Origin of the sequence: Ralstonia chuxiongensis, from assembly GCF_024158925.1 — a bacterium.
GTDB lineage: Bacteria > Pseudomonadota > Gammaproteobacteria > Burkholderiales > Burkholderiaceae > Ralstonia > Ralstonia chuxiongensis.
The window spans coordinates 686,369-742,458 of sequence record NZ_JAMYWC010000001.1 but is presented as its reverse complement, the minus strand read 5'-3'; the positions used below and the strand labels follow the sequence as shown (position 1 = coordinate 742,458).

Sequence of the window (56,090 nt, the reverse complement as noted above, 5' to 3'; positions counted from 1 at the left end):
AATACCGCGTCAAGCATCAGCACGATGCCGCTGATCACCCATGCGCGCTGCCGCCATTCTGCGTAGATGTCTTCGGTGGCCAGCCCGACGGTGACAATCAGCGGGTGGTCGCCGATATGGCGGAAGCTGAACAGGCGCTCGATGCCGTCGAGGCTGGCGACGTCTACGTACGAGCCTTGCGGCGTGAGCAGGCGCTTCTGGAAGGCAACGGCATCGGCCAGGCTGCGACCGATGAGCTTTTCGCTGTACGGTCGCCGCATCAGCAGCGTGCCGTCCGTGCGTATCAGCGTGACGGTCGCATGGGGGCCGAGGTTGATGCCATCGAACAGTCGACGGAAGTAGTTCAGGCGCAGCGTGCCGACCACGATGCCGTTGAATTCGCCATGCGGGCCGTTCAGCCGCCGGCTGAGGCCGAGCGACGTGTCCAGGCAGGTCACGCGCGGCGTAAAGGGCTCGCTGATGTACAGCCCGACATTTGCGGAGCCCCGATGCACCTGGAAGTAGTCGCGATCGCCCAGGTGAATATGCCGCGGCGGTACAGAACGGGAATCGAGGACCACGTCGCCGACCTTGTCGGTCACTAGCAGGGAGCCCAGGTCCTGCGCGTTGGTCGACCGGTCGAACAGCACGAGCTGACGTACGGCGGGCGGTAACGCCACCATGGCGGGCTCGCGCACGCCGTCGATCACGGCCTGCAGCGACAGGTCGTACACCTCGATGTTGCGGGCAATGTCGCGTTGCAGGATCAGCGACAGGTTGTCGGCGGCATCGCGCGCGCGGGCCAGCGCGTCCGTGCGCATTTCCCAGAGCGAGAGCGCGGTGAGCGCGGCCAGCGCCAGCGACAGCACCGACGCGCCGATGATCAGCAGGGAAGGCCGCCGCAGGAATGCACTCGTGACGCGCTCTAAAGGCATGCGCAGAATTGTGAAAATATTGAAAACGACAGCCTCAATTGTGTACCGGACCCCACCTTTCTACGCAATACTATCTAAGACGTTTTCTGGAAAGAAAACGTTTGCTAGTACCGATTCAGTCCGTTTGTGCAACGTTTTTGTGGGCGCAGGTGTACGGCTTGCTGGGCATAGGCTGAGTGCCGCATCCGTGGCGCCGGGCACGCTGCCCGCCCGACATATGCCCATCGCACCTCCGTGCAATCGTGTCAGGCCAGCTTTGCCTATTCTGGGTAAGCATCCTTGGAGAACGCCATGCCAGAGCCAGACGATCGCGCCTCACCCACTCCGGCGCCCGCCAACCCGCATCCGCCCGTGGCCGATACACACGAGGAAGCCCTGCTCGACGAGGGCATCGAGGAAACCTTTCCTGCCAGCGACCCGGTTTCCGTCGATGCCGGCAAGCCCGATGTGCCGCCAAAGGCCCCGGGGAGTGCGCCCAAACCGTAAAATGCAGACCGTGTGTCAACGCATCGGCCGCTTCAGCCGTATTACGTAGGCCGCAAACAACGTGCGAATCCAGCACATGCGCCGTCTGAAGCGCGGGGCGAGAGAAAACCCGCGCGCGCGACAAGCCCGTGCCGGTAGGTCAGGGTCCAATCAAGACGTCGACACCGTGCCGAGCGTGGGCTTGGGCGGTTTGGCTTGCCGCGCTCTCCCGCCTTTGCGTGCCTGGATTCGCATATCGCCTTGACCCGGCACTCCACCAAGCCAGCAGGATTTCGTTTTTCACCATGCCTGACGCCGCGTCCAACGACGCCAGTCCAACATCACGCCGATCCTCGGCCCGCACCGCGCCTGACGCGCCCGCCACGCCCGCGCCCTCTGACTCCGGCTTTGGCCTCGCCGGCTGGATCGTGATCGGTGTGGTGCTCGTGCTTGGCGCGCTGGTGTTCGACAGCCTGTATGCGCTGCTCGACCATGTGCACTACGCCGACATGGTCGCCGCGCTGCAGGCCACGCCGCGCTCGCACCTGATGCTGGCCATGCTGGCCACGGCGCTCAGTTACGTCGCCCTGACCGGTTACGACGCGTCCGGCCTGCGCTATGCGGGCGCGCATGTGGCGCCCACTACGGTGGCGACCACCTCGTTCATTGCCTATGCGCTGGGCAACACCGTCGGCCTCGGTTCGCTGACGGCCGGGGCGGTGCGCACGCGCTTGTACACGGCGGCCGGGCTTGATCCTGCGCGCGTGACAGAGGCGGTGGCCTTTGATGCGGGCGCGCTGGGCGTGTCCACCACGGCCTTTGGGGCGGTCGGGCTGTTGTGGGGCGCCCCGCACATCGCAGCCATTGCGCATTTGCCTGCGGCGTTGCTTGAAGTCGTGGCGTTGTTGGTGCTGGCCGGCGTCGTGGCGTTGTTGGTGCTGTGCATGCGACAGCGCCACGTGACGCTGTTCGGCCGCTGGGAGATCCGCCTGCCGCCGCCAGGATTGGCCGCGCGTCAGTTCGCGATTTCAGCGGCGGACATGAGTGCGGCTGCGGCGGCGCTGTGGGTGCTGATGCCGGCAGGCGCCGTCGATCTGCCCACGTTTGTGGCGTTCTACGCGCTGGCGGTCACGCTGGGCGTGCTGAGCCAGAGCCCGGGCGGTCTAGGCGTGTTCGAGGCCGTGATCCTGCTGGGCTGCAGCGGCCAGGCGCCGCCGGCCGAGGTGCTTGCTGCGCTGTTGTTCTACCGCGTCATCTATTTCCTGCTGCCGCTGGTCGTGGCCGCCGCCATGCTCGGCGTGTTCGAGTTGCGCTCCGGTGCCGGGGCGCCGTTCGCCCGCGCAGCGGTCAAGCTGTCGCCGGGGCTGTTGGCCGCGCTGACGATGGTGGCAGGCGTGATGCTGCTCGTCTCGGGCGTCACTCCCGCCACGGACGAAGCCGAAGACCTCCTGCGCATGCATGTGCCGCTGTTCGTGGTGGAAGCCTCGCACATGATCGGCAGCGTGGCGGGGCTCATCATGCTGTTTGTCGCGCGCGGGCTGCTGCACCGGCTGGACGCCGCGTGGTGGGCTGCGTTGGTGCTGTCGCTGCTCACCGGCGTGCTGGCACTGCCCAAGGGCATTGCCGTGTCGGAGATGGCCGTGCTGGTGACGCTGGCGGTGCTGCTCGTCATCTCGCGCCGGCAGTTTGATCGGCCGTCGTCGCTGTTCTCGCAACGGCTGGAGGCGGGGTGGCTGCTCGCCATGCTTTGCGTGTTTGCGGCGTGCGTGTGGATTCTCTTCTTCGCCTACCGCGAGGTCGCTTACGCCAACCAGCTCTGGTGGCAATTCACGTTCGACGGCGATGCGCCGCGCTCCATCCGCGCGCTGATGGCGGTGGCCGTGACCGGGCTCGGGTTCGGCATGCGCCAGCTCTTTCGCAAGGAGCCCGGTGTCACCACGTTCCCGAGCGACGAAGAACTCGCCCGCGCGGCTGAGATCATCCGCAAGCAGCCCGCCGCCGACGCCACGCTCGCGCTGATGGGCGACAAGAGCCTGCTGTTTTCGCCGTCCGGCAACGCGTTCATCATGTATGCCAAGCAGGGGCGCTCGTGGGTGGCGCTGTCCGACCCCGTGGGCGCGCAGCAGGAATGGCCCGAGCTGATCTGGCGCTTTATCGAAATGGCCGATGCGCATGGCGGCCGCGCCGCGTTCTACAAGACGCGTCCGCAGACGCTGTCGCTGTATCTCGATGCGGGGCTGCGCGCCTACAAGCTGGGCGAAGAGGCGTATGTGTCGCTGCCCGAGTTCAGCCTGAAGGGCTCGCGCCGCGCCAACCTGCGCCACGGCGTCACGCGCGGCGAGCGCGAAGGGCTGTCGTTCGAGATCGTGCCGACGGAAGATGTGCCCACCGTGCTGGACGAATTGCGCGCCATCTCCGATGAATGGCTACGCAATCAGAACGCGCGCGAGAAGGGCTTCTCGCTGGGCGCGTTTGACGACCGTTACATCTGCAGCCAGCCCGTCGCCGTGGTGCGCCGCGAGGGCGTCATCCTGGCGTTTGCCACGCTGATGTGCCCAGACGTGCTGCGCATCGAGGCGAGTGTCGACCTGATGCGCTATCGCAGCGACGTGCCGCCGGGCACGATGGATTTCCTGTTCGGCAAGGTCATCCTCTACTTCCAGGCGCAGGGGTATCAGCGTTTCGGGCTGGGGATGGCGCCGATGTCCGGCATGGTTGAGCATCAGCTTGCGCCGCGCTGGCACCGCTTCGGACGGATGATGTTCCGACATGGCGCGCGCTTCTACAATTTCAGAGGGCTGCGCAATTTCAAAGACAAGTTCGAGCCGGTGTGGGAAGCCCGCTACCTGCTCGCACGTGGCGGTATTGCGCCGCTGTTCACGTTGACGGACGTCGCCGCGCTGATCGGCGGCGGCTTGAAGGGAGTGATCTCCAAATGAGTTGGCAAGCACCGCGCACGCAAGAGGCGCGGCATCGGGGAGTGCTACGCAAAGGCTTGCGTTGGGCTGGGTATTTGAGTGCGGTCGGCATGGTGCTGGCAACGTCCTGGGCCATCGCTGCTGATGCTCCAGGGGCCAAGCCCACGCCTGCGCAGGGTCCGGTGCTGGTGCCGCCCGTCGGCATGACGGGCGCCAGCGGCGTTGTGGCTGCGCCGCCGCGCGGCGACATGCCGCCTCGCCTGCAGATGAGCGCTGCGGCCGTCACCGCCAACAAGGCCACCAATGGCGGCGTGCTGTCGCTGCCCGTGGTGTCGCCTGCTACGCCTGCGGTGGCGCCCGGTGCCGTCGAGTTCGTCACGCACGGGCGCTTTCGCGATGTGCCGGTCTACAAGCCCAAGGGTGAAATCCGCTCCGTCGTGCTGATGCTCTCGGGTGACCTGGGCTGGACGCCCGCCGCATCGCGCATGGCAGAGAGCCTCGCGCAGCAGGGCGCCTTGGTGGCAGGTCTGTCGACGCCTGCGCTGTTTGCGAGCCTGGAGGCCGACCTGGGCGATTGCGCCTTCCCGGACGGTGACCTCGAAAACTTCAGCCGCTTCCTGCAGGCCTACGAGAAAGTGCCGGGCTACTACCCGCCCATCCTCGTTGGCGACAACGAAGGCGGTGCGCTGGCCTACGCCATGATTGCCCAGGCGCGCCCGAATATCTTTGCCGCGGCCATGTCGATGGAATTCTGCCCCGTGCTGGAACTGCGCAAGCCGCTGTGCAAGGGCGAGGGCGTGCACTTCAGCCGCCGCATGAGCGAGAGCCGCACCACGGCCAAGCGCGTCAAGCCGCCCGAGAACGCCGGTGTGGTGCTGCTGCCCGCCACGAAGTTGTCTGCGCCATGGGTGGCGCTGCAATCGGCCATGCCCACGTCGTTTGCGCGCCGCTCCGGTCCGCTGTGCGAAGCGCGTGCCACGCAAGCCTTCATCGATACGATTTCGGGGGCGCAATCGGTGACGTTGCCTGCCACCGCGTCGGCTGCCAATGCACCGCCCGTGACAGCCAGCGAGCCGTTCAAGATGGCGTTCGCCAAGCTTGTTGCCCAACGCAAACCGCCGCCCCCGCCGCCGCCCGCTGCGGTGTCGGACTTGCCGATCATCGAAGTGCCCGCGCAGCCCGGTACATCGTCCGAGTTGTTTGCCGTGCTGCTCTCGGGTGACGGCGGTTGGGCCGGGCTCGACAAGGAGGTCGCGGCTGCGCTGTCCAAGTCGGGCGTGCCCGTGGTCGGCATCGATTCGCTGCGCTACTTCTGGACGCCGCGCACGCCGGCCTCTGCCGCCGCCGATATGGATCGGCTCGTGCGCTTTTACGCCGCGCGCTGGAAGAAACAGAAGGCGTTGCTGATCGGCTATTCGCAGGGCGCAGACGTGCTGCCCTTCATCGTCAACCGGTTGCCGGCGGCGTCGCGCGAGCATGTTGCGCTGGCCGTGATGATGGGCCTGGGCAAGCGCGCCGATTTTGAGTTCCACATGACCAACTGGGTGTCGAGCAGCGCGTCTGGCCTGCCGATCCTGCCCGAGGTGCAGAAGCTGCCGGCGGGCCTGGGCATGTGCATCTACGGCAAGGAAGAGAAGGACACTAACTGCCCAGGCCTGGACCCGAAGCAGGTGCAGCTTGTGAAGCTGCCTGGCGGCCATCACTTTGATGGCGATTACGCCAAGCTGGCGCGCATCATTCTTGAAGGCGCGCGTGCAGCGGGCAAAGTCCCGCGCTAATCCGCCAACGCCGGGGCTGGCGAGCGTCTCGCAGCCCCCGGAAGACTGGCGTGTATGGAATGCGGTGGCGGTGTCGCGCTAGGCCGGCGCCGGTGTGCCGTCAGTCGCGGCCAGCGACTGCACGCACTCATCCACGCTCAGCTCATGCAGCATCTCGGCGCGCAGCGTGTTGTCGGTGGCACGCTGCAAGACTGTCAGCGCGCGCGGCTTGAGCCGCACCAGCATCAGTTGCAGGCCGCGCGCCGCACATTCGGCGGCAAAGATGCGCAGCGCCTCGATGGCCGAGCCATCCACGTCCGGTGTTTCTTCCAGGCTGATCATGACGGTGCGCACCGCAGGTTCGTGCGGCTGTTGCAGCATCGCGCGCACCGTGCCGAGCACGCGTTCGGTGTTGGCGAAAAACAGCGGCACTTCTGGCCGGACGATCAACACGCCAGGGACGGCTTTGGCTTCCGGGTGCAGAGACACATCGACAAAATCGTGGCTTTCGCGCAGGCGCCCCAGCACGCTCACGTTGGGCTCCGAGAGCTGGCGCAGAGTCAGCAGCAGGCTCACGCCAATCGCAGCCAGCAGCCCATGCAGCACGCCCAGCACCAGCACGGCCAGCAACGCGGCAATCACCACCAGCCGATCGCGGCGCCAGGCCCAGTAGGGCTTGAACACGGCCGGATGTAACGAATGGCTCACCGCAAAGATCACGATGGCCGCCAGCACCGGCTCGGGAATCCGTGCGAGCTGCGGCAGGAACAACCACACGATCAGCGCCACCACGGCTGCTGCACACAGCCCGGCTAGACGGGATTGCGCGCCCGCGGCTTCGTTGGCGGACGTGGCTGAATACCCTGCGCCGACGGGCATGCCGTGCAGCAGGCCCGAGAGCAGATTCGCGCAGCCCAGCGCGACGAGGTCACGGTTGGCGGAGATGCCATCTCCGTGCTTGAGCGCGAAGTTGCGGATCGAGCCGTAGGACTCGGCATAGAGGATCAGCATGAGCGCAAAGCCCAGTTCAGCGCTTTCCATCCATTGCACCCGGTTCAGCGCAGGCACGCCGAAACTGATGTTCTGCAGGTCGATATGGCCGACCACGGCAATGCCGTAGCTGTGCCAGTCGACCCAGTAGCCGGCCGCGATGGCCAGCACGATGACGACCAGCGTGGCCGGAATGCGCCCCCAGCGCCCAAGGCCGAAGAGCAGCGCGAGTGCGACGGCTCCCAATGTCGTGCTGTACGGGTTGGCACTGGCTGCACTGGTGATGAGGTCGAGCGCGATGCGCGGCGTGTCGCTGTGGCGCACCGTCACGTCGAGGATCTTGGGCAACTGCTTGACGGCAATCGTCAACGCCAGCCCGAACGTGAAACCGCGCAGCACCGGCCGCGCGATGAAATCCGACATGCCGCCCAGGCGTGCCGCACCCGCCAGGATGAACAGCACCCCCGTCGCGATGATGAGCGCCGCCGCCATCGTGAGCGCCGTCGCCCCGTTACCGCTAGGTTCCGATAGCACCGTCGCAAACAGCACGGCGGCGGATGACGACGTGGCCGAGACAATGGCGAAGCGGCTCGTGCCGACCAATGAATAGACCACCAGGCCGCACAGCAATGCGATTAGCCCGGCTTGCGGCGGCAGGCTGGCGATGCCTGCGTAGGCAACGGCTTCGGGCAGCAACAGGCCCGCAATCGAGAACCCGGCGATCACGTCGCGCACCACGCGCTGCTGTGGTGGCTGTGGCGGCGCATCCAGCGGGGCGAAGCCCTCTGGGTGTTGCAGTGCGGCGGCGGGATGTTCGTTGCTGGGGGGCATGCGATGCGGTGATCAGGCTGAAATGGACGACGCCGCGGCCCGGGTGGGCCGCGGCGTGCGGGTTTGCTTCGGGCGTGTCTTACTTGGTACAGGCCTTGTTGCGGCTGGGGCGCATGCCGGCAGCCTTGGCGTCGGCTTCGGTCATGTATTCGCCCTGCTTGGTCTTGCCGTAATAGCGATCGCCCGGGCAGTGGTAGACCTTGGTGCTGGCATTGGCCCAAACCTTGTCGGGGCCGCCGCCGGGGGCAACGGTGCCTGTAGCGGCCGCGGCTGGTTTGGCAGGCGCTGCGGCAGCGGGCTTGGCTGCAGGTGCCGGGGCCGGAGCGGCGGCAGGCGCAGCGGGAGCGGCTGCGGCAGGTTTGGCGGGAGCCGGAGCAGCAGGTGCACCGCCTGCGCTGGCCTTCTTGTCGACCCCACCATGGCCGCGGCAAGCGCCCTTGAGCGTCGCGCCGCTATACGGCGTGCCATCCTTGCAGACCGCGTGGACGGCCGCCGGGGCCGCTGCCGGTGCGGTGGCGGGCGCGGCGGTGCCCTGCGCAAACGCCGAGCCCATCACCAGCGCACCCATCGAAAACATCAACGCAGACAGTTTCATAACGAGACCCTCAACGAGGCACGGAGATACGTGCGTGACCGATTAACGCTGGCCGACGGCGCGCGTTGACCCACCCGAGGGTTTGTCAGAAGACAAACGCTGCAACGTTGATCATTCCGCAACAGTCGGCGTCGCTTGTGTTGCGCCGACGGGCGATGCGGCGCCGGCGCCATCCCAGCATAGGCAAGATCACGTGGCCCGGTGAAGTTTCAGGCGAATGCGTCGATACCCTGGACCAGCCGCTTGGCCAGGCGGGGCTGCCGTAGTTGTTCGAGCCACCATTGGAGTGCGCGGCCTTCACCGTCGCCATCGCCGCTGCGCCAGCCGACGTAGAGCAGGTTCGGCTCGCGCGGATCGGTGGTGCGCTTTTCCACCAGCTCGCCGCGCGCAAGCAGGGAGGCCACGCGGTGCCTCGGCAGCCAGCCGACGCCCAGGCCGTCGCGCTGGGCAAGCGTCTTGGCGCGCATGCTGGGCACGGCCAGCGTCGGTTGCCCGCTGAGCATGCCGTAGGCGCGGCCGGCCGTGGTGCGCGCGGAATCGGCCACCACGACGGCCCGATGCCGGGCAATTTCCTCGCGCGTGAGTGGCGCCTCGATGGCTGCCAGCGGATGCCGGGGCGACACGGCAAACACCCACTCCACCACGCCCAGTTCGAACCACCCGAGGTTCGGGATGGACGGCGGCTCGTTCGTCGCCCCGATGACGAGATCGGCGCGGCCGTCGCGCAGCGCCTCCCATGTGCCGGCCAGCACCTCGTGCGTCACGCGCAGCGCCACGCCCGATTGCAGCGCATCGAACGCGTGCATCACGGGCATGAGCGATTCGAACTCCAGCAGCTCGTCCGTCACGATCCAAAGGCGGTCTTCCCAGCCGTTGGCCACCTGCCGCACGCGCTGCGTCACGCGCGACACATCCTGCGCCAGCCGTGCGGCTTCTTCTGTAAGCAACTGCCCGGCGCGCGTGAGTTGCAGCCGGTAGCGGCGCCGATCAAACAGCAGGGCGTCGAAGCGCTGCTCCAACTGTCGCGCGGCATACGACACGGTCGACGGCGCCTTACCCAATTGCGCCGCCGCGCGCGACAGGCTCCCCGTCTGCCGGATGGCTTCCAGCAGGGCCAATTCTTCATCCGTCAACATGTGCAATTCCTTCGAACATGTTCATCGTCCAGATCGTATGGCAAACCGCTTGCCGGCGTCCACACTGCAGTCACGCGATTGTTCAAGTTCAACTTTCCTACTGGAGGACATCATGAATCGCTTCGAAGGCAAGACCGTTCTGGTCACTGGCGGCAACAGCGGTATTGGCCTGGCAGCCGCCCAGGCATTTGTGCGCGAAGGCGCCCGCGTGGTCATCACCGGCCGTGATGCCGCAGCGCTGGAAACGGCGCGCGCCGCGCTCGGCAACAACGCCATCGCCATCCGCAATGAAACCGGCAGCGTGGCGGCCGCACGCGAGCTGACCCGCCAGTTGCAGGAGGCAGGCGTGCGTCTGGATGCCGTGTTCATCAACGCTGGCATGGCCAGGTTTGCCGCCGTGCCGGACGTGGACGAGGCGCTTTGGGACGCCACCTTCAATGCCAACGTGAAGGGCGCGTTCTTTCAGATCCAGGCACTGCTACCCATCCTCAACAAGGGCACGTCGATCGTGCTGAACGGCTCCATCAACGCGCACATCGGCATGCCGAATTCGTCGGTCTATGCGGCGAGCAAGGCTGCGCTGATCTCGCTGGCGAAGACGCTGTCGGGTGAGCTGATCGGCTCGGGTATCCGCGTAAATGTGGTCAGCCCCGGCCCGGTGACAACGCCGCTGTACGGCAAGCTCGGGCTGGATGCCGACACGCTGGCCGCCACCGCCGCCCAGATCCAGGGTCAGGTGCCGCTGGGCCGCTTTGGCCAGCCGGACGAGATTGCTTCGACCGTGCTGCATCTGTCGGCGCCGGAATCGGCCTTCATTGTTGGCACGGAAATCATTGCCGACGGCGGCATGAGCCAACTCTGAGCCCGTCTGTTGGCCGGTACAGCTGACTTGGTGGCGAGCACTAAGCGGCTTTCCTTAAGCGCGGTGCCTTGCCGGCTTGGTCGGCCAACGTCAGAAGTTGTGGGTCACGCGCAGTGTCAGCGTGCGGCCCGGCTGAACCGGGATGAAGTTCCCGGACTGCGCGTTGCCGTACGCCCGAATATTGAAGAGATTGCGCGCGAAGAGATCGACGCTCCAGGATTTCTGGTGCCAGAAGAGACTGGTGTCAACGCGCACGAAGCCGGGCATGCGAAACGGGGTGTCGCCGTAGCATGGGGCGCCGCGTTGCCCCGTGATGCCAATCCCGGCGCCAGCGCCTTTCAATGGGCCCGCCTGCATGGTGTACGTCGTCCAAACCGCGCCGCTCAGGAATGGCGCTTGCGGCAGGTATCCCGTGATCAGCGTGCCGGATACACGAGACAGTGCCACCCACAACGAAGTGTCCAAGCCTTTGGTTACCGCGCCTTGCATCGAGACTTCCAGTCCTTCGCTGCTTTGGTGCGCGATTTGTGTGTCGTAGCCGGCGGGCGCCACATCCACCAGCCTCACGTGGTGCGCGTCAATGCGATACAACGCCGCCTGCATCGTCAGCGCGCGGTTGGCATCTGCCCAGCGCAGCCCGGTTTCCAGCTGGCGACTCCGCTCAGGCAACAAGGCTTGGCACGGGTCGAAGTAGCTGGTGTTGAGACGGAAACCGCGTGAGTAATCGGCAAACCATGCGGTATGCGGCGTCAGCTTGTAGAGCACGCCCAGCGACGGTGTCCAGGGGGAGCCCTGAAGCTGCGCGAGTGGCAGTTTGGCGATGTAGTTGTTCACGTACAGGGCGCCGGATAGCTCCCAATGCTCGCCAATGGCGGCCTGGTCGCGCACGCGAAACACCGACTGCCGTACCGATTGCGAAACCTGAATGCCCGGCACGAACGTGGCCGGCGGCAGTTGAACAGGTGCAAACGGATTCTGCGGTATCAGAAAAGGTGTCGCCGCAAAGACCATGTCCTGCCTCTCCTGAAACTCATCCCAGCCGAATGTGAGCACGTGCTGGAACGGCCCATGCGCGAAGCTGCCCGTGAGCTCGTTCGAGATGGCCCACGAGGTGTTGTTGCTGCGGTCGCCAAAGTTCAGCGTCGACGTAGGTGCCATGTTGTTGACGACGAGCGCCGTATGCCAGAGCGCAGATTGTTCGGTGAGCGCTTCGTACGTGCCGCGTGAGTGCAAGGACCAATCGTCCGACAGGTTGCGCGAGACCTTGTAATAGGCGCGGCTCGCGCGGGACTGCACGTTGTCGTCGGCATTGCCTAGCGGGCTTTGCATGGCCAATCGGACAGGCGCGCCATTCAATGCAAACGTGGCGGGCGGCATGGGCTGGCGGCTGGTGACGGATTCGAGTCCGACTGTGACTTCCGTAGCTGCATCGTGCCAGCCGAGCGCTGCAAGCCCGTAGCTCTTGTGCCGACCGGCGTATCCCGAATCGCTGTTGGCCGTCGTGTCCTGCAACGCCACCGCCCGGTAAGACAGGTCGGTCGATCCGATCGGGCCGGCCAGATCCACCACGGCTTTGCGCTCGGCGTGCGAGCCGATTTCCACCGCCACCGTTCGTTGTGGCGCTGCCGTGGGTGCCCTGAGATTGGCATTGATGCCGCCCACGGCTGTGGGGGCGCCGCCAATGTCGGCAAGCGTTCCTTTGATCACCGAAACATCCTCTACCGCCTCGATGGGTCGCACCGCAGCCATCTTGTCGGGCTGACCATCGACGGAGATTTGTCCCGTCATGAAACCCCGCGTGGCGTACCGTGGCGCGGCGCTGGGGTCGAGCGACATTGACGAGACACCGGCAAGTGCCAGGGCATCTGCCATCGTCGGGGCATTCTGGCTGGTGAGCAACTCTCTTGTGAGGGTGCTGACGGCGTGGGGTACGCTCGTGATGGGCGTCTCGATATGCGTGATGGAGCCTGTTGTGAACGCGGCAAAATCGCTGCCCATCCTTGCGCGTACCTCGGCGGGTGGCAGGGTCCCGATGTCGCGCGGCGCCTCGGGTGCATCCACGATGGTCAACGTGTTGTCGGTCAGCGTGGTCAGTTGCAGCCCGCTGTTTTTTAGGGCCTGCTCCGCCGCCTGCTGGGCCGACATGGTGCCGCGAACCGGACCCGCGAACAGGTCTTTCGCAAGACCGGAGGGAAACGACATGGGCTGTCCGCTCACGCGAGCGATTTCCATCAACACGCGCTCCAAGGGCGCTCGCTCAATGGAGAAATCCCATGTGTCTTGTGATGCGGCGTGGGCGCACTGCACAGCGAACAGCGCGGCAAGACCGAGCAGCCGCACCCCGCGCGATGTGCGGCCCGTGCGCGGCGGCAGGCAGGCCTGCGCCGCAGCGCATGCGAAGGCTTTAAACGACCGCATGGTGCTGATGCACGCGGCGCAGCGGCACTTCGGGCACATCCTGAACAGCGATCAGGCAGTGGGATCAGCGGGCACCCTGGCGGGCGCGGCTCCGTCTCGATAGCGGCTCTGAAAAACACCGCGCCGCTGCCTAGCGTGAGCCCCTGCGCACATCCCTCTTGGTGAGCGAATTTCCCGTGTGTACTGCCCCTTCATCACGCAAGTCCCCCGAATTTTTTTGGTGGTACGGCGCAACGCGGTGTGCAGGAACCATGCCATGAGCGGCTTTGGGGGCCAGAGACATGCTGTGCCGCGATGCCTGACAGGATGCGTCGTCAAGCTTCCATGGCGGGGCAGATTTGATGAGGTTTTTTCAAGATGTTTTCGGGCCGCATGTCCGAGGTTCCGGTCTCGCGGTGAACATTGTTGAGATTTGCGGTGGGAGTGAGCGCACCCCCGGCAACGCGCTTCAGGAGAGGCCGAACGTTTTTCTCAGGCTCGAGTCGACGGGGCCAGCCGGCATGAAACGGCGCAGCTTGCTCAGAAGAGATGCCTCGCCTTTTGGCGTGCGGCGCATCTTCCATGCCCCAAGCGCAGCATCGACGATGGTGCTTGCGACACCATCGGGGTCCGGCGCCTTCTGGACACTCTTTTGAATCGCCTGAGAAACGATGCCGCGCTCCGCGTCGTAGGCGGAGACTTTGGAAACCGCTTGAGGTGCGTTGGCATCCAGGCTGGTCTTGGTGAATGACGGCTCGACAAGCACCACACGGATCCCGAGCTTGCGCACCTCGTGATCCAAAGTCTCGGACATTCCCTCCACCGCGTGCTTGGATGCCGAATACAGGCCCATGTAAGGCGCCGGCAGAAAGCCGAGCACCGAGCTGATGTTGACGATGCGCCCCGAGCGTTGCGCGCGCATGTGCGGCAATACGGCCTGCGTGGTGCGCAGGATGCCGAACACGTTGGTGTCGAACAGCGTCTGGGCTTCGGCAACAGACGTTTCTTCTGTCGCGCCGAGCAGGGCCACGCCGGCGCTGTTGACCAGCACGTCGATGCGCTTGGCCTGCGCGATGATCGTCTCGATTCCGCGCTGGACAGAGGCTTCATCACGGATATCCATCTGGACCAGTTCAACACCCGCGATCGGTTGAGTGCGAGCGATGTTGCGCACGGTGCCGAATACGCGGCACCCGCGCAGGGCAAACTTCGCGGCGGTGGCACGGCCGATGCCCGAGGACACGCCGGTAATCACAACAACTTTGGGATTCGACATGGCAATTTCTTTCTGTATGGGTGAATGGGCGCTGCGGTAAATCGGTTTTGCCAGCGGTCTATTTGCTGGCGACGGCGGTTGGCGTATCGGGCTGCCAGCCGCCGCCCAGCGCCTTGAATGCCGCCACAGCGGCACGCGCGGATTCCGTTTGGGCCTGGGCACGTGCGTCCGATGCACGCAACAGGCTCTCGTCTGCCTGCAGGACTTCGATCAGGCTGACGACGCCTTTTTGATACGCCGCAAACGAAGCATTGCGCGCGCGGCTCAGCGAATCCACGCCCTGCGCGAGCACCGTGGCCTGCTCCTCGCGCTTGACCAGGGCGGAGAACGCGTCCTCCACATCTTCCGTGGCGCGCAGCACGGCGAGCCGGTACGCAGCGAGCATCTCCGCCTCTTGCCCCTTGGCTTGATCGATCTGCGCGTTGATGCGGCCGAAGTCGAACAGCCGCCAGCGCAGGCCAAGCACGCCGGCAAATTGGCTGGCGCCGCTGCCGAACAGGCTTCCGGCGCCCACCGATGTGGCGCTGCCCAGCAGGCCGCCGAGCGAGAACTTCGGGTAGTACTCCGCGATGGCGACGCCGATGCGCGCGTTGGAAGCAGCGAGGCGGCGCTCGGCGACGATCAGGTCGGGACGACGCCTCAGCAAATCGCCGGGCGATCCGCTGATGGCAATCTGCGGCGCGGCGGGGATGTCACTGTCTTGCGCAAGCTCGTCCCGGTGCGTGCCCGGTAGCGAGCCGAGCATCACGTCCAGCGCGTTCATCGCTGCATCAAGACCCGCCTCAAGTTGCGGGATCGAGGCGCGTACCTGAGCGAGCGCGCCCTCTGCCTGCCTGACTTGAAGCTCGGCGGCTAACCCCTTGCCGTACAGCAGGTTGATGGTGGAGAGCAATTCCTCCTGCGTTTGCACCTGGTGACGGGCTACCTTCAGGCGCGTTTGCAAGCCGCGGATGGTGATGTAGATATCGGCGGTCTGCGCTGCCACGGCCAGCCGTGTGGCCACGGCGCCAGCTTGGGAGGCTTGGTAGTCCGCCAGCGCAGCCTCGCGGCCACGGCGCAGGCCGCCAAATACGTCCAGCTCCCAGCTCGCGTTCACGTCAGCCTCAAACGCGTTGCCGTAGCGGTCAAAGCCGGGCCTCGAGTTCAGCACGCGGCCCAATGGGGTTTCGACAGACTGGTATGCACGCGCAGCCTGACCCGTGACATTGCCGGAGGGCAGCAACGCGGCACTGGCGGCTCCCAAACCTGCACGGGCCTGGGTAACGCGTGCGAACGCCTGGGCAAGGTCCAGGTTCTGTTCCAGTGCAAGCCGCACCAATTTGGTGAGTTTCGGATCAGCAAAACCCGCCCACCACGTGGATAGATCCGCCGCAGCATTGGCCGTGCGTTGCTCGACCGCCGTCTGGCCTTGGAATCGTTCCGGAATCGGCGCATCGGGCTTCACATAGTCGGGGCCGACCGCACATCCGGCCACCAGGCTTGCGAGAAGGAGGGCCGCAGAGGCGTGTTTTGGCAACATGACGAGGTCCATCGAAATTTTTAGTGACTATAGTACAAATTGGTCACAAGTTGTTCAACTATTGCGACTCGCGTAAGCTGAAGCCCATGAAGACCCCTTCCTATCCCGTCTCCGCCCGTGGCCCGGCGGATCACGACGTGCGAGACCAGATCGTCGCCGCCGCTACCGAGCACTTCAGCCGATACGGCTATGAGAAGACCGCCGTGTCCGATCTGGCCAAAGCCATCGGTTTTTCCAAGGCCTACATCTACAAGTTCTTCGAGTCCAAGCAGGCCATTGGCGAGATGATTTGCGCCAACTGCCTGCGCGAGATCGAAGCCGACGTGAATGCCGCCCTGGCCGAGGCGGGTTCCCCGCCGGAGAAGCTGCGCCGCATGTTCAAAGCCTTGACGGAGGCCAGCCTTCGGCTGTTTTCCCACGATCGCAAGCTGTACGAGATCGCCGCCTCGGCAGCGACTGAACGCTGGCAAGCGGTGATCGCCTATGAAGGCCGCATCCAGAAGTTGCTGCGCGATGTGCTGCAGGAGGGCCGGGAGACCGGAGACTTCGAGCGCAAGACACCATTGGACGAGGCCACCGCGGCCATCTACCTGGTCATGCGCCCGTACATGAACCCGTTGCTTCTGCAATACAGCTTTGACTACACAGAGGTGGCGCCCGGACTGCTTTCCAGCCTTGTACTCCGAAGTCTTTCCCCCTGAGACGCAGATTTTTTCGTTGTGACCATTGACTAAATTGGTCACAAGAACAAGAATGAAAGGCCAGATCATCCTGTCGATGGGGCTTTCATGCTTTCGCGTCGCTTTATTACTTCTTTCGTTGTTCTTGCGTTGCCGCTAGCGCTGAGCGCTTGCGGCGAAAAAGCCCCCGCTGACCCACGCACCCAGGCGCCTCTGGTGCGCGCCGCGTTTGTTCGGCCCGTGGCGTCTGCGTCGCGCTCGTTCACGGGCGTCGTGGCTGCCAGGGTGCAAAGCGACCTCGGGTTCCGTGTGCCCGGCAAGGTGCTGGAACGGCTGGTGGACGCGGGGCAAGCCGTCAAGCGCGGGCAGCCGCTGATGCGCATCGATCCTGCGGATCTGAAGCTCGCCGCGCACGCACAGCAAGAAGCCGTGAGCGCCGCGCGGGCACGCGCGCAACAAACGGCGGAAGACGAAGCGCGCTACCGCGACTTGCGTGGCACGGGTGCGATTTCGGCCTCCGCTTACGACCAGGCCAAGGCCGCGGCGGATGCAGCCAAGGCGCAACTGAGCGCCGCTGAAGCGCAGGCCGACGTTGCGCGCAACGCCAGCCGCTATGCAGAACTCGTTGCCGACGGTGACGGCGTGGTCATGGAAACGCTGGCCGAGCCCGGCCAAGTGGTGAATGCAGGGCAGGTGGTGGTGCGCTTGGCGCATGCCGGGCGCCGTGAAGCGGTGGTCCAGTTGCCGGAAACGTTGCGGCCTGCGATCGGCTCAGTCGCCCAGGCCACGTTGTTCGGCAAGGAAAGCGATGGCACGCCTGCCAAGCTGCGGCAACTGTCGGATGCTGCCGATCGGCTTACCCGCACGTATGAAGCGCGCTATGTGCTGGATGGCAAATTGGCCAACGCGCCGCTTGGCGCGACTGTCACGATCCAGATTCCTGAGCAGCTGGCGACAGCGCAAGGCGATCTACAGGTACCGCTGGGTGCGGTGTTTGATGCAGGTAAGGGTCCCGGTGTTTGGGTCATCCAGGGGGACCCTGCCAAGGTGTCGTGGCGCTCCATCACCATCGTGCGTCTTGGTGACGAAGGGGCAAGCGTTGCCGGCCAGATCAAACAAGGCGAGCGGATCGTCGCGTTAGGCGCACAACTGCTGCGCGAGGGCCAGCAAGTCCGCGTGGCCGGGCAGGGCACCGGCACCGCCCTCGCGGGAGTGCGACTGTGAGCCCGGGCCGCTTCAACCTATCGGCGCTCGCCGTGCGCGAGCGTGCGGTCACGCTGTTCCTCATCTGCCTGATCTCGCTGGCAGGGCTTATTTCCTTCTTCAAGCTGGGCCGCGCGGAAGACCCCGCGTTTACGGTCAAGGTGATGAACATCGTCACCGTGTGGCCGGGTGCTACCGCGCAGGAAATGCAGGACCAGGTGGCAGAGAAGATCGAAAAGCGCATGCAGGAGCTGCGCTGGTACGACCGCACGGAAACGTACACGCGGCCGGGTCTGGCGTTCACCACGCTGACGTTGCTCGACAGCACGCCGCCATCGCAAGTGCAGGAAGAGTTCTATCAAGCGCGCAAGAAGGTTGGCGACGAGGTGGGCAACCTGCCAGCCGGCGTGATCGGGCCGATCGTCAACGACGAATATTCGGACGTGACCTTTGCCTTGTTTGCGCTCAAGGCGCAGGGCGAGCCGCAACGTGCGCTCGTGCGCGATGCGGAGACGCTGCGTCAGCGTTTGCTGCACGTGCCCGGCGTGAAGAAGGTCAACATCATCGGCGAGCAGTCGGAGCGCATCTACGTCGAGTTCTCACATGACCGGCTGGCGACGCTGGGTGTGAGCCCGCAAGATGTGTTTGCCGCGCTCAACAGCCAGAATGCGTTGACGGCCGCCGGCTCGGTCGAAACGAAAGGGCCGCAGGTGTTCATCCGCCTGGATGGCGCATTTGATGAGTTGCAGAAGATTCGCGATACGCCGGTGGTGTCGCAGGGCCGCACGTTAAAGCTCTCCGACATCGCCACCGTCAAGCGCGGTTATGAAGACCCGGCCACGTTCATGGTGCGCAATGGCGGGCAGCCGGCGTTGTTGCTGGGCATCGTCATGCGCGAAGGTTGGAACGGGCTCGACCTCGGCAAGGCGCTCGACAAGGAAGTCGGCGCCATCAATGCTGACATGCCGCTCGGCATGAGCCTGACCAAGGTGACAGACCAGGCGGTCAACATCGCCGCGGCCGTCGACGAGTTCATGCTGAAGTTCTTTGCGGCATTGCTGGTCGTGATGCTGGTGAGTTTTATCAGCATGGGCTGGCGTGCAGGCCTTGTGGTGGCCGCCGCCGTGCCGCTGACGCTCGCCGTGGTGTTTGTGGTGATGGCCGCGACAGGCAAGAACTTCGATCGCATCACCCTCGGCTCTTTGATTCTGGCGCTGGGCTTGTTGGTGGATGACGCCATCATCGCCATCGAAATGATGGTGGTGAAAATGGAGGAGGGCTACAGCCGCGTGGCCGCTTCGGCCTATGCGTGGAGCCACACCGCCGCGCCCATGCTGTCGGGCACGCTGGTCACGGCTGTCGGCTTCATGCCCAACGGCTTTGCACGTTCCACGGCGGGTGAGTACACCAGCAACATGTTCTGGATCGTCGGCATTGCGCTGATTGCGTCGTGGGTGGTTGCGGTCGTGTTCACGCCTTACCTGGGCGTGAAGATGCTGCCCGACTTCAAGAAGGTCGAAGGCGGTCACGCTGCGATTTACGACACGCCGCGCTACAACCGCTTCCGTGCGCTGCTCGGGCGCGTGATTGCACGCAAATGGCTGGTGGCGGGTACGGTGGTGGGCCTCTTCGCTCTGGCCATTGCGGGCATGGCGGTGGTCAAGAAGCAGTTCTTCCCGATCTCGGATCGCCCGGAAGTGCTGGTCGAGGTGCAGATGCCTTATGGCACATCAATCAACCAGACCGACGCGGCGACCGCAAAAATCGAAAGCTGGCTCGCCAAGCAGAAGGAAGCCAGAATCGTGACGGCTTATATCGGCCAGGGGGCGCCGCGCTTCTTTCTGGCAATGGGGCCGGAGCTGCCCGATCCGTCGTTCGCCAAGATCGTGATCCGTACCAATAGCCAGGAAGAGCGTGACGCGTTGGAGCAGCGTCTGCGTCAGGCCGTTGCGGAAGGTATCGCTCCCGAGGCGCGCGTGCGGGTGACGCAGCTCGTGTTCGGTCCGTATTCGCCGTTCCCGGTGGCCTACCGCGTGACCGGTCCGGATGCAGAGACACTGCGCCGCATCGCGGCCGATGTGCAGCAGGTCATGGACGCCAGCCCGATGATGCGCACGGTCAATACGGACTGGGGCATGCGTGTACCCACGCTGCATTTCACTTTGCAGCAAGACCGTCTCCAGGCCGTGGGCCTCACTTCCAGTGCCGTCGCGCAGCAACTGCAATTCCTGCTCAACGGCGTTCCGGTGACGGCGGTGCGCGAGGACATCCGCACCGTGCAGGTGACCGCGCGCTCGGCTGGCGACGTGCGGCTCGACCCGGCCAAGATCAGCGACTTCACGCTGGCTGGCGCCAACGGGCAGCGCATTCCGCTCTCGCAGATCGGCAAGATCGAAGTACGCATGGAAGAGCCCATCATGCGCCGGCGTGACCGCATGCCGACCATCACGGTCCGCGGCGACATTGCCGATGGCCTGCAACCGCCCGACGTGTCGACCGCCATCAGCAAGCAGCTTCAGCCCATCATCGAGAAATTGCCGAGCGGATACCGCATTGAGCAGGCGGGCTCCATCGAAGAGTCGGGCAAGGCAACGAAGGCCATGCTGCCGCTGTTCCCGATCATGCTAGCGGTGACCCTGCTGATTCTCATCTTCCAGGTGCGATCGATTCCGGCGATGGTCATGGTGTTCCTGACCAGCCCGTTGGGGTTGATTGGTGTGGTCCCGACGCTGATCCTGTTTGGGCAGCCATTTGGCATCAACGCGCTGGTTGGCCTGATTGCGTTGTCGGGCATCTTGATGCGCAACACATTGATCCTGATCGGGCAGATTCAGCACAACAAGAGCGAAGGACTGGACCCGTTCCGGGCCGTGGTGGAGGCAACAGTCCAACGTGCCCGCCCGGTGATCCTCACGGCGCTGGCCGCCATCCTTGCCTTCATCCCGCTGACGCATTCGGTGTTCTGGGGTGCACTCGCTTACACGCTGATCGGCGGAACGTTCGCGGGCACGATCCTGACCCTGGTGTTCCTGCCGGCGATGTACTCGATCTGGTTCAGGATCCGGCCTGGCAACGCGGCCGAGGCGCAGCACGCATCTCACGAAACAGCGCAGCCTCCAGGCCAACTGGTGCCTGAGTAATCTTTCTTCGCCTGCCCCAGTTACCTCCGTTCTCTCTCGACCTTCGGGCAGGCGTTTTTTCCTCGCCGGGAGCCGCGCGCCATCATGGCGGCTCCCATGGTGTTGACGAAATGTCAGTAATTGACGTATCGTCAACACCTATGAAGCCCATCGAAGAAAACCGCCTTTTGCTGCGCGAAGGCCGCAAGATTGTCGAGGCGCTAGGCAACACGCTGGCGCCGCTGGTGGAAGTCGTCCTGCACGACCTGACCGATCCCGATCATTCCGTCGTCGCAATCGCCAACAACTTGTCGGGCCGCCAGGTGGGCGACGCCGTGACCGAGCTGGGACTCGCGCGCCTGGCCGATCCGGACTTCCCGGAAGTCATCGAGAACTACGCCAACCGGTTTCCCGACGGGCGCCCGGCCAAGAGCACATCGATCGGGTTGAAGAACAGCCACGGCGACTACGTGGCCGCCATCTGCCTGAACATGGACGTCTCCATGCTGAACGCGGTGACAACCGGCCTCACGCAACTGATGCGCGTTGACGTGGCCGCGCCGCCGGTGCCCGAGTCGCTCGGCTCCCGCCGCGTGGAAGACGTGCGCGTTGCGCTCGAACAGTTTGCCGCCTCCCGCAACACCACGCCCATGGCCATGACGCTCGATCAGCGCCGCGAAGCCATGCGAGAACTGGCCGCCAGCGGCCTGCTGAACTTGCGCCGCGCGCTGACCGAAGTCGCCCAGACGCTCGGCGTGGCGCGCTCCACCGTCTACACCTACCTTCCCGAGAACCTCGCATGAGCCTGCCCATTTCCTACGACGACGTTGTTGCCGCGCACGCACGCCTGCAAGGCGTTGCCCACAAGACGCCCGTGCTGACGTCAGCAACCGCCAATGCCATGACCGGCGCCGAGCTGTTCTTCAAGGCCGAGAGCTTCCAGCGCATGGGTGCGTTCAAGTTTCGCGGCGCGTACAACGCGCTGTCGCAGTTCACGCCGGAGCAGCGCAAGGCGGGCGTGATCACGTTTTCGTCTGGCAACCACGCGCAGGCGATTGCGCTGTCGGCCAGGCTGCTGGGCATGCGTGCTGTCATCGTCATGCCCAAGGACGCGCCCGTTGTGAAGGTGGAAGCCACGCGCGGCTACGGCGGCGAGGTGGTGTTCTTCGACCGCTACACCGAAGACCGCGAAGCCATCGGCCGCAAGCTGGCGGAAGAGCATGGCTTGACGCTGATCCCGCCGTACGACCATCCGCACGTGATGGCCGGGCAGGGCGCGGCGGCCAAGGAGCTGATCGAAGAGGTTGGCCCGCTGGATGTGCTGCTGGCCCCGCTGGGCGGTGGCGGCTTGCTCTCCGGCTGCGCCACGGCAGCGCGCGCGCTAAACCCCGCGTGCAAGATCTTTGGCGTGGAGCCCGAGGCTGGCAACGACGGCCAGCAGAGCTTTCGCAAGGGCGAGATCGTCCATATCGATACGCCCAAGACGCTGGCCGATGGTGCGCAGACGCAACACCTGGGCAACTACACGTTTGCCGTGATTCGCGAACTGGTCGACGACATCATCACCGTGAGCGATGCCGAACTTGTCAGCGCCATGCAATTTTTTGCGTCGCGCATGAAGGCCGTCGTCGAGCCCACGGGCTGCCTCGCAGCTGCCGCCGCACTCACCGGCAAGGTCGACGTGCGTGGCAAGCGTGTCGGCGTGATTCTTTCGGGCGGCAATGTCGATTTGCAGCTCTTCGCCAAGCTGGTGCTGGAGGCGGCATGAGCGCCCACGGCCAAGCCGCCCCCAGCGGCGCTCGCTATGTCAACGCGCCGGGTTTGCGACCGCCGGCAGGGCACTATTCGCATGCGGTCTGCGCCAATGGTTTCGTGTTTGTGGCGGGGCAGATTCCAGTCACGCCGGCAGGCGAAAAGCTCGTCGATGCGCCATTCGCGACGCAGGTGCGCCAAGTACTGTCCAACCTTGACGTCGTGCTTGCCGCGGCCGGCACCGACCGCTCGCGCCTGGTGCAGGTGCGCGTGTACGTGACTGACATGGAAACGCACTGGTCGGCGTTCGATGCGCTGTATCGCGCGTGGATTGGCGAACTGCGGCCTGCGCGCGCCGTGGTGCCCGTGCCGACGCTGCATTACGGGCTCGCAGTCGAAATCGAGGCGACAGCGCTGGCGGCGTGATGCAAACGCTTGTCGTTGATGTGCGTCAGACAGACAGGGTTCGCGCGAGTTGATCTCCAGCCGTTTGCCCGCCATTGTTGCAGAATGGCTAGTATGCCTGCCGAGGCACATGCATATGCCTGATGCCCGGCCCAGACGCACAGATCCATCGCCCCCATGACCCTGCCAAAAGCGCGGCAACTCACCCTGGAAGACGTGCCGGTCGGCCAGCCGCTTCCCTTTCCGCTGGCCGATAGCGTAGGCCGCCTGCTGCTGCCTGCCGGTACCGTGGTGCCGGATGCCGAAGACGTGCGCCTGCTGTTTCATCATGGTCCTGTGTTGGCGTTGGACGAAAGCAGTGACGTTGCCCCGTCCGTGGCTGCCGCACCGGCAGAAACGAAGCCCCGCCTCGGTTCGGTGGGGCTGGGCGTCGGCACCGTCCTGCAGGTGCAGGAAAAATCTGCCCCGCTGCGCGGGCTGCTGCCATGCCGCCTGATTGGCTACATCGAAGGCGAAGCGGTGTTTGTCACACAGCCTGCCGATGGCAAACGAACGCTGCGCCCGGAAGTCCGGGACGTCCTCTTGCTGCGCGGATTCTCGGGCCGCGCGGTCGTCACCATGATGTGCAGCGTGGTGTCCGTCGGCCAGTTTCCCTCGCCGTATCTGGTGCTGTCTGCGCCGATCAAGATGCAGAAGATGCCGCTGCGCCGCGCCAAGCGTGTGCAGGTACGGATCGGTGCCCGCTTACGCCCCGAAGGGCAGGCGGCTTCAGCAGCAGATCGCGTGGCGGTGATCCGCGACATCTGCCTGAATGGCGCGCTTGTGCAAAGCGCCAGCGCGGCATTTCAGCCCGGCGACCGGCTGTCTGTCGATTTCAGTGCCTACGTCGATGGACAGCTGGAGTCGTTCTCCCTGACAGGCCGCGTGGCGAGCGGGTCGCCCGCCCTGGGGGCGCCTGCTTCTGCGTTCCCGTCGTTTGGCATGGAGTTTTCGCTGACGAAGGAGCAGACGGCGCAGCTTTCGCACCTGATCATCGATCGGCTTGACGAAAACTCCTGAGCGCCTAGCCCGCCAGCATCGTTTCCAGCAGCCACGCGCCGGCCTGCCCAAGCGTGCGCTTGCGTGACCATACGGCGTCGACCGGGACGAGGCGGGGCCAGCCGCGTGCGCGTACTTCATGCAACCGGTCTGCCGCAAAGTGATCCACCAGCCAGCGCGGCAGTTCCGTCCACCCGAAGCCCAGCACGGCCATTTCCAGCAACATCAGATAGCTCGGCGCGGACCATCGCCGAGGGCTACGCACAGGCACCGCGTCGGCGCGCGGCCCGGCTGGGTCGACGAAGGTGTTCAGCCGCAGCTCGCGTGCCTCGCGCAGTACCGCGTGCGGCACCTCCTCATCGCCATATCGGGCGAGCGGGTGCTGCAGCCCGACGAAGAGTCCAATCTCCGACTGCTCTGCAATGGTCGCCGACCCGATGTCGGCCGGATATGCCGCCTGCGCGGCCACCAGACCGATCTGCGCGCGGCCTAGCTGGATGATGTCGACCACGTCCTCGTGTTCGGCGATCAGGCATTCGAGTTCGAGGTCGGGGTAGCGCTGCTCGAGCGTGGCGAGCGTCTGCTCATAGCGGTCCGACTGGTAGGTGTCCGACACGACGAGCGTCAGGCGCGCCTCCAGGCCACCGGCCATTTGCGCTGCCAGCCGGTCCATCTGCTCGCTGGCGTCGAGCACGCGACGCACCTGAGTGAGCATCGCGCGGCCCGCTTCGGTCAGCGTCGGTTGTCGCGTGCCGCGGTCGAACAACGTGAGGCCCAGGTCGATCTCCAGATTGCCGATCGCCTCGCTCACCGTCGATTGCCGTTTGCCCAGCTTGCGAGCCGCCGCCGAGAACGAGCCCAGCGTGGCAGCTTCGGCAAAGGCATGCAGGGCTTCAGGGGAGTGGCGCATAGATCGCTCCAGGGCAGACGGATTGGCTCAATATATCGGAAAAACCGATGCTATCGAATTGGTAAAACCCGCTTTCGCCGATGAAAATCTCGCCCATTCATCGGAGTCGTTGCCATGCAAATCCCAGCCAAAACCCCTGTCGAGCGTGTATTCCATGCGCTGAGCTTTGAGTTGCTCGCCACCATCATCTGCGCGCCGCTGTTCAGTTGGATCATGGGCGTGTCGCTTGCACACATGGGCGCGTTGACCCTCATGTTTGCCGGCGTGGCGATGGTGTGGAACATGGTGTTCAACGCGATCTTCGAGCGGGTGGAGCACCGCTACAAGCTTTCGCGCACGTTGATGGTGCGCGTGGTGCATGCGTGCCTGTTCGAGGGCGGGCTGGTCGTGATGCTGGTGCCCCTGGGCGCGTGGTGGTTGAACATCAGCCTGTGGGAAGCCTTCGTCATCGACATCGGCATCATGCTGTTCTTCCTGCCTTACACGTTCTTTTTCAACCTCGCGTACGACCATCTGCGTGCGCGCTGGATGTCGCGTCGCGCGCTGGCCTGAAACGCGGGCTGGCCTAGGACAAAAGGGGCAGTGCGGGAGGTGGCGCGCTTCCTATAATGAAGTCCCTTTCAAGACGGGCGCCGCGGTCGCAAGCCGCTGCGCCCGTATTGCCTTCATGCTGCATCTTTCTGTCATGTCACCTCATGCCTCGGCAACCGTGCTGCGCCAGTGCTACGTGGCGGCCTGCGCGGGAGATGCCGTGGGCGTGATGAACGTGCTGCGCGATGCGTGCGGCGCGGACCATGCTGCGGCCATGATCCGGTGGCGCGTCGATGGGAGGTGGCACTGGGCGGCGTCGCGAGGCGCATCCTCGGTCGAAGTGCTGCTGCATGCGGTGCGCGGCAATGGCATTGACGCCTGGCCCGTGGCCGATGCTGAAGTGCGCGGCGTGGTGTGGCTCGATTACCGCAAGTCGGGCGTGCCGCAATCCATGCAGCATGGTGCGGCGCCACAAGCCTTGCTGCCGCACTTTGCGCAAGCACTGCCGTTGTGCTGGCAACGCGTTGCTGCACGCACAGGCATCTCGCCTGCGCAGCCGGCCAGCCTGTGGTTGACCGATGCATTCCACCTGACGCGCCGCGAAGCCGATGTGGCCGATCTGCTGGCAAGCGGCTCCGACCCAGCCTGTATTGCCCGTACGCTGGGCATTTCACTCGACACGGTGCGCACGCACCTCAAGCATGTCTATCGCAAGACCAACACGCACAGCCAGTGCGATGTGGTGCGGCTGATGCTGGCGCTGTCGGCGCGTCGGTAGGGGCGGCCGCGTTTTGATCAGGCAGCGGCCATCTTTGGTGGCGCCACGGCAGGGGTGCCGTCCTGGAAAAGAGTCTGCAGTTGCGCTCGCAGTTCGGGCGAATCGGTGTGCTTGTGCACGGAAACGGCATGCTGCACAGCCGCCTCCAGCAATTCGGCATCGCTGTCGGCGCTGATGGCGACTGAGCAGTTGGTCTCGCTGGGGAAGGCGCGGCAATCGATGTAGCGGCGGCCCATGGCGGTGCTCCTGAAATAACGAATGACGACGGCGCGACGTGGTGAATCACCGGTCGCGCGTCTCTTCGTTATAGGGTCGCCAAGGAAGCCCGTCGTCCCCCGTATGGGGTAGAGGCACTCACCTCGGAGTGCGGTGCGTCAGTCGAGGAAAACGTATTGCGCCAGGTACGGGCTACGGCCTTCCTGGCCTTCTTCCGTGCAGGGTTGTGCGGGTGCGATGCCGCCGTGGGTCTGCAGCCGCTGCACGTAGCGCACACCGCTCAACAGGCCCGCGCCGCCAACATTGGTGGCTTGCAACTGCAACAGCGGAATGGCACCGGCTTCCGAGGTGTTGGGCGCCTGCTGCAAGACTTTCCCTGTGATCTTGCTGCCGTCGGAGGCTTCCCAGCTTGGGCCTGCTCCGTGTTTGACGACGAGCTTGCCGCTGGCATCGTAAAGCTCCGCCAGTGGCGCCTTGAAGACCCACGCCAGAGGCTTGTCGCCGTCGCGCTTGCAAACGTAGATCTGCACCCCCGTGGCCGATAGCGTGGCGACGATGTGGTGTGCGTCGGCTGGCTGGAGCGCGGCGGGCGCACTTTGCGCCATGACTGTCTGCGCGCTGGTCATTGCCAGTGCGAGCAGAAGGGCAGATGCGGTGCGGTGGCGAAAAGTTCGGGGCAGGCTGGTCATGGTCTTCCTTGTATAAGTGGCGTGCTTGTTCACGGAGCCAGCTTCGCCCCACGCTCCTTCAACAACTCACGCAGTACTGAACGATGGCAATGCGCTTCATCCTCGCAATAGCAGCCGACCGACAGATTGGTCTGGTGCGAGAGCGCGGCCAGCATGTCGAGCAATCGTGCCGCATCGCCGTCGCGCATCTCGGTGCGGAAGTGGCGTACGAAGGTCTGCCAGCCCTTGTTTTGCTGATCCTTGTCGTGCGCGGTCTGCGCGGCCTGCGCTTGCTTGACGAGTTCGGGCGTGGGAGAGAGCAGCGGCATCCAGACGTCGTAGAAATCGCGGCTGGCGAATTCTTCCTTGGGCACGCCGCGCGGCGGGCGCCGCACGGTGCCGATGCGCAAGCCTTCATCGGGGTGACGCGGCTCGCCGAGCCGGACGATGCGTAGTGCCATGAAATGCCTCCGTGCGGATGCTGCGTGCTGCTCGTTGTGCTCAAGTGTTTCGCGTTACGAACCTTGCCGGTTCTGCACCGTCGGGAAAAAGACATCCTTCCACGACGCGGGCTTGTTCTTGAGCGTGCCCACGCGCTGCATGAATTCAGCATAGTGCGCGACGCCCACCGGCGTGGTCGTGAAGCGCGAATCCGGATCGTCCAGAATCTTCTTCACTTCTTCCGGCGAACTCTTCACCTTCGACTGCGCAATGTAGATCTGTGCGGCTTTGGTCTTGTCTTTGGCGATGAGGGCGTTGGCTTCATCCAGCGCGGCCACGAATGCCGCCGATAGCTTCGGATTGGCCTCGTAGAACTTCTTGCTGGTGTAAGTCATGTCCAGCGTGATGTTGCCGAGCACGTCGACCGTGTTGAACACGCGGTGCAGGCCGGGCGCCGCGGCCTCGGTGTACGAGAACGGCGGCGAAGCCATGTGGCTGTTGATCTGGCTGCCGCCGGCCAGCATGACAGCGGTGGCGTCGGGGTGCGGCAGCGGCACGGTAATCGGGTCAAGCTTGTTGAACTGCTTGTCGCCGAAGGTCTTGGCGGCTGCCATTTGCAGCACCACGGCCGGCAGCGAGGTCTTGATGCCCGGCACGGCAATGCGGTCCTTGTCGGAGAAATCCGCCAGCGTCTTCACGTTCGGGTTGCGCGTCATCAGGTACATCGACGAGGAGCTGAGCGACGACAGCCCGCGCACTTCCATCGCGCTGCCGCGCGTCTTGTCCCACAGCGTGAGGAAGCCCGGCACGCCCAGCGAGGCGATGTCGAGCGCGCCCGAGAGCATGGCGTCGTTGATGACGTTGCCGCCATCGAGGATGCGGTAGTTGACCTTTACGTCGCCCAAGCCTGCGGCCTTGGCCTGCTTTTCCAGCAGGTGCTCGCTGGCCATCACCATGATGGGCAGGTAGAGGATGCCGTAGCCGTGGGAGATGCGGATTTCGTTGGCTTCAGCATGCGCGGTGCTGACAGCGCCGCCGAAGAGGGATGTGGCCAGCGTGGCGGCCATGGTGAAACGGAGGATGTTGCGGCGGGGTTGCTGCATTGCTTGTCTCCTTGTCGTTGTTTGTATGGCTGTGTGTTGGTGGTGCATCTGGTGTTTCGTCCCCTGCCGGGGCCGACTCACTTTCTTTGTCTTGCCAAAGAAAGTAAGCAAAGAAAGGCGCGCCCGAGATAGCGACTTCCCCTTGAATTTCTGTGACCGTGCGGGGAAGGAGGCAAACTCGCTGCGCTCAAACAGGCTTCCTTCTTTTTTCCGCCTGCTCACAAAAATTCAAGGCGCCGCATAGGGCAGGGTACGGCCAAACCGTCTGGACGCTTGCGTTGCGCCGATGCTTAGTTCTGCATGCCCCAGCGTTTGACGGTGCGGGCTTCCAGCGTGCGGAACACCAGGTTCTCGACGAGCAGGCCGATGATGATGACGGTCAGCAGGCCGGCGAACACTTCGGGAATCTGCAGTTGGTTTTTGTTCTCGTAGATGTACCAGCCGAGGCCGCCTTGACCAGAGCTCACGCCAAACACGAGTTCCGATGCAATCAACGTGCGCCATGCGAAGGCCCAGCCGATCTTCAGGCCTGTGAGGATGGATGGGAACGCTGCCGGGATGAGGATCTTGGTCAGATACCCCATGCCCGATAGGCCGTAGTTGCGGCCCACCATACGCAGCGTGTTCGATACCGACAGGAACCCTGCATGCGTGTTGAGCGATACGGCCCACACCACCGAATGCACGATCACGAAGATCAGGCTGCCGTTGCCCAGGCCAAACCACACCAGCGCGATTGGCAGCAGGGCGATGGCCGGCAGCGGGTTGAACATGGCGGTGAGTGTTTCCAGGAAGTCCTGCCCGAGCCGATTGCTGATGCCCAGTACGACCAGCGCGCAGGACAACGCCAAGCCCAGCGCGTAGCCAGCCAATAGCGTCTGCATCGAGGTGCCGATGCGGGCGAACAGCGTGCCGCTGGCCAGGCCGGCCCACAGCGCCTGCACGGTATCGGAGAAGGTCGGCATCAACAGCGGGTTGTCGAGCCAGCGTGCACCGCCTTCCCACACGAGCGCCAGAACGACGAGGATGACAAGCTTGCGCAGCCATGCCTGCTCGTACAGGCGTTCAGCAATGGAGAGCGGTTTTTCCACCACGCCGATGCGCTCGAACGCCACGGGCGTGCTGTAGACGGGGGCGCGGTTGCTGATGTCGGTGGTGGCCGGCATGGAAAGGGTTTCAGTCTGCATGGGTTTCCTCCACCGTGCGGGCGAACAGCATGTCGTGAATCTCGGCTTCTAGCGCCTTGAAGCGCTCAGGATCATCGTCGTCGCGCGCGAGGCTCGGCAGTTCGGCGCGCACTTGGCCGGGATGCGGCGAGAGAATCAGGATGCGGCTGCCGCAGCGGATCGCCTCCGGAATCGAGTGCGTGACGAACAGCACGGTGAAGCGCGTTTCATCCCACAGCTGCAGCAATTCGTCCTGCATCTTGCGGCGCGTGAGCGCGTCGAGCGCGGCGAAGGGCTCGTCCATCAGCAGCACGTCAGGTTCCATCGCCATGCCGCGGGCGATGGCCACACGTTGTTTCATCCCGCCCGACAGCATGTGCGGGTGATGGTCGGCAAACTTGGTCAGATTGACCTTGTTGATGTAGTGCAGGGCGCGTTCTTCGGCTTCACGCGCGCCCAGCTTGCCCGTGGAGAGCAACGGGAACAGTACGTTCTCCTTCACGGTCTTCCATGGCAGGAGCTGGTCGAACTCCTGAAACACCATCATGCGATCCGGGCCGGGCTTGGTCACGGGCTGGCCCTTCAGGCGGATCTCGCCTTCGGTGGGCGTGAGGTAGCCGCCGATGGCCTTGAGCAAGGTCGATTTACCGCAGCCCGACGGGCCCAGCAGGATGTAGCGCTCGCCGGGATAGACCTGAAAGTCGACGCGGTAGGTGGCCGTCACCAGATGCTGGCGTGTCTTGTACTGCAGCGTGACGCCGCGCACATCCAGCAGCGGTGGGGCCGTCGATGAGTTGGCCTGCATGATGTTGTCTCCTATGTGTGTTTTTTTGTCGATATGGGTGGCAGCGCGTGGGCGCGTTACCGGATATCCACGTGGTACCGGAAATGCGCCGCCGCGCCGCGTGAGCGCCGCCATTCAAGCGGTATCCGGTCGTAGCCGCGCGCAACGCGTTCGATGACCATCACCGGATCGCCGGGCTGGATGCGCAAGAGACGCGCATACGTTGCGTTGACGGCCTCGGCGGTGAGCGTTTCTTCGGCGCTCGCAATAATCTGGCCGCAGTGGGATTCGTACAGCGGATACAGCAGGTCGCCAAACGCGTCGAGTTCCAGCGTGGCGAGCGGGGCGAAACGGTCGTACGGCAACCAGATTTCTTCGGCCAGCATTGGCGCGCCATCCAGCAGGCGCAGCCGGGTCAGGCGAATGACCGGCGAGCCGGTTTCAATCTGCAGACCCGCAGCCGGCGCAGACGGCGCATCGAGCACGTCACGCTTGAGGATGCGGCTCTCAGGAATGCGTCGCTCGCCGCTTTCACTCTGGAAGCGGAAGAAGCGGAACAAGGAGCTGGCAAAGCTGGCGCGCCGCACGAAGGTGCCGCGGCCCTGGAAGCGTTCGAGCAGCCCTTCGGCTACCAATACATCGACGGCTTTGCGGACTGTGCCGACCGCCACGTTGTACGTTTTGGCAAGCTCGGCTTCGGTCGGGATGGCGTCGCCCGGGCGCCAGTGCTGTTGGGCGATCTGCGCGGCCAGATCGTCACGCAGTTGCTGATAGCGGGGCAGGCGGAGATCGGCGGGCATGGGGTATCTGAAATGGTCAACTATTCATCTATATGATTCGTCATTGTAGGGAGCTTGTGAGCGGCAGGCATTACAGGAAAACCCGCAGGGCCCGGTCGAATCGACACGGGCCCTGCGGGTTTTTGAGAGAACTGCGCGGCTAAGAATTAACGCATGGCGCGAGCCGAAGCCGGCAGCGGCTCGGTCTGTTGTGCCTTCGGACGGCGCAGCAGCCGCAGCGCATACCAAGCCAGCACAAGTGCACCGATGGCGAACACGATGTCACCCGGCACGCGCAGCCAGACCAGCGTTTCCATCACTTTCGAGTGCACCACCTCTGGCGAACGGGCGTACCACATGCCCTTGGTGACGCTGGCCCAGGCCTGGTAGATGCCGGCCGGCAGCAGCGACATGAACACCATCATCGCCAGGCCGATGTTCAGGCCCCAGAACGCGGGCTTGAGCAGGCGATCGGCATGCAGGCTGCGCGCATACAGGCCGCGCAGGCAGAACAGCATCAGGCCGATACCGAGCATGCCGTATACCCCGAACAGTGCGGCGTGTCCGTGGGCGGCCGTCATGTTCAGACCCTGCACGTAGTACAGCGAAGCAGGCGGGTTGATGGCGAAGCCGAGCAGGCCGGCGCCGACGGTGTTCCAGAAGCCCACGGCCACGAAGCACAGCACGGGCCACTTGTAGGCGTTGAGCCACGGCGTGCCTTGCGTGCGGCGATAGTTCTGCAGCGCTTCGAGCCCGATCAGCGAAAGCGGCACCACTTCCAGCGCAGAGAACACCGCACCCACCGAGATGATCGAGGTCGGGGTGCCCGTGAAGTACAGGTGATGCAGCGTGCCCAGGATGCCGCCGAACAGGAACACGATCGTCTCGGCCACGATGGCGCGGTTGGCGCTGCTGGCACGGATCAGGCCCAGGCGCGTGAAGATCAGCGCAATGACGGCGGTGGCGAACACTTCAAAGAAGCCCTCGACCCACAGGTGGACGAGCCACCAGCGCCAGTATTCGATCATCGAATAGTGCGTATGTTGGCCCCACACCAGCGAGGTCGAATAGAACCCGCCGATGCACGTGGCCGACAGGAACACCATGGCGATCAGCCCGCGCGATTCCGACGGCGTCTTCAGTGCCGGCCACAGCGCGCGGCCCAGCAGCACGACCCAGAACAGCAGGCCGACGAACAGCAAGATTTGCCACACGCGGCCCATGCTGGTGTATTCCAGCCCCTGGTTACCGACCCAGAAGCCGAAGTCCGCACCGCGATGTTGCAGCGTGCCAAGCCAGCCGGTGGCGATGGAGCCCACCACGATAAAGATCAGCGCCCAGAACAGCACATCAACGCCCAGCTTCTGGAACTTCGGTTCACGCCCCGACAGCAGCGGCGCAATGTACAGGCCCGTAGCCAGCCACGCCGTGGCAATCCACAGCACGCCCAGTTGCGTGTGCACCGTGCGGCTGATGACATACGGCAGCACTTGCGCCAGCGGAATCCCGAAGAACGATTCACCCTCCACCGCATAGTGCGCGGTGATGGCGCCCATGCCGATCTGCACCAGCATCAGGCCGATCACGGCAAAGAAGTACTTGCGCGTGGCCTTCATCGACGGCGTGGCAACCACGTTGAGGAACGGATCGGCCGGCAGCGGCGCAGTCTCCTCTTCGTGCTTGCTGCTGCCGTGCAGCCACAGCATGGCGGCAATACCGCCGAGCAGCAGCACGATGCTGACCATCGACCACATGGCGGCACCGCCGGTCATGGTGTTGCCCACGAGCGGTTCATGCGGCCAGTTGCTCGTATACGAGATGTCGGTCTCGCCTGGGCGGTCGGCAGCGGCGGCCCACGACGTCCAGAAGAAGAACGCAGCCAGGGCTTCGCGATCGGCCGCCTCCGGCAGCACGCCGGTAGCCATGGCGTATTGATCACGCAGCGTTGCCAGCGACGGATCGGTTCCGAACAGGGCCTCGAAGTGCTGCGACACACCGCGGATGGCCTCTGCGCGCTCACGCGACACGGTCAGGATGTCGTGTTCCGCGTCGTACGTATTGCGGCGCATTTCCTCTTTTACGCTGGCGTCGACGGCGGCTTGCTGCACGGTCGTCAACGGCGCATCGGTATCGAACTGCTGATGCGCGCGGATGGCTTGCAGCGCCGTGGCTTCACGGTGCAGCCAATCGGCAGACCAGTCAGGCGCAACGTAGCTACCGTGGCCCCAGACGGTGCCAAGCTGCTGGCCGCCGGCTGCCAGCCAGGCTTCTTGGCCGCGCTGGATTTGTTCGCCGGTAAAGAGCACCTCGCCCACAGAGGTGACGACGGCATGCGGAATCGGCGGCGCTGCCAGATAGATCTGCCGGCCCAGATAGCCCAATGCTCCGAACGACAGGATGAAGATCAGGCCGAGCCACCGCCATAGCCTTTGGTTGTTTTTCATGACAAGGTTCCTTGCAGGATGCAATCGGAAGTTCAGGCGCCACCACCGCAACCACCACAGCAGTGGCCAGCGCTGGCGGCAGATGCCACCTTGGTGATGGCAACGCGCCACGTGCCGGGGCCGCGCTCAAGGTAGTCCCAGGAAAACTGGCCCGGGCGCTCCACTTGAAACTGCGACTGCAGCGGGCGCGGATCGTGATCGTTGATCAGCTCCAGGCTCTGGCCGATGCCGAGTTCCCCGAAGGCGGAGAAGATCAGCGGATGGCGCTCGCGCGGCGCCAGCACGCGGAGGTCGAGCTGGATGGTGGAGGCGGACTGTGTCATGGGGATTCCCTTTGTGGGTGTCGCATCAAAAAGATGCATTAAGGATGCAACTATATTACTGAGGGGAATCTCCGGTGTTATTGATGTACATCAGATGCTTGTTTTATGGGTATCTTGATGTGGCGAATCACGCCACGACTGGGCTTGCGCGCCACGCGGTGCGGTGGATGTACCGGTCGGGGCCGGTTTTCGTTTGCGCTGTATCAAAGCCCTAATGGCCTCCGGGGCCTAACGTGGAGCGGACGACACCAGACCGATACACGGGAGAAAAAAATGAGCCGTCTTCACACCGTCCGCAGCCTGATGCGCGCGGGCTTGATTTCTGTGGTGCTGGGCGCACTGCTTGCGGGCACTGCGGCCCGCGCCGCCAGCGCCAAGTTGCCGGGTGACTTCGGACCGCCGCGTGGCGAGCCGATCCACGCCGTCCTCACGAGTCCGCCGCTTGTGCCACCGCCGGTCCACCGGAACTATCCAGCCAAGGTCATCGTGGAGCTGGAAGTGGTCGAGAAGGAAATGCAGATCTCCGAAGGCGTCAGCTACACCTTCTGGACGTTCGGCGGCACCGTTCCCGGCAGTTTCATCCGCGTGCGTCAGGGCGACACGGTGGAGTTCCACCTCAAGAATCACCCGAGCAGCAAGATGCCGCACAACATCGACCTGCACGGCGTGACCGGGCCGGGCGGCGGCGCAGCATCGAGCTTCACCGCACCTGGCCATGAATCGCAGTTCACCTTCAAGGCGCTCAACGAGGGCATCTACGTCTACCACTGCGCCACCGCGCCCGTGGGCATGCATATCGCCAACGGCATGTACGGCCTGATCCTGGTCGAACCGCCCGAAGGCCTGCCCAAGGTTGATCACGAGTACTACGTCATGCAGGGCGATTTCTACACGGCCGGCAAGTACCGCGAGAAGGGCCTGCAGCCATTCGACATGGAAAAGGCCATCGACGAACGCCCGAGCTACGTCCTGTTCAACGGTGCCGAAGGTGCGCTTACCGGCGACAAGGCGCTGCACGCCAAGGTGGGTGAAACGGTGCGCATCTTCGTTGGCAACGGCGGGCCCAATCTGGTTTCCAGCTTCCACGTGATCGGCGCCATCTTCGATCAGGTGCGCTACGAGGGCGGCACCAACGTGCAGAAGAACGTGCAGACCACGTTGATCCCGGCGGGTGGCGCGGCGGTTGTGAAGTTCACCGCGCGCGTGCCCGGCAGCTATGTGCTGGTTGACCACTCGATCTTCCGAGCCTTCAACAAGGGCGCCATGGCGATCCTCAAGGTGGATGGCCCGGAGAACAAGCTCGTCTATTCCGGCAAGGAACTGGATTCGGTGTACCTGGGCGATCGTGCGGCACCCAATATGAGCGCCGTCACCAAGGCGACCGAGGCGTCGGTGAGCGGCACGCTGACCGTGCAGGATCAGGTGCAGGCAGGCCGCGCGCTGTTTGCGGGTACCTGTTCGGTGTGCCACCAGGGCAATGGCGCCGGGTTGCCGGGCGTGTTCCCGCCGCTTGCCAAGTCGGATTTCCTGGCGGCGGATCCGAAGCGCGCCATGAACATCGTGCTGCATGGCCTGAACGGCAAGATCAAGGTCAACGGGCAGGAATACGACTCCGTCATGCCGCCGATGACGCAGCTCAATGACGACGAGGTCGCCAACATCCTGACCTACGTGCTCAACAGCTGGGACAACCCCGGCGGCCGCGTGAGCGCAGACGACGTGAAGAAGGTGCGTGCCCAGCCGGCGCCCGCCAAGGCGGTGGCCGAACATTGACCAGATCCGCACGACCATGGGCCGCCTGACCTTGCACCTTGCTGCCATGTTGATGGCGCTGGCTAGCGCTGCCGCACAGGGCGCCGCCTATGTGCGGTTGCCCGGCGGCGACTTCGACAGCGTGCTGCCCCAGAACGCACCGGGGCAGCCGCAGCGGGTGCGCATCGAGCCGTTTGAGTTGCGCACCACGCCGGTCACCATCGGTGAGTTCCAGGCCTTCGTGCAACGTCACGAGGCCTGGCAGCGCGGCCGGGTGCCGCAAGTCTTTGCAGGCAAGGCCTACCTTGCCGACTGGGCCGATGCGACGCACGCCGATGCGCAAGCCTCACCTCAAGCGCCGGTGACTGGCGTGAGCTGGTTTGCGGCCCGTGCCTACTGCGAAAGCGAAGGCGCGCGCCTGCCGACGTGGCTGGAGTGGGAATCCGCCGCCGCGGCCGACGCCACACGCGCAGACGCCCGCGACGACCCGCAATGGGCGCAACGCATTCTCGGCTGGTACGAACGGCCCGCCACGCGTGTGTTGCCACCCGTTGGCGGCCCAGCGGATGTCCATGGCGTGCGCGATCTGCACGGCCTGATCTGGGAATGGGTCGACGATTTCAACGCACTCTTCATCGCCGGGGACAGCCGCACGCAGGGCGACCCCGACAAGCAGAAGTTTTGCGGCGCCGGTGCCATCAGCATCGTGCGCCGCGACAGCTACGCCGTGCTGATGCGCGTGGCGTTGCTGTCATCCCTTGAGGGCGCCGATGCCACGGGAAGCCTTGGCTTTCGCTGCGCCCGATCCATCAATGGAGAACGTCCATGACGCTTCTTAAGCAACTTTGCCGTGCCTTCGTGGCACTCCTGCTCGCAGGTGCCGCCGCAGGCGCGCTTGCCGCCGGGCCCGTCGCTTCGGGCTCGCTGTATCAATCTGACGTGGCGTTGACCGACCAGAACGGCCGCGTCTTCCACCTGGCAGACCTGCGCGGCGAGCCGGTACTCGTGAGCATGTTCTATTCGTCGTGCCAGATGGTCTGCCCGATGATCTTCGAGACCATTCGCGCCACGCTGGCCAAGGGCGGAAAGCCCGCGCACGACGGCGTGCGTGTCCTGATGGTGACGGTCGATCCGGAGCGAGATTCCGTTGCGGCGCTCAAGAAGACGGCCAACGCGCATGGCGCCGACGACCGCTGGCAAGTCGCCCGCGCAAACGCCAGCGGCACGCGCGAGGTGGCCGCGCTGCTGGGCGTGCAATACCGGCGCCTTGCAGATGGCGATTTCAACCATTCGAGCACGATCCTGCTGCTGGACGCAGAAGGGCGCATCACCGCGCGCACCAATACGCTGGGCGCGGTCGATCCGAAGCTGGTGGATGCCATGCGCAAGCTGGTGGCGGCGCAACGCTAAGCCTGCCGCGCCGCATGTCTAGGCTTTGGTGTAGGCGGCAACCGTCTGCGTCTGCACGCCAAGGCCGTCGATGCCCAGGCGCATGGTGTCACCGGCCTTGAGATAGCGCGGGGGCTTGGCTCCCATGCCGACGCCGGGCGGCGTGCCGGTACAAATCAGGTCACCCGGGTGCAGCGTCATGAAGCGGCTGACGTAGCTCACCAGATGCGCCACGCCAAACACCATGGTCGCCGTGTTGCCCCGCTGCGCACGTTCGCCATTGACGTCAAGCCACAGGCCAAGCGCTTGCGGGTCGGGCACTTCGTCACGCGTGACCAGCCACGGGCCGACGGGGCAGAAGGTATCGCAGCCCTTGCCCTTGTCCCACGTGCCGCCGCGCTCAAGCTGGAACTCGCGCTCCGACACATCGTTCACCACGCAATAACCGGCAACGTGTGAGAGTGCTTCTTCGCGGGAAACATCGCTCGCCGTCTTGCCGATCACCACACCGAGTTCAACTTCCCAGTCGGTCTTTTCAGAGCCGCGCGGCAGCATGACCGCATCATCGGGGCCGTTCAGAGCGCTGTTTGCTTTAAGAAAGAGGATGGGCTCAGCAGGAGGCGGCAAGCCGGCCTCGACTGCGTGGTCGGCATAGTTCAGGCCGATCGCGATGATCTTGCCGATGCCGGTCCATGGCACGCCAAAACGGCTATCCGGCATCAAGGGCAAGGCGGTGATGTCGACGCCCGCGAGCTGCGCGAGGGCGGCATCGGACAACTGCTGCGGGCCCAGTTCGCCAACCACACCAGACAGGTCGCGCACGTGGCCTTGCATATCGATCAGGCCCGGGCGTTCTGCGCCGGGCGCCCCCACGCGTACGAGTTTCATTGCGCGCCTTTCTTGGGGGCTTCCTTGGTCGATCGGGTCGGGCGCCCGGCCTCGGCCAGGCTGCTTGCCACGACGCTCAGCACTTCCTTGGCGGTGTTCTCCGAGTGCAGGCGCAGCACTTCTGCCAGGCGCGGGCGCCCTGGCTCGCGAAGGGCGGCCATGATGGCTTCGTGTTCTTCGTGCGATTCCTGCCAGCGCAGCGTGTCGGCGTTGGCCGCGCCGCGCGCGCGGTGCACCTTGCTCATCAACGTCGCGTAAATGCCGGCCAGCACAGGGTTGGCCGTGCCATCGATGATGAGCTGGTGAATTTCCTGGTTGATGCGGAAGTACTCGGTGCGCCTGCCTGCCGCGTGTGCGTCGAGCATTGCCTGGTGCTTGCGTTCTAGACGCGCCAGAGCCACCTCGGACAGCCGCGCCGCCGCCAGTTCTCCAGCCGTGAATTCCAGCCCATGCAGCGTTTCGAAGGTTGCGCGCAGTTCATCCAGATCGAGCGGGGCGACGCGGTAGCCGATGTACTGCCGATGCAGCACCAGACCCTCGGCCACCAGCACCTTGAGCGCCTCGCGCAGCGGCGTCTTGGAAACATCGAACATTTCACAGAACGCACGCTCGTCGATGCGGGCGCCGGGCGGCAGTTCGCCTTCTTCGATGAGGGTGCGCAGGCGCGAGGCGATTTCGGCTGACATGCCGAGCGTTCGCAGGCGAGGGGATTGGAGCAGCGGTTGAGTCACAGACGTCACCAGAATGGGGAAGATGCACCACAAAAGGCTATCACACACCGATATTGTGCTTTTCACATTCAATAAAATCAACAACTTACAGATGTTGTAATTACAGATTACGTATCCTATACTCGGCCACGTTGCGCAACACAAACCAATCAAATCGACTCAGGAGGTCGTTTCGGTGGGCGGAGTTGGGGCGGATCGGCGTCAAGACCGGCCCCCAAGCCCGTTTTCCGAAACGACTTCCGGAGCTACCAGGAGACACGCGTAATGGAAACCACAAGCCCGGCCCCGGCCATGGCGCTAACGGAGACGAAGAGCTCTGTGCGCTGGAAGATTTTCTTGATGATGTTGATGCTGATTTCCATCAACTACGTCGACCGCGCATCGTTGTCGGTCGCCATGCCGTTGATTGCGAAGGAATTCAACATCGGCCCGGCGGCGCAAGGCTTACTGCTGAGTTCATTCTTTCTGACGTACGCGCTCATGCAGATTCCGGGCGGCATGCTGGCCGACCGCTTCGGGCCGCGAGTGGTGATTGCGGGTGCCACGCTGGGCTGGGGCTTCTTCCAATCCATTGCGGCGCTGTGTACCGGTTGGGTGCCGTTGCTCATCACGCGTCTTGGCCTGGGTGCTGCCGAGGCGCCCATCTACCCCGCCGGGGGCAAGCTCAACGCCATCTGGATGACGCAGAACGAACGCGGTCGCGGTGCAACGCTGCTCGACGGCGGCGCGCCGCTGGGCGCGGCACTGGGCGCACTCATCATCGCTGGGCTGATCGCCGAATTCGGTTCGTGGCGCACGTCGTTCGTGGTGGCCGGTATCGGGACAATGGTGGCGGGCCTCTTCTCGTGGTGGTACATCCGCAACCACCCGCGCGAGCATCCGTCCGTCAATGATGCTGAAGCCTCCTACATCGAAGATGCACATGCCGCCGACCAGGCTGCTGAACCCGCCGCTGTCAGCGGCAACGTGCTGGACTTTTTCAAGTACCGCTCGGTGTGGGGCATGTTCTTCGGCTGGATGTGCTTCAACGCATTGTTCTACGGTCTGCTGACCTGGATGCCGACCTATCTGTCGAAGGTGCATGGGCTGGACATCAAGGAGATGGGCGGTGCCGTGTTCACCATGTTCTTCTCCGGTTTTGTGGGCGAGATGGTGGGTGGATGGATTGCGGACAAATGGATGGCCACCGGGGCATCGCGAGCCCGGGTGCTGCGCACGCTGTTCGGCATTGCTTCGGTACTGGCCACGATCGCCATCTACACGGTGGCGCGCTTCAAGGAGCCGGCCGTCGTGGTGGCTCTGTTGTCGACCACGTTGTTCTTCCTGCGCTGGTGCGGCCTGTTCTGGTGCATTCCGTCGATCCTGGGAACGCGCAAGCGTGTGGGTTTCCTGGGCGGCACGATGAATCTGGGCGGCAACTTCGCCGGGGTCGGCATGCCGATCATCGTCGGCCTGATCGTGCAGACGACCGGTTCGTACGACATGGCACTGATGCTGTTTGCGGCCGCCGGCGCGGGCCTCTTCATCTGCTCGACGCTGCTGATCGACTACAGCAAGAAGCTGCCGGTCTGAGCTGCGATGAACCAACGTAAGCCAACGCCATTTGCCTGCGGCGCGGCGTTTGCTTCCGACTCCTGACGACAAGCTGCAACCGTACTCATCAACATAACAAGCCGGCCCCGGTGCCCACACTCGCGTGCACCGGGCGCGCAAACCACGAAGAAGACTCCCATGACAAAACGCATCAAGCTCGGCATGCTCACGCCATCGTCCAACACGGCGCTGGAACCCATTACCAGCGCCATGGTGAGCGGCCTGCCCAATGTGAGCGCGCATTTCTCGCGCTTTACCGTGACGGAAATTTCGCTGCGCGACCAGGCGCTTGGGCAGTTCGATCTGGAGAAGATCCTGAACGCCGCCAAGTTGCTGGCCGACGCACACGTCGACGTGATTGCCTGGAACGGCACGTCGTCGGGCTGGCTGGGCTTTGAGAAAGACGAGGCGCTGTGCCGCCAGATCACGGAAGCCACCGGCATTCCGGCCACCACGTCAGTGCTGGCGCTCAACGAGATCCTGGCCAAAACCGGCGCACGCGATTTCGCGCTCGTTACGCCGTATCTGGACGACGTGCAGCAGCGCATCGTGCAGAACTATGCGCGCCACGGTTTCACGTGCGTGGCCGAGCGCCATCTGGACTTGCACGTCAACCACAGCTTTGCCGACGTGGAAGAAGACACCATCCGCACCCTGGTGCGCGACGTGGCGCAGCAAAAGCCGGCCGCCATCACCACGTTCTGCACGAACCTGCGCGCGGCTCACCTGGTTGAAGCGCTGGAAGCGGAAACGGGCATCCCCGTGTACGACACCATCTCGACCGTTGTGTGGAAATCGCTGCGGCTCGCAGGCGTCGACACGCGCGAGCTGCGTGGCTGGGGCCGCCTGTTCTCGGACGTTGCTTAACGGAATGAAGGAGCGCTAAGCATGTCCACGGAACTCGACCTGGTGATCCGCAATGCGGATGTGGTGACCGCGTCCGATCGCTTTAGCTGCGACATTGGTGTGCGCGATGGCCGCATCGCCGTGCTCGGCCACGGCTTGCCGCGCGGCGCGCGAGAGATGGATGCCAGCGGTCTGCTGGCGCTGCCGGGTGGCGTCGACGGTCATTGTCATCTCGACCAGCCCATGCCCGACGGCATGCGCATGGCCGACGATTTCTTTACCGGCACGCGCGCGGCCATCTGCGGTGGCACGACAACGGTGATCCCGTTTGCCGCGCAAGAGAAAGGCGGCTCGCTCAAGGCGGCGGTGGCCGATTACCACCGGCGCGCCGAGGGCCGCGCGGTGGCCGATTATGGCTTTCATCTGATCGTGGCCGATCCCACGCCCGACGTGCTGAAGCACGAACTGCCGGAGCTGATTCGCCAGGGCTACACCTCGTTCAAGGTCTACATGACGTATGACGACCTGAAGCTGTCCGACCGCGAAATGCTCGACGTGCTCGACGTGGCCAAGCAGAACAACGCCCTCGTGATGGTGCATGCGGAAAACGCCGACTGCATTTCCTGGCTGACGGAGAAGCTGGTCGGCGAAGGCCGCATCTCGCCGCGCTTCCATGGTCTGTCACGCCCGGCTGCCGTGGAGCGTGAAGCCACGCACCGTGCCATCACCTTTGCCGAACTGGTGGACGTGCCGATCCTGATCGTGCATGTCTCCGGCAAGGAAGCCATCGAGCAGATTCGCTGGGCGCAAAGCCGTGGCTTGCAGATCCTGGCCGAGACCTGTCCGCAATACCTCTACCTGACCGCCGAAGACATGGGCCTGCAAGGTGACGATGGCTACGAAGGTGCCAAGTGCGTCTGCAGCCCACCACCGCGCGATCCGGAAAACCAGGCGGCTGTCTGGCGCGCGCTTGCAGGGGGCGTGTTCAGCGTGTTCTCTTCCGACCATGCGCCGTTCAACTATGACGACCCGGAAGGCAAGAAGCTTGGCGGTCAGGCGCAACCGTTCGACCATATTCCCAACGGCGTACCCGGTATCGAGACGCGGTTGCCGCTGCTGTTTGATGGCGTTGCGCGCGGCAAGCTGTCGCTGCATCAGTTTGTGGAGCTGACGTCGTATCGCCCGGCACGGCTGTACGGTTTGTACCCTCGCAAGGGCACGATTGCCGTTGGGGCCGATGCCGACATCACGCTGTGGGATCCGGAGCGCCGCGTGCGTATCACCAACGATGCGTTGCATCACGCGGTCGACTACACGCCCTATGAAGGCATCGAAGTGACCGGCTGGCCGGTGCATTGCTTCTCGCGCGGCGAGATGCTGGTCGAAAACGGCAAGTACCGCGAACCGGCACCGGGGCGCGGGCAGTTCCTGCCGGCGGGCGCGCCGTCGCTGGTTTGACGGTTTTGGTTGGGTTCTCAAAATTTCATCATGCGTATTCTGGTCGTCAATCCCAATATCTCCGAGAGCGTGACGGAGTTGATCCATGCCGAGGCGCGTCGCTCCGTGTCACCCGGCACCACGCTCACGATGGCGACGGCGCCATTTGGCGTGGCCTATATCGAAACGCGCTTCGAAGCACTGGTGGGCGGCTACGCCACTGCGTGCGTCGTCGCCGAACATGCCGGTCAATTCGACGGTGTGGTTGTCGCGGCGTTTGGGGACCCGGGCCTCGCCGGCATCAAGGAGCTGTGCAATGTGCCGGTGGTCGGCATGACCGAAGCGGCGCTGGCCAGCGCCTGCCTGCTCGGCCAGCGCTTTTCGATCATCGCCATTTCGAACCGTATCCAGGCGTGGTACCGCGAGTGCGTGGCCGCCAATGGGCTGTCGTCGCGGCTGGCGAGCGTGCGCTCTTTGCAGCAGCCGCTGCGCGACATCGGCAGCGTGCAGGAAGACCATGCGGCACGGCTGGAAGAACTCAGCTTGCAGGCAGTGCGTGAAGATGGCGCTGACGTGATCATCGTGGCCGGCGCACCGCTTGCCGGTCTGGCCCGGACACTCAAGGACCGTATTCCCGTGCCGGTGGTGGACGGCGTCTCCAGCGCCATCCGCCATTGCGAGAGCCTGATTGCGCTCGCCCCGAACGGCGCGGCGGAAGGCAGCTTTGCGCGTCCGCCGCACAAGCCAAACCGTGGGTTGCCTCCTGCGCTGGCTGCCATGCTGGCGTAAGCGGGTTGTCTCACTGCCCTGGAGGGCAGGCCGGTGTGGCCAGAGGTACGATGCGCTATCTGCACCCGCTCGAACCTCGTATCCGCCATGTCCCTCCGCGCCTTGAGAACCCTCGTTGCCATCGCCCGCCACCGCACGTTTGCGCGTGCCGGCGAGGCCATCGGGCTCACGCAGTCGGCTGTCAGCCTGCAGGTCAAATCGCTGGAAGAGGAGTTCAACGTCCGCCTGTTCGACCGCTCCCGCCGCGAGCCCGCGCTGACAGAGGCGGGCCGCATCGTGCTCGCCCAGGCAGAACAGATCCTCGCGCTGTATGACCGCATTCCCGATGCGCTGAGCGATGAGAGGGCGCTGGTGGGCCGGTTGCGCATCGGCGCCATCCAGACGGCGCTGTCCGGGCCGCTGCCCAATGCGCTGCTAGCCATGCGGACGGCGCATCCGGGCCTGCGCGTGCACGTGGCCGCCGGCATGTCGGCGGAGCTCGCACAGCGCGTAGCCGACGGCGAACTGGACGCCGCAATCACGTCGCACCCCGTGCGGCCGCATCCGGCGGAACTGGTGTGGTCGACGCTCTATGAAGACCGCTTCTGGCTGCTCGCCCCCGCCCAATACGCCGAACACGATGCGCGCGCGCTGCTGACCGAGCTGCCGTTTATCCGCTTTGATGCGCAGGCCTGGGCCGGCCGCATGATTGCTTCGGAACTGCGGCGGCTGGGCGTGCGGGTGCGTGAAGAGATGGTGCTCGACAACAAGGACACGATCGTACGCATGGTGGCAAGCGGATTGGGCGCCGCCGTGGTGGCGCTATCCGACTCCGAACTGACGCAATTGCCGCCCATTGCCCGTTTGGCGTTCGGCCAACCGCAATTGCACCGCGCGGTGGTACTGCTTGAACACCAATCGCGGACTGCACAGCGCTTTACCCAGGCATTGGCCGATGCCGTGGTCGCTTCTGCAATGAGAATTTCTCATTGATCGCCAGATAAATAACAATTATTGCTGCTGTGACTGCGTGATAGCTTGGCGGTGTTCCTGTTTCTCGCCGAGCACCTCATGCCGTTCCGCACGTTCCTCTGCCTCTCGCCCGCATTGCGGGCACGCCACGGTGCAGGAGCACGGCCATGACCGCTGCAATCCTGCTCGCTCTCGCGCCTGTTGCCCTTCTGGTGGCGCTCGGCCATTGGCTCAAGCGCTCCGCCTTCCTCGCCGAGACCTTCTGGCCGCAGGCTGAGCGGCTCTGCTACTACGTCCTGTTGCCCGCGCTATTCATGCACGGACTGGCCACGGCACATATGCAGTCTTTGCCCGTACTGCCGCTGGTGCTGACGTTGATTGGTGCGACATTGCTCGTGGCGGTTGCGCTAATGCTGGCCCGGCCGTGGATGCAAGTGGACGGTGCTGCGTTCACGTCGGTGTTTCAGGGGGCCGTGCGGTTCAACAACTATGTAGGCGTGTCGCTCGCCACGGGCATCTTCGGTGCCAAGGGGATTGCGCTGGCGGCCGTGTGCAACGCCGCGATTGTGCCGACAGTCAATCTGCTGTGCGTGCTGGTCTTCGCCCGCTATGGCTCCGTGCGCCTGAGTGGGCGCGCGCTCGTGCGTCAGATCGTGACGAATCCGCCGGTGGTGGCCTGCACGCTGGGCATTGCCATGCAGGCGCTGGGGCTGCAGATGCCTGCGGCGATCGAGCCTGCGGTGCGGGCGCTCGGGGTGGCGTCCATGCCGCTGGGCCTGCTGTGCGTGGGGGCCGCGCTTAACTTCAGCGGCGTGCGTTCGTGGGCGCAGCCCGTGTTCGTGTCGTCGGTCATCAAGTTCCTGGCCATGCCCGTGTTGACGCTGGCCGTTGGCCACGCATTGGGCCTGACCGATGCCGCCTTGATCGTGGCACTGCTGTTCCAGGCGCTGCCCACGGCATCCTCGTCGTACATCATGGCGCGTCAACTGGGCGGTGATGCGCCGCTCATGGCCGGCATCACTGCCGCGCAGACGGTGATGGCTGCAGCAGCCATGCCGGCCGTGATGACGCTGCTGGCCCTCACACGCGGATTACCCGAAGGGTTGCTCGCGGCGTTGTGAGCCAGAAGCGTCAGCGGGATCGATGGTTCAGAGGTGCACCACATCCAGCATGGCCTGCACAAACGCCTTTGGCGCTTCCTGCGGCAGGTTGTGCCCGATGCCGCCACCGATGTTCCGGTGCTGATACTTGCCCGTGAACTTCTTCGCATAGGCTGACGGCTCCGGGTGCGGGGCGCCGTTGGCATCGCCTTCCATGGTGATGGTGGGCACCGTGATGGCCGGCGCGGTGGCCAGGCGCTGTTCCAGCGCGTCGTACTTCGATTCACCCTGCGCCAGCCCCAGGCGCCAGCGGTAGTTATGGATGACGACGGCAACGTGATCGGGGTTGTCGAATGCGGTGGCGCTGCGGTCGTATGTGGCATCGTCAAACTTCCACGTGGGCGACGCGAGCTTCCAGATCAGGCGGTTGAACGCCTTGCAGTTGGCGGCGTAACCCTGCGCGCCACGCTCCGTCGTGAAATAGAACTGGTACCACCACGCAAATTCCGCGGCCGGCGGCAACGGCTTGCGGTTCGCCTCCTGGCTGCCGATCAGGTAGCCGCTGACAGATACCAGCGTCTTGCAGCGTTCCGGCCACAGCGCCGCGATGATGTCCGCCGTGCGCGCGCCCCAGTCGTATCCGCCAAAGTGCGCCTGCTTGATCTTCAATGCGTCCATGAACGCGATGATGTCGACGGCCAGCGCGGCCTGCTGCCCGTTGCGCGGCGTGTCCGCCGAGCGGATGCGCGTCGAGCCATAGCCGCGGAGATACGGCACCAGCACGCGATAGCCCGCCGCCGCCAGCGCGGGCGCCACCTCTGCATAGCTGTAGATGTCATAGGGCCAGCCGTGCAGCAGGATCATCACGGGGCCGTTCTTCGGTCCAAGGTCTGCGTAGCCGATGTTGAGCACGCCGGCATCGATCTGCTGCAGCGTGTCGAACGGGTTGGCTTGTCCGGCCAGCAGCGCGCTTGCATTGGAGGACGGTGCCGGTTGCGCATGCACAAGTTCGGCCAGCCCGAGATCGAGCACGCCAATGCTGGCGATGGTGGTGCCCAGAAGGCGGCGACGGCGGAGGTTGACGGGGTTCGACATGGGGGTTCTCTCTTTGCGGTGGTTGGGGCAGGGATTAGTGAACGAGCTTGACCAGCGGCTCACCGGACTTCACGACATACGTGGCCAGTTCCGATGCCTTGCCGCTGCCAACGTTTCTTGCCGAGTGCGCAATGCCGGCCGGAATGAACAACGAATCGCCGGTCTGCAGCGTCACGGGAGGCTGGCCATCCAGCCGGTATTCGATCGTGCCTTGCAGGACGTGGGCGATTTCCTCGCCGGGGTGGACATGCGCGGGGGCGAATGCACGCTCATCGAAATCCACGCGCACTTGCAGGGTTTCGCGACCTGGCACGCTCAGGTCGTGGTGGACGAGATCGGTCCGATGCAGGCCTGCGGCTTGCGCAAACGCGTTGTGCGCGCCCAGGGCGCCTGCCAGTACGAGCAACGTTGCGGTCAATCGGGTCGGTTGCATGAGGGCTCCAGTGATCAAGGATGGATGACGAGGCGGGGTCTTGTTTGCCTCGTTTCCAGCATTGGGCGCCTGCGATGTATCCGGTCGGTTTCACGATGCCGCCGATTTGTATTGCTTTGTAGCAACGGGCATCGATGGACGGGGTTTTGTATGCGTTTGTATCCGGCGGCAGCTCCGGTACATGCCCAGACAAAACGGCTAGCACATCGCTACGTGCCGGATACGTCAGGCGACTTAAATGCATTCCGTGGCCACGACGCCGGGCCAACGCAACGCAAAGCACCGGCAGGCCGCGCAATCCCAAACCAACCGTTCAAAGGAAATCGATCATGACCCGCAATCTCGCCAAGACCCTCGCTGTTGTCGCACTCGCTGTGGCCGCTGCCGGGGCCCAAGCCGCTTCGTCAGTCGGCGCACGCGACCCGTACACCGATGGCGCCCGCGCCGTGCAAAGCGCGGTGGACGCCTATACAGAGGGCGCGCGTTCGTCTGATGTCTATACGGACGGCGCGCGTGCCACCGACATCTACACGGATGGCGCCCGCAGCGCGAATCCGTACTACGACGGTGCGCACGCCTGAAGCGGCGGCCTCGCGTACACCCCATCCCACTGAGAACCGAACAGATAACAAGGACCCGACATGTTCAACCGCAAAGCCGTCTCCATCGCAGCGCTGGCACTTGGCATGGCCGCCAGTGCGCCCCTCTTTGCCGCTACGGCGGCCGATGCCAATCAACCTTCCGTCGTGATCGTGCACGGCGCCTTTGCTGATGGGTCCGACTGGGCCAAGGTGATCCCGCTGCTGCAGGCCAAGGGCGTGAAGGTGCAGGCGGTGCAGAACGGGCTGAACTCGCTGGCTGACGATGTGGCTGCAACGCGCCGAGCGATTGGCAATCAGGCCGGCAAGGTCGTGCTGGTCGGGCACTCGTGGGGCGGCACGGTCATCACGGAAACCGGCGCCGACAGCAAGGTTGCCGGGCTGGTGTATGTGGCCGCGTTCGCGCCAGACGCCGGGCAGTCGACGGAAGAGGTGGGCAAGGATTACGCGCCCGCGCCGGGCATTGGCAAGCTGGTGGCGGATGCCAACGGCTATCTGTCACTGCCCCCAGCGGCGCTGGCGAGCGACTTTGCGCAGGATGTGCCCGCTGCCCAGGCGCGCGTGATGGCCGCCACGCAAGGGCCCATCAAGGCGACGGCATTTGGCGAGCGCACCACGGTGGCAGCGTGGCAGAGCAAGCCGTCGTGGTTCATCGTCAGCGCGCACGACCGGATGATCCAGCCCGATCTGGAACGTGCCATGGCCAGGAAGATTGGCGCCAAGGTGACGACGCTGCCGACGAGCCACGTGCCGCAGCAGTCGCGGCCGCAGGATGTGGCCAAGGTGATTCTCGATGCAGTGCACGCGGTCGAGGCGCGCAACTGAGGCGGAGCGCGTTGCTTGCGCGTCAGTCGGGGCGTTTGCCCATGGCGCGCAGGAATGTCTGCTGCGCGGTCAGCAACTCCCGGTAGGTGAGCGCGCGGTAGTCGAGCGCATGGGCGCGCGCCACCTCCGCCACACGTGCTGCCAGCGCTGGATAGTGCCGGTGGCTATACGTCGGGAAGAGGTGATGCGTCAGGTGCCAGTTCAAGCCGCCGAGCCAGTAGCCGATCCACGCCGGTTGCGGTTGCCAGTCGCAGGCGGTGTGGAATGCATGTTCGTGCCACGTGTGCGGCAACTGGCCCGATTCGGGCGGAAGATAGAACGTCACGTCTGCCCAGTGCGTGCCCAGAATCAGCGCCACCAGCACGCACGAGGCCAGCATCTGCCCCGCAAAGTAGCTGAACGCCACCCAGCCCCAGCCGAGGCCAAGCTGATGCGCCACCCATGCGGGCACCGCCACAGCAATAAGCAGGTGCAAGGTCTTGGCACACAGGAACGTCGCCCAGCCGCGCAAGCCGGGCAACACACGGTCTGTGGTCAGCGCCGTGAGGCCGAGGCGATCCGACCAGTCGTAGATCCAGTTGATGTACGGCAACGACAGCGCGGCAATCAGCGGCCAATAGCGATGCTGGTAGCGAAACTGCGGATACCACGGCTGAAAAGGCGTCTGCCGCAGGAAGCGGTTTGCGGCGGTGTCCAGGTCGTAGTGCTCCACGTTGGCATGCGCGTGGTGATAGTGCACATGACGCACCGTCCAATAGGCCGGTTCGATGCCGAGCGGGATGGCGGTCACGCGTGTCAGGAAGCGGTCCAGCCATGGCCACGGAGAGAGCGCGTGGTGTGCGCCGTCGTGCAGCACGTTCATCGCCAGCAGCATCGCGATGAACGGAAAGGCCACATAGGCGAGCACGAAAATCATCGTGCTCTTGGCCGTCACCATGGCCCCATACAGCAGTGCAGAAACTACGACAAGGAAGGCGCCCTTGGCGATGAGTCGTGCATCGGCAAAGCGGTGGTCGCCGCTTGCTTGCAGATGTTCATGCGCGGCCCGGCGCAAATCCTCCGCCAGCGACGACGAGCGCGGCGAAGCGTAGCGGAGCTTAGCGAGATTCGGCATGCGGTGATGAAGAAAGCGGTGATTCGGCACGCAGTGCGTGCCACAGCCCGCAGGCCAGGCCATGCAGCCCCAGTGCAACGGCCAACGTGTCGGACAATGCATCGCCCGCGCCGCATGCGCCAATCATCAGCACGGGCAGTGCAAGCGCCAGCAGCGGCCACAGCCAGCGGCCCCAGGCGCGCCCATCCGACAAGCCACCCAGCGCCAGCGTGAGCAGCAGGATGAGCACGAACCAAACCGCTTGCCAATGCCCGGGCCACAGGCCATCGGTGCGCACGTAGTCGACCACCACGCCAAATAGCAGCACACCGCCCGTGGCAATCCAGCCGGCGGGCGTGGCGCGCGTATCGCGTTGCAACTGCGGCGTGCGCAACCCCAGCCATTGCAATGCGGGCACCACGTTGGCCCAGAACGGGTTGTCGCTGTGGGTGGGCTTGTGCACGCCGTAGCGGATGGGCACGTCGGGCAGCGCGCGCTGATACGTGCCGAACAGCTTGTCCCAGAGGAGCAGCGTGCCGCCGAAGTTGCGGTCGATGTATTCTGGGTTGCAGCCGTGATGTACGCGATGGTTGGCAGGCGTGACCATGAAGCGGTCCAGCACGCCCGAGCGGCCGACCAGTCCGCAGTGGTTGTAGAACTGCACCGAGTAATGCAGGCCGGACACCGCCACGAACATTTCCGGCGTGACACCCAGCAGCGCCAGCGGCACGAAAAACGGCAGCGATGTCAGCGACGACAGCCACGCGTTCCGCACGCCCAGCGACAGGTTGAAATGCTCGCCTTCGTGATGCACCGCATGGATCGCCCACAGAAAGCCCAGTTTGTGGTGCGTGCGGTGCAGCCAGTAGAAGCCCAGATCCCATGCGACAAAGGCGAAGGCCCAGCCTGCAATCGGATACCAGCCATCCACCCAATGCAGGCTGGCATGGGCATACAGCCACGTGAAGCCGGCCACTTCCACGCCGCGGCACAGCCACATCAGCACGTGGCCCGAGTTCAGATTGAGGATGACGTCGCGCCACGGCACCGGTTGGTCGCGCCACCACTTCAGCGCAGCCAGTTCCAGAAGCACGCAGCCGAGCATCAATGCAAGCGGCAGAGCAAAGGCATTCATGTCGACACCGGTTCGATTGAGAGCGTTGACGCGCGTCGCGCCAACCATTGACGGGCGGCCACGCCGCACAGCACGCCCACGGCCACGCCCGCCGACAGATCGAGTGCGACGTGCCGGCGCGTCTGGATCGTGGCGTACAGGATGCCGAGCCCCCAGGCCGCTGCAAGCGTCGTGCGAATCGGCTTGCGCGCGTCTGCCAGCGCCCACACGGAAAGCAGCGTAAGCGCCCCGTGCAGCGAGGGCAGGCAGTTCTGGCTCGAATCCACGGCGATCAGCATGCGTTGCACGCTGGCCGGCAGCGATGCATCGGCCAGCGGCGGGTAGTGCAGCGTGGTCGGCCACAGCAGGAACACCGCACCGCTCACCAGCGCGCTCATCTGCATGGCGCGTTCCAGCCAGGGCAGGCGAGACATGTCGGCCAGCAGATACGCCAACGGAATCAGCGCGAAGAACGACACGTACAGCCAGATGCCTGACGCGCTGAACGGAATCGCGCGGTCCAATGCGGTTTCCGGCACAACCGTGCCCACGCCTTGCAGCACACCGCACAGACCATAGACGAGGCCCACCGAACACCAGCCCAAGGCCATATGACGCAGGCGCGTGGCAAGCGGGCTCATCGTGCCGCTCCCTACGCCGCGAGCCGAACGATGCGGCGTCGCTTGGTGGTGAAATCGGTGGCGATGCGTTCGGGCGCGGCGTGCCATGTCACACGCGATGCATCGACGCCCTGGCAGGCGAAGACATCCGCCAGATGCGCCTGGCACGCGCGGGCAATGTCGGCGTCAGCGGGGTGGATGGACAACGCCAGCGTGGACGCATCGGATTGCACGAGGCGGTAATCGGCATGCAGCGGCAGCGCCTGGGCCAGCGCCCGTGAACACACGTCCGCAAACAGCGTGACGGAGCCGCCGCCCAGCGCGGGCAGGACGAGTGTGTCGTCGCAGCGGCCTTCGATGCGCTCGATGGCCATGGCCGGATTGCCGCACGGGCAGGCCCCAAGCGCCGGGTCGCGGCGGATGAGGATGTCATCCAGCCGGTAGTGCACGATGGGCTGCGTGCTGCGAGTGAAATCCGTGATGATGGGAACGAAGCGGCGCGCGTCCAGCCATTGCGGCTCGATGTGCACGTGCGCTTCGTTCAGATGCAGCGTGCCTTGCGGGCAGGTCGCCCCCAGGAAACCTTCGGTGGCCTGATAGACCTCGCCGACATTGCCGAAGGCCTGCGCAAGCAGCGCGCGGTCCATCGGCTCCAGCACTTCGGCGCCGGACAGCACCTGCACCGGTGCAATGTCGAGCCGGCCGGCCAGTTTCTCCATGGCGAGCGCACGCAGCACCTGCGCCGGCCCCACGATGATGGTCGGTTGCAATGTCTCCAGCGGCGCGCGGTGCGAATCGAACGGCGCAAACAGATCGAAGAACGAGAACGTCAGCCACGGATTGCGCACGGCCGTGTACAGATTGCTGTTGGCGCGCAGGAACAGCGCGACGCGTTCGCCATGCAACAGCCCGCGCGGCAACAGCTTGGCGAGCAGGATGCCGGCCCACTGCGCGCGCTCGGTCGGGCTGACGACGAATACGCCCCGTCCGCCGGATGTGCCAGACGACAAGCCCACCGAATAGGCTCCGACCATCGGCCGGAAATCGCGCGACTGCTCGGCCTGTTGCGCGCAGGCGAGCACGTCGGCCAAACGCAGGCCGGCCGTGTTCATGGCATCGAAATTGGCCATCATCGTGGCCTTGTCCATCAACGGCCATTCATGCATCGGCTTCGATGCAAACGGGCGGAAGTACGGGCTGCGAGCCAGCACGCGTTGCGTGAAACGTGCGATCTGGCGCTGCTGATGCGCTTGCAGCGCTGCGCGATCAGGCAGCCGCAACCGGCGCGTTTGCCAATAAGACCACAGCAGGCGATGCAACGTCGTCACAATGCACCCTCGTGCGTGAGGAGAATGCGCACGTGGCCGCCGGCATCGAGCGCGTGCAGCTTGCGCAGCGTATCGAAGTAGGCGTGGCGGTCTTCCATGATGGAATACGCCAGCACCGACGGCCCGCGCAGCTCGCGATAGCTCAGCGGTGACCAGGCTGCGTCGGCGGCAAGCAACGCCCAGCCTTCATCCGTGCGCACGAACGCGCCGAGGTGTCCGGCAGCGTGGCCGGGCAGCGGCACAAGCAGCACGTCGCCGTTGCTCTCGGGCAGGGCCCAGGCGGATGTGAATGGCGCCAGCTCTGGCGGCAGCGCAACTTGCTCGAACTGTTCGACAAAGCGCGTGCGCGTTTCAAAATCTTCGGGAATCAGCCCGGGCACGAAAGCGCGCCGTAACGCGGAAACGCCTCGCAGCGCACGCAAGTGCATCCATCCCTCGCCAGAGCAGATGACCGGCACGCCCGGAAAGTCGCGCAGGCCGGCAACGTGGTCACCGTGGAAGTGCGAGACGATCAATCCATGCAGGTCAGCGGGGCGTATGCCCTGTTGTGCGAGCTGTGCTGCCATGGATTCCGATGTATCGAAATACACCGGCGTGACCTTGCGATAGATGGCAAATAGGCCGCTGCGCGTGTGGTCATGAAAATGCGAGGCATAGCCCGTGTCCCACAGCCAGCGTCGCCCGGCGGCTTCGATCAGCCATGCGCGCGCGGGAAAGGCGCATGTGCGCAAGCCCGCGCCGCGCAGTGCCACGCACGCGGTGTGCGTGCAGTAACCGGCTTCAAAAACGGACAACGTTGCCATGTTCGCGTAACCAGTGGGCCGTGCGGCGGATGCCTTCGGCCATGTCGATGGGCGGCACGTAGCCGAGTTCGATGCGCGCGCGGTCGTTGGCGAGCGTCATGTCGTAGTGCAGGGCAGCGGCGCTGTAGCGTGTGAGCAGCGGCTCGCGGTGCGTGATGGCACTGGCCGACTCCATGGCGCGTGCGGCCAATGCCATGGCTGGATAAGGCACGGCGCGGATGCGGTAGCGCAGGCCGAGCTGTTGCCCCAGCAGTTGATCGAGCAGATCGCGCAGCGTGGCCGGCGCGTGATTGGTGATGTTGTAGGCGGCGCCCGAAGGCACGACCGCCGTGGTGGCGCACTGCATGGCATGCACCACGTTTTCCAGATAGGTCAGATCCATACGTGCCGCGCCGCCACGGGGCAGCGGCAGCACGCCGCCGCGCAGTTTCAGCAGATGCAGGATGCGCGGCAGCACCACGCGGTCGTGCGGGCCGAACAGCCCACGCGGCCGCAGGATGACGAAGTGTGTGCGGTTCTGCTTGGCGACCTGCTGCTGGATGGCCGCTTCTGCCAGCATCTTGGTCGCCGCGTAATGATTGGCGAAGCGCGCAGGACGATAGCTCTCGGGCAGATCGGCGTGATGCTGGTAGTCGAAGTAGATCGACGGCGTGGAGATATGCACGAAGCGGCGGACACCACGCTTGACGGCGCCTTCGGCCAGAGCGGCTGTTGCGCGCACATTGGCCGCGTAGAAGTCGTCGTACGCGCCCCAAGGAGATGACAACGCCGTGCAATGCCACACCGTGTCGACACCATCGAGCAGCGCATCGAGCGTGCTCGGCGTCAGGCGTGCGAGGTCGGCCGGTACATAGTCCGCACCGCGTGCGACAAAGGCCTCGCGCTGCGCGGCATCGCGCCCCGTCGCGCGTACGCCTGCGCCTTGTGCCAGCAGTGCATCGACCGCGTTGCGGCCGAGCCCGCCCGTGGCCCCCGTCACAAGCGTGGTCATAGTGTCAGCACCATGCCGCCCAGCGTCAGCCCGGCGGCCGTGCCAACCAGCAGAACCGGCTTGCCAGGCTCGATGCGTTGGCGCGTCACCGCTTCATGCAGCGCGGTGGGAATCGATGCGGCCACCTGGTTGCCGTGCTGCGCGTAGATGTCGACCACGCTGGCTTCCGGCACGCCCAGGCGCTTGCGCAAATGCTGCATGCCAAGGTGGCTCGCCTGGTGCGGCACGACGACGTGCATGTCGCGCAGCGTGTAATGGCTGCCCGCAAACAGACGATCGAGGAAGCCGTCCATCAGTTGCGAGGCGAGCTTGAACACGCGCTTGCCGTCCATGTGGAAGAGGTAATCGGTGGGTTGCGCGCCGGTCCGCGGGTTGCGACGCGTGCCGCCTGCAGGGATTTCGCAATAGGCCTTGCCGGCGGGGTAGGTCTCCATGCGGTAAGCGTGAATGCCTTTGCTGGACACCGCAGGCGCCGCCTCAACGATGACCGCCGCCGCCCCATCGCCGAAGATCAACGCGGTTTCGGCATCGTCCCAGTCGATGCCGCGCGAGGCCAGGTCGGACGCCACCACGGCAATGCGCTTGTAGGCGCCAGTGGTCAGCAGGCTGCTTGCCACGTGCAGCGCCGTCAGGAAGCTCAGGCAACTGGCGTTGACGTCAAACGCGGGCGTGCCGGCCGGCAACCCTGCGGGCTCCAGGATGCGCGTGGCCGTGTTGGGCAGCGCCTGCTCCTGCACGCCCGAGGCGGAAATCAACAGGTCGATGGAGGCGGTAGGAACGTTTGCGCGGCGCAGCGCATCGCGCACGGCAGCGCCGGCAAGCTCCGATTGGTGCTCCGCAAGCGTTGCATGGTGACGGACGTCGATACCGGACTTCTTGCGCACGTACCCAGCCCGATGGCCCAGGCGGGCATCCAGCTCAGCGGACGTGACTCGGTGTTCCGGCAACGCCTTGCCGGTGGAAAGCAGATGAATCGGCAGCATAGATGCAGGCACGCACGGTATGCGTTGCCTTGTTCCCTCTTCCGGCTGCGGCTGTGTGGGGCGCATGCCGCAGCGTAACGATCTTGTCTTGTTGTGCCGCGATTCTAGCGGGTGCGGCCCGCTGCGCCGGATGAAGATTCGTTAATAAAGACGGCGTCTTCAGGCGCCGTAGCTGCGCAGCCGTTCGAGGTCGACGACCGTCACGCCGCCGTATTCCAGCCGCACCACGCCGTCCTTCTCCAGGGCCTTGAGCGATTGGTTGGCGACCTGCCGCGTCATGCCGGAGAGCAGGCCAAGTTCTTCCTGCGTGATCTCCAGGTGGTCGCCCGCGCCGGGGTAGAGCACCGGGTTGAACAACGACGCAATGCAACGCGCCAGGCGCGGTGTGACATCAAGCAGCCGGTCATATTCGAGCAGCGCCATGAAATGCCCGAGCCGCTCGTTGAGTTGCTTCACCAGGAAGCGGTTGAACGCCACGCTGTTTTCCACCAGCCACATGAAGGTGGCGCGGTCCATGAAGGCCATGCGCGTGTCGCGCAGCGCAACGATGTCGTAGCGGCGTGGCTCGTTCTTGAGCACGGTGCCCTCGCCAAACCAGCCGCCGGCCGGCACGCCCGTAAACGTGACGCTGCGCCCCTCTGGCGACACGGTGCCGATCTTGATGAGGCCCGTGACCACGCCCGTCCAGCTTTCCAGCAATGTGTTTTTCGGGCAGATGCAGGCGCCGCGC

The 56,090-nt window shown here is 64.6% G+C and carries 53 protein-coding genes (2 of these 53 running past the window's edge); 24 read left to right on the top strand and 29 right to left on the bottom strand.

Features of this window, described 5'->3' with window-relative positions; all coding sequences use genetic code 11:
* On the bottom strand, positions 1-914 hold the 5' portion of the coding sequence (locus NKG59_RS03230; RefSeq protein WP_253535216.1) for a sensor domain-containing diguanylate cyclase. Its footprint begins 604 nt before the window's first position; the window shows 914 of its 1,518 coding nt (coding positions 1-914); the start codon lies at positions 912-914; its stop codon lies beyond the left edge, outside the window.
* Positions 915-1,205: 291 nt separating this feature from the next.
* Here NKG59_RS03230 and NKG59_RS03225 point away from each other — a divergent pair, with 291 nt between their 5' ends.
* The 3 genes from NKG59_RS03225 to NKG59_RS03215 all read left to right on the top strand — a co-directional run bounded on the left by NKG59_RS03225 (position 1,206) and on the right by NKG59_RS03215 (position 6,075).
* Positions 1,206-1,400 (top strand): hypothetical protein, encoded by a 195-nt coding sequence (locus NKG59_RS03225; RefSeq protein WP_253535214.1) that lies wholly within the window; start codon positions 1,206-1,208, stop codon positions 1,398-1,400.
* Between the two features lie 284 nt (positions 1,401-1,684).
* The gene (gene mprF / locus NKG59_RS03220) at positions 1,685-4,318 is read left to right on the top strand and encodes a bifunctional lysylphosphatidylglycerol flippase/synthetase MprF (protein WP_253535212.1); all 2,634 of its coding nucleotides are present in this window, start codon (positions 1,685-1,687) and stop codon (positions 4,316-4,318) included.
* On the top strand, positions 4,315-6,075 hold the full coding sequence (locus NKG59_RS03215; RefSeq protein ID WP_253535210.1) for a virulence factor: 1,761 nt from the start codon (positions 4,315-4,317) through the stop codon (positions 6,073-6,075). The genes mprF and NKG59_RS03215 overlap by 4 nt, the downstream gene beginning before the upstream one ends.
* Before the next feature lie 78 nt (positions 6,076-6,153).
* On the opposite strand, the gene NKG59_RS03210 is transcribed toward NKG59_RS03215, so the two are convergent.
* The 3 genes from NKG59_RS03210 to NKG59_RS03200 all read right to left on the bottom strand — a co-directional run bounded on the left by NKG59_RS03210 (position 6,154) and on the right by NKG59_RS03200 (position 9,606).
* Positions 6,154-7,875, bottom strand: a complete 1,722-nt coding sequence (locus tag NKG59_RS03210) for a SulP family inorganic anion transporter (RefSeq protein WP_253535208.1) — start codon at positions 7,873-7,875, stop codon at positions 6,154-6,156.
* Positions 7,876-7,954: 79 nt separating this feature from the next.
* The gene (locus NKG59_RS03205) at positions 7,955-8,470 is read right to left on the bottom strand and encodes a sunset domain-containing protein (RefSeq protein ID WP_253535206.1); all 516 of its coding nucleotides are present in this window, start codon (positions 8,468-8,470) and stop codon (positions 7,955-7,957) included.
* A 209-nt stretch (positions 8,471-8,679) separates the two neighbouring features.
* Positions 8,680-9,606 (bottom strand): LysR family transcriptional regulator, encoded by a 927-nt coding sequence (locus NKG59_RS03200; RefSeq protein ID WP_253535204.1) that lies wholly within the window; start codon positions 9,604-9,606, stop codon positions 8,680-8,682.
* Between the two features lie 112 nt (positions 9,607-9,718).
* Here NKG59_RS03200 and NKG59_RS03195 point away from each other — a divergent pair, with 112 nt between their 5' ends.
* Positions 9,719-10,468 carry an SDR family oxidoreductase gene (locus NKG59_RS03195; protein ID WP_253535202.1) on the top strand — a complete coding sequence of 250 codons (750 nt, stop codon included), beginning with the start codon at positions 9,719-9,721 and terminating at the stop codon, positions 10,466-10,468.
* 90 nt (positions 10,469-10,558) lie between these two features.
* On the opposite strand, the gene NKG59_RS03190 is transcribed toward NKG59_RS03195, so the two are convergent.
* The 3 genes from NKG59_RS03190 to NKG59_RS03180 all read right to left on the bottom strand — a co-directional run bounded on the left by NKG59_RS03190 (position 10,559) and on the right by NKG59_RS03180 (position 15,660).
* On the bottom strand, positions 10,559-12,886 hold the full coding sequence (locus tag NKG59_RS03190) for a TonB-dependent siderophore receptor (protein ID WP_253535200.1): 2,328 nt from the start codon (positions 12,884-12,886) through the stop codon (positions 10,559-10,561).
* A 448-nt stretch (positions 12,887-13,334) separates the two neighbouring features.
* Positions 13,335-14,141, bottom strand: coding sequence for an oxidoreductase (locus NKG59_RS03185; RefSeq protein WP_253535682.1), 807 nt, complete (start codon positions 14,139-14,141; stop codon positions 13,335-13,337).
* Positions 14,142-14,199: 58 nt separating this feature from the next.
* Entirely contained in the window at positions 14,200-15,660 is a 1,461-nt protein-coding gene (locus tag NKG59_RS03180; protein WP_253535198.1) for an efflux transporter outer membrane subunit, read from the bottom strand.
* 86 nt (positions 15,661-15,746) lie between these two features.
* Here NKG59_RS03180 and NKG59_RS03175 point away from each other — a divergent pair, with 86 nt between their 5' ends.
* From NKG59_RS03175 to NKG59_RS03145, 7 genes are all read left to right on the top strand, one after another.
* Positions 15,747-16,361: a TetR/AcrR family transcriptional regulator gene (locus NKG59_RS03175; RefSeq protein WP_253535196.1), complete on the top strand. Its 615-nt coding sequence runs from the start codon at positions 15,747-15,749 to the stop codon at positions 16,359-16,361.
* Between the two features lie 87 nt (positions 16,362-16,448).
* The gene (locus NKG59_RS03170; protein WP_253535194.1) at positions 16,449-17,564 is read left to right on the top strand and encodes an efflux RND transporter periplasmic adaptor subunit; all 1,116 of its coding nucleotides are present in this window, start codon (positions 16,449-16,451) and stop codon (positions 17,562-17,564) included.
* The gene (locus NKG59_RS03165) at positions 17,561-20,683 is read left to right on the top strand and encodes an efflux RND transporter permease subunit (protein WP_253535192.1); all 3,123 of its coding nucleotides are present in this window, start codon (positions 17,561-17,563) and stop codon (positions 20,681-20,683) included. The genes NKG59_RS03170 and NKG59_RS03165 overlap by 4 nt, the downstream gene beginning before the upstream one ends.
* 140 nt (positions 20,684-20,823) lie before the next feature.
* Complete coding sequence (locus tag NKG59_RS03160; protein ID WP_253535190.1) at positions 20,824-21,465, top strand: helix-turn-helix transcriptional regulator; 642 nt, start codon at positions 20,824-20,826, stop codon at positions 21,463-21,465.
* Positions 21,462-22,430, top strand: a complete 969-nt coding sequence (locus NKG59_RS03155) for a threo-3-hydroxy-L-aspartate ammonia-lyase (RefSeq protein WP_253535188.1) — start codon at positions 21,462-21,464, stop codon at positions 22,428-22,430. The genes NKG59_RS03160 and NKG59_RS03155 overlap by 4 nt, the downstream gene beginning before the upstream one ends.
* A complete protein-coding gene (locus NKG59_RS03150) occupies positions 22,427-22,840 on the top strand; it encodes a RidA family protein (RefSeq protein ID WP_253535185.1) in 414 nt (137 codons plus the stop codon). Before NKG59_RS03155 ends, NKG59_RS03150 begins: the two co-directional genes overlap by 4 nt.
* 156 nt (positions 22,841-22,996) lie before the next feature.
* The gene (locus tag NKG59_RS03145; RefSeq protein ID WP_045202052.1) at positions 22,997-23,878 is read left to right on the top strand and encodes a flagellar brake protein; all 882 of its coding nucleotides are present in this window, start codon (positions 22,997-22,999) and stop codon (positions 23,876-23,878) included.
* Between the two features lie 4 nt (positions 23,879-23,882).
* Here NKG59_RS03145 and NKG59_RS03140 read toward each other — a convergent pair whose 3' ends face one another.
* Positions 23,883-24,767: a LysR family transcriptional regulator gene (locus NKG59_RS03140; protein ID WP_253535183.1), complete on the bottom strand. Its 885-nt coding sequence runs from the start codon at positions 24,765-24,767 to the stop codon at positions 23,883-23,885.
* 114 nt (positions 24,768-24,881) lie between these two features.
* Between NKG59_RS03140 and NKG59_RS03135 the strand changes: the two genes are divergently transcribed.
* Together NKG59_RS03135 and NKG59_RS03130 are read left to right on the top strand one after the other, a co-directional pair.
* Positions 24,882-25,319 (top strand): multidrug/biocide efflux PACE transporter, encoded by a 438-nt coding sequence (locus NKG59_RS03135; RefSeq protein WP_253535181.1) that lies wholly within the window; start codon positions 24,882-24,884, stop codon positions 25,317-25,319.
* Between the two features lie 115 nt (positions 25,320-25,434).
* Positions 25,435-26,076 (top strand): helix-turn-helix transcriptional regulator, encoded by a 642-nt coding sequence (locus NKG59_RS03130; RefSeq protein WP_253535179.1) that lies wholly within the window; start codon positions 25,435-25,437, stop codon positions 26,074-26,076.
* A 17-nt stretch (positions 26,077-26,093) separates the two neighbouring features.
* Here the strand turns inward: NKG59_RS03130 and NKG59_RS03125 are convergent, their stop codons facing one another.
* The 9 genes from NKG59_RS03125 to NKG59_RS03085 form a co-directional block, all read right to left on the bottom strand.
* Positions 26,094-26,312, bottom strand: a complete 219-nt coding sequence (locus NKG59_RS03125; RefSeq protein ID WP_024978360.1) for a DUF1059 domain-containing protein — start codon at positions 26,310-26,312, stop codon at positions 26,094-26,096.
* Between the two features lie 138 nt (positions 26,313-26,450).
* Entirely contained in the window at positions 26,451-26,981 is a 531-nt protein-coding gene (locus tag NKG59_RS03120) for a DUF3455 domain-containing protein (RefSeq protein ID WP_253535177.1), read from the bottom strand.
* 29 nt (positions 26,982-27,010) lie between these two features.
* Positions 27,011-27,421: a DUF488 domain-containing protein gene (locus NKG59_RS03115; RefSeq protein WP_253535176.1), complete on the bottom strand. Its 411-nt coding sequence runs from the start codon at positions 27,419-27,421 to the stop codon at positions 27,011-27,013.
* 54 nt (positions 27,422-27,475) lie between these two features.
* Positions 27,476-28,504: an ABC transporter substrate-binding protein gene (locus NKG59_RS03110; protein WP_253535175.1), complete on the bottom strand. Its 1,029-nt coding sequence runs from the start codon at positions 28,502-28,504 to the stop codon at positions 27,476-27,478.
* Positions 28,505-28,794: 290 nt separating this feature from the next.
* The gene (locus NKG59_RS03105; protein WP_024978364.1) at positions 28,795-29,691 is read right to left on the bottom strand and encodes an ABC transporter permease; all 897 of its coding nucleotides are present in this window, start codon (positions 29,689-29,691) and stop codon (positions 28,795-28,797) included.
* Entirely contained in the window at positions 29,681-30,475 is a 795-nt protein-coding gene (locus NKG59_RS03100) for an ABC transporter ATP-binding protein (protein ID WP_045202037.1), read from the bottom strand. The genes NKG59_RS03105 and NKG59_RS03100 overlap by 11 nt, the downstream gene beginning before the upstream one ends.
* Before the next feature lie 56 nt (positions 30,476-30,531).
* On the bottom strand, positions 30,532-31,254 hold the full coding sequence (locus tag NKG59_RS03095) for a GntR family transcriptional regulator (protein ID WP_045202034.1): 723 nt from the start codon (positions 31,252-31,254) through the stop codon (positions 30,532-30,534).
* Positions 31,255-31,400: 146 nt separating this feature from the next.
* Positions 31,401-33,677 carry a nitric-oxide reductase large subunit gene (locus NKG59_RS03090; protein WP_253535159.1) on the bottom strand — a complete coding sequence of 759 codons (2,277 nt, stop codon included), beginning with the start codon at positions 33,675-33,677 and terminating at the stop codon, positions 31,401-31,403.
* A gap of 32 nt (positions 33,678-33,709) precedes the next feature.
* Complete coding sequence (locus NKG59_RS03085; RefSeq protein WP_004627827.1) at positions 33,710-34,000, bottom strand: DUF2249 domain-containing protein; 291 nt, start codon at positions 33,998-34,000, stop codon at positions 33,710-33,712.
* 273 nt (positions 34,001-34,273) lie between these two features.
* Here NKG59_RS03085 and nirK point away from each other — a divergent pair, with 273 nt between their 5' ends.
* From nirK to NKG59_RS03070, 3 genes are read left to right on the top strand one after another with little or no spacing between them, the layout of a single operon-like run.
* Complete coding sequence (gene nirK, locus NKG59_RS03080) at positions 34,274-35,773, top strand: copper-containing nitrite reductase (RefSeq protein ID WP_253535157.1); 1,500 nt, start codon at positions 34,274-34,276, stop codon at positions 35,771-35,773.
* A gap of 16 nt (positions 35,774-35,789) precedes the next feature.
* A complete protein-coding gene (locus NKG59_RS03075; protein WP_253535155.1) occupies positions 35,790-36,581 on the top strand; it encodes a formylglycine-generating enzyme family protein in 792 nt (263 codons plus the stop codon).
* Entirely contained in the window at positions 36,578-37,162 is a 585-nt protein-coding gene (locus tag NKG59_RS03070) for an SCO family protein (protein ID WP_253535153.1), read from the top strand. The genes NKG59_RS03075 and NKG59_RS03070 overlap by 4 nt, the downstream gene beginning before the upstream one ends.
* Before the next feature lie 18 nt (positions 37,163-37,180).
* On the opposite strand, the gene NKG59_RS03065 is transcribed toward NKG59_RS03070, so the two are convergent.
* Both NKG59_RS03065 and NKG59_RS03060 read right to left on the bottom strand, forming a co-directional pair.
* A complete protein-coding gene (locus NKG59_RS03065; RefSeq protein WP_253535150.1) occupies positions 37,181-38,029 on the bottom strand; it encodes a fumarylacetoacetate hydrolase family protein in 849 nt (282 codons plus the stop codon).
* Positions 38,026-38,808: a GntR family transcriptional regulator gene (locus NKG59_RS03060; protein WP_253535148.1), complete on the bottom strand. Its 783-nt coding sequence runs from the start codon at positions 38,806-38,808 to the stop codon at positions 38,026-38,028. Before NKG59_RS03060 ends, NKG59_RS03065 begins: the two co-directional genes overlap by 4 nt.
* 216 nt (positions 38,809-39,024) lie before the next feature.
* Between NKG59_RS03060 and NKG59_RS03055 the strand changes: the two genes are divergently transcribed.
* From NKG59_RS03055 to NKG59_RS03030, 6 genes are all read left to right on the top strand, one after another.
* Entirely contained in the window at positions 39,025-40,332 is a 1,308-nt protein-coding gene (locus NKG59_RS03055; RefSeq protein ID WP_253535146.1) for an MFS transporter, read from the top strand.
* Positions 40,333-40,491: 159 nt separating this feature from the next.
* Complete coding sequence (locus NKG59_RS03050; RefSeq protein ID WP_253535144.1) at positions 40,492-41,220, top strand: maleate cis-trans isomerase family protein; 729 nt, start codon at positions 40,492-40,494, stop codon at positions 41,218-41,220.
* A gap of 21 nt (positions 41,221-41,241) precedes the next feature.
* Positions 41,242-42,657: a dihydropyrimidinase gene (gene hydA, locus NKG59_RS03045; protein ID WP_253535142.1), complete on the top strand. Its 1,416-nt coding sequence runs from the start codon at positions 41,242-41,244 to the stop codon at positions 42,655-42,657.
* A gap of 30 nt (positions 42,658-42,687) precedes the next feature.
* On the top strand, positions 42,688-43,425 hold the full coding sequence (locus NKG59_RS03040) for an aspartate/glutamate racemase family protein (RefSeq protein WP_045202018.1): 738 nt from the start codon (positions 42,688-42,690) through the stop codon (positions 43,423-43,425).
* An 87-nt stretch (positions 43,426-43,512) separates the two neighbouring features.
* A complete protein-coding gene (locus NKG59_RS03035; protein WP_045202016.1) occupies positions 43,513-44,397 on the top strand; it encodes a LysR family transcriptional regulator in 885 nt (294 codons plus the stop codon).
* A gap of 146 nt (positions 44,398-44,543) precedes the next feature.
* The gene (locus NKG59_RS03030; RefSeq protein ID WP_253535140.1) at positions 44,544-45,497 is read left to right on the top strand and encodes an AEC family transporter; all 954 of its coding nucleotides are present in this window, start codon (positions 44,544-44,546) and stop codon (positions 45,495-45,497) included.
* A 27-nt stretch (positions 45,498-45,524) separates the two neighbouring features.
* Here the strand turns inward: NKG59_RS03030 and NKG59_RS03025 are convergent, their stop codons facing one another.
* The gene (locus NKG59_RS03025) at positions 45,525-46,571 is read right to left on the bottom strand and encodes an alpha/beta fold hydrolase (RefSeq protein WP_253535138.1); all 1,047 of its coding nucleotides are present in this window, start codon (positions 46,569-46,571) and stop codon (positions 45,525-45,527) included.
* 34 nt (positions 46,572-46,605) lie between these two features.
* Positions 46,606-47,004, bottom strand: a complete 399-nt coding sequence (locus NKG59_RS03020; protein WP_045202009.1) for a cupin domain-containing protein — start codon at positions 47,002-47,004, stop codon at positions 46,606-46,608.
* 329 nt (positions 47,005-47,333) lie between these two features.
* On the opposite strand from NKG59_RS03020, the gene NKG59_RS03015 reads away from it, so the two are divergent.
* Together NKG59_RS03015 and NKG59_RS03010 are read left to right on the top strand one after the other, a co-directional pair.
* Entirely contained in the window at positions 47,334-47,585 is a 252-nt protein-coding gene (locus NKG59_RS03015; protein WP_045202007.1) for a hypothetical protein, read from the top strand.
* 60 nt (positions 47,586-47,645) lie between these two features.
* The gene (locus NKG59_RS03010) at positions 47,646-48,428 is read left to right on the top strand and encodes an alpha/beta fold hydrolase (protein ID WP_420804013.1); all 783 of its coding nucleotides are present in this window, start codon (positions 47,646-47,648) and stop codon (positions 48,426-48,428) included.
* Between the two features lie 22 nt (positions 48,429-48,450).
* Here NKG59_RS03010 and NKG59_RS03005 read toward each other — a convergent pair whose 3' ends face one another.
* The 8 genes from NKG59_RS03005 to NKG59_RS02970 all read right to left on the bottom strand — a co-directional run.
* Positions 48,451-49,542: an acyl-CoA desaturase gene (locus NKG59_RS03005; protein ID WP_253535136.1), complete on the bottom strand. Its 1,092-nt coding sequence runs from the start codon at positions 49,540-49,542 to the stop codon at positions 48,451-48,453.
* Complete coding sequence (locus NKG59_RS03000; protein ID WP_253535134.1) at positions 49,526-50,656, bottom strand: sterol desaturase family protein; 1,131 nt, start codon at positions 50,654-50,656, stop codon at positions 49,526-49,528. The genes NKG59_RS03005 and NKG59_RS03000 overlap by 17 nt, the downstream gene beginning before the upstream one ends.
* Complete coding sequence (locus tag NKG59_RS02995) at positions 50,653-51,276, bottom strand: phosphatase PAP2 family protein (protein WP_253535132.1); 624 nt, start codon at positions 51,274-51,276, stop codon at positions 50,653-50,655. The genes NKG59_RS03000 and NKG59_RS02995 overlap by 4 nt, the downstream gene beginning before the upstream one ends.
* 11 nt (positions 51,277-51,287) lie before the next feature.
* Positions 51,288-52,583 (bottom strand): F390 synthetase-related protein, encoded by a 1,296-nt coding sequence (locus NKG59_RS02990; RefSeq protein ID WP_253535130.1) that lies wholly within the window; start codon positions 52,581-52,583, stop codon positions 51,288-51,290.
* The gene (locus tag NKG59_RS02985; RefSeq protein WP_253535128.1) at positions 52,580-53,386 is read right to left on the bottom strand and encodes an MBL fold metallo-hydrolase; all 807 of its coding nucleotides are present in this window, start codon (positions 53,384-53,386) and stop codon (positions 52,580-52,582) included. Before NKG59_RS02985 ends, NKG59_RS02990 begins: the two co-directional genes overlap by 4 nt.
* On the bottom strand, positions 53,364-54,377 hold the full coding sequence (locus NKG59_RS02980) for an NAD-dependent epimerase/dehydratase family protein (protein ID WP_253535115.1): 1,014 nt from the start codon (positions 54,375-54,377) through the stop codon (positions 53,364-53,366). Before NKG59_RS02980 ends, NKG59_RS02985 begins: the two co-directional genes overlap by 23 nt.
* Positions 54,374-55,372: a 3-oxoacyl-[acyl-carrier-protein] synthase III C-terminal domain-containing protein gene (locus tag NKG59_RS02975; protein WP_315862590.1), complete on the bottom strand. Its 999-nt coding sequence runs from the start codon at positions 55,370-55,372 to the stop codon at positions 54,374-54,376. Before NKG59_RS02975 ends, NKG59_RS02980 begins: the two co-directional genes overlap by 4 nt.
* Positions 55,373-55,519: 147 nt before the next feature.
* Positions 55,520-56,090, bottom strand: the 3' portion of a protein-coding gene (locus NKG59_RS02970) for a Crp/Fnr family transcriptional regulator (protein ID WP_253535112.1). 134 nt of this gene lie beyond the right edge of the window; 571 of the gene's 705 nt are visible here — the last part of the coding sequence; its start codon lies beyond the right edge, outside the window — the gene reads right to left on this strand; the stop codon is at positions 55,520-55,522.

Bases quoted from the DNA above. Each gene is read 5' to 3' on its own strand.
- NKG59_RS03225 (WP_253535214.1), top strand. From the start codon at position 1,206: ATGCCAGAGCCAGACGATCGCGCCTCACCCACTCCGGCGCCCGCCAAC.
- mprF (WP_253535212.1), top strand. From the start codon at position 1,685: ATGCCTGACGCCGCGTCCAACGACGCCAGTCCAACATCACGCCGATCC.
- NKG59_RS03215 (WP_253535210.1), top strand. From the start codon at position 4,315: ATGAGTTGGCAAGCACCGCGCACGCAAGAGGCGCGGCATCGGGGAGTG.
- NKG59_RS03210 (WP_253535208.1), bottom strand. From the start codon at position 7,875: ATGCCCCCCAGCAACGAACATCCCGCCGCCGCACTGCAACACCCAGAG.
- NKG59_RS03205 (WP_253535206.1), bottom strand. From the start codon at position 8,470: ATGAAACTGTCTGCGTTGATGTTTTCGATGGGTGCGCTGGTGATGGGC.
- NKG59_RS03200 (WP_253535204.1), bottom strand. From the start codon at position 9,606: ATGTTGACGGATGAAGAATTGGCCCTGCTGGAAGCCATCCGGCAGACG.
- NKG59_RS03195 (WP_253535202.1), top strand. From the start codon at position 9,719: ATGAATCGCTTCGAAGGCAAGACCGTTCTGGTCACTGGCGGCAACAGC.
- NKG59_RS03190 (WP_253535200.1), bottom strand. From the start codon at position 12,886: ATGCGGTCGTTTAAAGCCTTCGCATGCGCTGCGGCGCAGGCCTGCCTG.
- NKG59_RS03185 (WP_253535682.1), bottom strand. From the start codon at position 14,141: ATGTCGAATCCCAAAGTTGTTGTGATTACCGGCGTGTCCTCGGGCATC.
- NKG59_RS03180 (WP_253535198.1), bottom strand. From the start codon at position 15,660: ATGTTGCCAAAACACGCCTCTGCGGCCCTCCTTCTCGCAAGCCTGGTG.
- NKG59_RS03175 (WP_253535196.1), top strand. From the start codon at position 15,747: ATGAAGACCCCTTCCTATCCCGTCTCCGCCCGTGGCCCGGCGGATCAC.
- NKG59_RS03170 (WP_253535194.1), top strand. From the start codon at position 16,449: ATGCTTTCGCGTCGCTTTATTACTTCTTTCGTTGTTCTTGCGTTGCCG.
- NKG59_RS03160 (WP_253535190.1), top strand. From the start codon at position 20,824: ATGAAGCCCATCGAAGAAAACCGCCTTTTGCTGCGCGAAGGCCGCAAG.
- NKG59_RS03155 (WP_253535188.1), top strand. From the start codon at position 21,462: ATGAGCCTGCCCATTTCCTACGACGACGTTGTTGCCGCGCACGCACGC.
- NKG59_RS03150 (WP_253535185.1), top strand. From the start codon at position 22,427: ATGAGCGCCCACGGCCAAGCCGCCCCCAGCGGCGCTCGCTATGTCAAC.
- NKG59_RS03145 (WP_045202052.1), top strand. From the start codon at position 22,997: ATGACCCTGCCAAAAGCGCGGCAACTCACCCTGGAAGACGTGCCGGTC.
- NKG59_RS03140 (WP_253535183.1), bottom strand. From the start codon at position 24,767: ATGCGCCACTCCCCTGAAGCCCTGCATGCCTTTGCCGAAGCTGCCACG.
- NKG59_RS03135 (WP_253535181.1), top strand. From the start codon at position 24,882: ATGCAAATCCCAGCCAAAACCCCTGTCGAGCGTGTATTCCATGCGCTG.
- NKG59_RS03130 (WP_253535179.1), top strand. From the start codon at position 25,435: ATGCTGCATCTTTCTGTCATGTCACCTCATGCCTCGGCAACCGTGCTG.
- NKG59_RS03125 (WP_024978360.1), bottom strand. From the start codon at position 26,312: ATGGGCCGCCGCTACATCGATTGCCGCGCCTTCCCCAGCGAGACCAAC.
- NKG59_RS03120 (WP_253535177.1), bottom strand. From the start codon at position 26,981: ATGACCAGCCTGCCCCGAACTTTTCGCCACCGCACCGCATCTGCCCTT.
- NKG59_RS03115 (WP_253535176.1), bottom strand. From the start codon at position 27,421: ATGGCACTACGCATCGTCCGGCTCGGCGAGCCGCGTCACCCCGATGAA.
- NKG59_RS03110 (WP_253535175.1), bottom strand. From the start codon at position 28,504: ATGCAGCAACCCCGCCGCAACATCCTCCGTTTCACCATGGCCGCCACG.
- NKG59_RS03105 (WP_024978364.1), bottom strand. From the start codon at position 29,691: ATGCAGACTGAAACCCTTTCCATGCCGGCCACCACCGACATCAGCAAC.
- NKG59_RS03100 (WP_045202037.1), bottom strand. From the start codon at position 30,475: ATGCAGGCCAACTCATCGACGGCCCCACCGCTGCTGGATGTGCGCGGC.
- NKG59_RS03095 (WP_045202034.1), bottom strand. From the start codon at position 31,254: ATGCCCGCCGATCTCCGCCTGCCCCGCTATCAGCAACTGCGTGACGAT.
- NKG59_RS03090 (WP_253535159.1), bottom strand. From the start codon at position 33,677: ATGAAAAACAACCAAAGGCTATGGCGGTGGCTCGGCCTGATCTTCATC.
- NKG59_RS03085 (WP_004627827.1), bottom strand. From the start codon at position 34,000: ATGACACAGTCCGCCTCCACCATCCAGCTCGACCTCCGCGTGCTGGCG.
- nirK (WP_253535157.1), top strand. From the start codon at position 34,274: ATGAGCCGTCTTCACACCGTCCGCAGCCTGATGCGCGCGGGCTTGATT.
- NKG59_RS03075 (WP_253535155.1), top strand. From the start codon at position 35,790: ATGGGCCGCCTGACCTTGCACCTTGCTGCCATGTTGATGGCGCTGGCT.
- NKG59_RS03070 (WP_253535153.1), top strand. From the start codon at position 36,578: ATGACGCTTCTTAAGCAACTTTGCCGTGCCTTCGTGGCACTCCTGCTC.
- NKG59_RS03065 (WP_253535150.1), bottom strand. From the start codon at position 38,029: ATGAAACTCGTACGCGTGGGGGCGCCCGGCGCAGAACGCCCGGGCCTG.
- NKG59_RS03055 (WP_253535146.1), top strand. From the start codon at position 39,025: ATGGAAACCACAAGCCCGGCCCCGGCCATGGCGCTAACGGAGACGAAG.
- NKG59_RS03050 (WP_253535144.1), top strand. From the start codon at position 40,492: ATGACAAAACGCATCAAGCTCGGCATGCTCACGCCATCGTCCAACACG.
- hydA (WP_253535142.1), top strand. From the start codon at position 41,242: ATGTCCACGGAACTCGACCTGGTGATCCGCAATGCGGATGTGGTGACC.
- NKG59_RS03040 (WP_045202018.1), top strand. From the start codon at position 42,688: ATGCGTATTCTGGTCGTCAATCCCAATATCTCCGAGAGCGTGACGGAG.
- NKG59_RS03035 (WP_045202016.1), top strand. From the start codon at position 43,513: ATGTCCCTCCGCGCCTTGAGAACCCTCGTTGCCATCGCCCGCCACCGC.
- NKG59_RS03030 (WP_253535140.1), top strand. From the start codon at position 44,544: ATGACCGCTGCAATCCTGCTCGCTCTCGCGCCTGTTGCCCTTCTGGTG.
- NKG59_RS03025 (WP_253535138.1), bottom strand. From the start codon at position 46,571: ATGTCGAACCCCGTCAACCTCCGCCGTCGCCGCCTTCTGGGCACCACC.
- NKG59_RS03020 (WP_045202009.1), bottom strand. From the start codon at position 47,004: ATGCAACCGACCCGATTGACCGCAACGTTGCTCGTACTGGCAGGCGCC.
- NKG59_RS03015 (WP_045202007.1), top strand. From the start codon at position 47,334: ATGACCCGCAATCTCGCCAAGACCCTCGCTGTTGTCGCACTCGCTGTG.
- NKG59_RS03010 (WP_420804013.1), top strand. From the start codon at position 47,646: ATGTTCAACCGCAAAGCCGTCTCCATCGCAGCGCTGGCACTTGGCATG.
- NKG59_RS03005 (WP_253535136.1), bottom strand. From the start codon at position 49,542: ATGCCGAATCTCGCTAAGCTCCGCTACGCTTCGCCGCGCTCGTCGTCG.
- NKG59_RS03000 (WP_253535134.1), bottom strand. From the start codon at position 50,656: ATGAATGCCTTTGCTCTGCCGCTTGCATTGATGCTCGGCTGCGTGCTT.
- NKG59_RS02995 (WP_253535132.1), bottom strand. From the start codon at position 51,276: ATGAGCCCGCTTGCCACGCGCCTGCGTCATATGGCCTTGGGCTGGTGT.
- NKG59_RS02985 (WP_253535128.1), bottom strand. From the start codon at position 53,386: ATGGCAACGTTGTCCGTTTTTGAAGCCGGTTACTGCACGCACACCGCG.
- NKG59_RS02980 (WP_253535115.1), bottom strand. From the start codon at position 54,377: ATGACCACGCTTGTGACGGGGGCCACGGGCGGGCTCGGCCGCAACGCG.